We start from the raw sequence: 57,671 nt of genomic DNA, 5'->3' as shown, positions 1-57,671 counted from the left end.
TAGTCCATGACTTAGGACTATCACAATCCCCTGCCTTTGTCTCGTTCTTACATTACAAAAGAGCTAGACGTTTCAGTTTAAGCAAGAGTTGTTTATACTAACGCTATGGGCTTAAGGTACTCACTAATTTTCGCACTGATTCTTAGCACGTTTTCGCACACAGCTTGGGCACAAGATGAGATGAACTACGAAGATAACTATGATCCCTTTGCGGATTATAGCGAGTTCGTAGAGGCCACCTCCGAAGAGGCCGACATTAACTTTTTTAAGTACGGTCGAATGCTCAGTGTGGCAGGAATCTTAGGCATGCACATGCACACAGGAAATCTAGCTAAATACAACACCCGCGACCCTATGTTAGGCATTTCTGCCTCTTATTTTTTCTCTTTACGCTTTGCTCTACAGGGCACCTTCTACACCACCACCCACCAACAGACCATTCCCGATGGGGCCACTAGGATTAACTCTCGAGTACGCATGAATACATGGTCGGCCCACGCTAAATACTTTTTAAACACACAAAATATGACCCGCTCCCTAGGAGATCTTAACCCCTTTATTCTTGGTGGATTCTCTCAAATTCGCAGACAGACCAATACTTCGTTTAGTGTCCTTCAGGGTCTAGACGGTTCTTTTACTTATGATGTGGGTTTTGGCTTTGAATACATGTTCAATCGCCGCAGAAACTTTGCAGGCCTCACTGTTCTTTACCATTACGCCAACTTTCCCAACGAAAACGAAAACATCCCCAGCGGGAGCGGTGGTGGCGGACTTACAGGCGTCTACTTAAGCGGCGACGTCTTCTGGATCGGCGGCAATATCGGAATCAACTTTTAATCCATCTCTCTTCTTATTCGTTTCACCTAAACTTGACCTTGAAACATCCACACCACTTGAGTGAACTCCTTTTTAATTTTTGATTGTGTGTGGTCGAAATGCGAGTTCGGCTTGGCGTGTTTTTGCGAACGCAAAGGCATGCCAAACGTCACTGTCTGAGCATTTTGAGTACACACAATCAAAAATTAAAAAAGAGTTCACTCAAGTGGGGCCACCCCATAACTTCAAGGCCAAGTTTAGGTGAAACGAATAAGAAGAGAGATGATGTAGACTAGGGGGAATCCGTATAAGATGATGAAGCGCCAGTAGATGAAGAAGCGCCATGTAGAGGGGCCTTCATTGCGGATGAATTCGCCTTCTACGAATTTGCGGTTAAGGAATTTATAGGCCCTGACTGAAATTAAGATTGTGGATAATGGTAAAACAAAGTTGATTAAAATATCGTCTACAAAGGTGATGACATTACTATAACCAAATCTTTCTACACTTTTAGAGAATTGATTTAATAAAATGATTCCAGAGCCGAGTAAAAAAACTCCATTGCAAGATATTGTGATGGCTTTGACTTTGGTTAAACTTAAGCCCTCATATAAGTTCATGGCCACAGACTCCATCAGTCCCAACCCCGCAAAAAGAGCCACAAGATAAATTAAAAGATAAAAGATTAAGGTGTAGTATAGGCTTAGCTCTTGGGATTGGAAGTAATAAGGTAAAACTGAAAAAAGAATCTCTGACCCTGCACCCACATATCCCAGACTTAAAATCATGGGGAACAGCACAAAGGCCATCAACACGGAAACCACACTGTCCATCAAACCCAAACGTGCAGACACCTGGGGAACAGAAGCGTCTGCCTTTAAACTTTTTCCAAAACTGAGTAAGATGCCAAACCCTAAACTCAGGGTGAAGAGCATCTGCCCTAAAGCGAAATTCAGCGAGGCTTTATTAAGTTGATTAAAATTAGGATAAAGAAGTCGCTTAGCCGTTTCATAAATGTCTTCGTAAGTATAGAAGTTATAAACAATGTAACCCACAAACATTACAAAACTCGGGATGACTAAAGCCGTTAGTCTATTGATTTTAAACTTCTCACCCTTATTCATAAATAAAAAAGTCAAAAGCATGTGCACACTACATAGAAGCATCTGCAACCACGGACGAGAGCTGATTTGCATAAACACTTCTTCAGCAATAAAGGGCTTCTTATACAAAATGCAGTAAAACGCCTGACACACGTAATGTAAAATCCAACTGCTCAGTAAACAGTAATAGGATAGCACGAGCAAAGATAAAACAGCAGGAACCCAATACAGTCCCTTAAGGCTTCGGTCAAAAAAAACACTTTTTAGCACGCGGCTTGAAGACCCATAGTCTCTGTCACGATGGGCCTTCCCTAAAAGAATCTCACTCACCACTAAAGGTACACCGATAAACAAAGACAAAAGGGCGTAGATGATAAGGAAAGCCCCTGCTCCGTAATCATGAATCAGATAGGGAAATCTCCAGATGTTCCCTAAACCCAGAGCCATGGAGATGGTGATAAAGTAGATGCTATAGCGAGGAGCCATCTTCATACAGACTTATCACCACCAAATTTCTTACCCCCGCCACCACTTTTCATAGCGAAAATACGGATAGGTATACCCATAATGTCCCACTGCTCTTTGATTCTTTTAGATAAAAATCGACGGTAGGAAGGACTCACCCCTTCTGGGCGATTGGCAAAAGCAATAAAGCTAGGCGGGCGCTGATGGGTCTGTGTGAGGTAGTAAAACTTCACATCCTTAGTGCCATACACGGGCGCTGGAGCTTTACGAATGGTTTCAGTAAAAAACTTATTGAGCTGCGAAGTGGGAATACGAATGTTTAAATCCTGCCATGTCTTTTCTATCAATTTAAAAAGCGCAGGAATCCCATGCCCTTCTTTGGCATTGGTAAAGGTGAATCTGACATCTTCAAAAAAGTGGAACTGTCTGGCAAGGCTGGCCTTTAAATCCTCACGATAGGTCTTGGATTGCTCTTTAGCCAAGTCAGATTTGTTTAAAACCAAAATGGCGGGTTTATGATTTTCAAATAGATACTCAATGATTTTAGAATCTTGTTTAGTCGGTCCCAAAGTTCCATCAATAACTAGTAAAACAATGTCCGAACGATCAATGGCCTCGTAACTTTTTACAGCCGAAATGAACTCAATCCCATCCTCACGTTTGGATTGACGACGAATACCTGCTGTGTCCACAATCGTGTACTTTCTGTCATTATAAATAAAATCGTGGTCTACCGCATCGACAGTTGTACCAGGCATATCATAAACGACTTGGGCCTCTTCTCCTAAAATGCAATTTACAAGAGAGCTTTTACCCACGTTGGGTTTGCCGACAATGGACAGCCTTACACTCTGTGGAGCTTCGTCGTCTAAAATTTCATTATCCTCATGCTCTAAGACCCATTCGATCAGTTCATGAACGCCGTCTTGGTGTTCTACTGAAATAGGCAAAAATTCAGTCTCACCCAGTTCATAAAATTCAGCGGTGATGATCTCAGCCTCATCGGGGCGGTCGACCTTATTGATGATGCACTTATAGGGGCGACCTGTTTTTTTGATCATTTGCAAAAGCGCATGATCATCATGATGGTAGCCATACTTGCCATCCATTACAAAAAGGATCACATCTAAACTGCTTAAAATCTCTTCAGACTGTTTTTTTACAATTTCAAAAAGACCCTCTGCCTGTTCAGTAACTCCTCCCGTATCAAAAACATGGAACTCTTTGCCCCACCACTGAGCCAGTCCCTTTTTAATGTCTCTAGTCACCCCTGGCTCGTCCTTAACCACGGCAGAACGTGAGCGGGTCAAGTAGTTAAATAAAGAACTTTTACCCACATTAGGACGGCCAACAAGACCTACCTTAAGAAGTTTTTGATTAGATTGTGGCAGATTCTGGTTTTCTGATGTCATAACCTAACTCCTTCATGATCTGTTGGTTCTTGTTCCAATTTTCTTTGACCTTCACATTAAGATCCAAGAACACCTTTTGTCTTACCAAAGTCTGAATGTCTTTGCGAGCCAAAGTACCGATTCTAACAATCTTTGAACCTTGGGCTCCAACCACCATCTTTTTGTATCTTTCCTTAGACACCCATATCTCTGCAAAAATACGAATGCAATGCGAGTTCTCTTCAAAAAGTCTAACATGCACGGCCAGTTGATAAGGAATCTCTTGAGCCAGTGTCAAAAAGCACTTTTCACGAATGATCTCTGAGGTCATCTCTCTTAAGGTCTGCAGTGTGTAAACATCTGTATCACATAAAAAATAATCCTGCTCTGGAAGATGCTCGACAATCTTTTTTAACAGAGTTTCTTTAAGATCGTCTTTCAGTTTGGATGCTGAGCCAAACAGATACTCAATGCCTGCTTGTCTTAATTTTTCTTCGAGCATAAAAAGCCGTCGGACATCTTTTTTTAAGTCGACCTTGTTGATGAACGCCAACTTGGGACGCTCAATAGATTTTAAATTTTCAATCACACGATCAATATGGGCTTCTGAGTCCGCATCAATATTTAACACTCCTAAAACCACATCGGCCTCTTCGATAGAAGACTCCCACTCACTTTGAATGAATTTATTAAGACCCGAATCGGCTTGAATAAAACCTGGAGCATCAAAAAAGATCACCTGCTCTTTGTCGCCCGTGTACACTCCTGTCACGCGCTGACGTGTGGTCTGAGGTTTCGAGCTCACAATAGAGACCCTTTCTCCAACCAGAGCATTGACCAGCGTACTTTTGCCTGCATTGGGAAGTCCCACCACAGCTACATAACCACATCTTAAACTCATAACATGATCTCCACCATTATAGTTTTTCTCCGACTTGAAAACACGGACAGCACAGCGACCTACGACGTTTTAAACTCATAGTTTCATCTCCATATTGCCACTGCCATTTTGACTTAGGCTTACTAGAGCACTTTGAGCCGCATTTTGCTCGGCCTGTTTTTTGGACTTTGCCAGTCCTACAAAGTTCTTGTCTAATACACGCACTTCCACCTTAAATTCTTTATTGTGATCTGGCCCCACCTCTTCAAGGACTTGATACTGGGGTACATTTTGTGAAAGCTTTTGTGAAAGCTCTTGAAGTTGGGTCTTGTAATCTTTGTCCCACCCTTGCCGCGACTCACTTTCAGGCCAACGCTCTTTATACACTTCCAGTACAAATTTACGTGCGGCCTCGTAACCTGAGTCTAAAAATAGAGCTCCCACTAGTGCTTCAAATGCGGAACCTAAAATACGGCTTTTTTCTCGCCCCCCATTTCGTTCTTCTTGAAAGGAGAGCTTAAGCTCTTCGTTTAGCCCTAAGGATTTGGCCACATCGGCTAAGGCCTCTTCACTGACTAGAGAGGCGCGCATTTGCGATAAAATCCCTTCTTCTGCATCTGGAAACAAGGCCATAAGTTTAGAGGCCACAATCAGACCTAAAATAGAGTCCCCTAAGAACTCCAGTCGTTCATTATGTCCCATGCTGTCTAGTTTTTTGTTCTTAAACGGAAAACTACGATGAATGAGCGCAAGCTCAAGATAGTCTGAATTTTTAAATAAATTATTTAAGGATCTCATCAAGGACTCCGTGTCCAACTTTTATGGACCTTTATATGCCACAAAACCCTTAGGAACTCAATCCATTGCCCAAAAGAGTAATTTTTATAAATGCTCTAGGGGGTGAAAGTCCCTTGGTCGAGGGGAACTGGCGTAAAATAGCATCTACACATAACATGGCTGCCGACATCACAGGAGGCAAATACATGTGAGGGGGAACTAGTGTAAGTGGCATGAAACCCCAAGTCCTATATCCAGTTTAAAGGTGGCTTCAATGGTCCGATACGCCTTTATAGCTATTTTCCACAGGAGACTTCAAACATGGGACGTCACACACTGATCACACTACTTTTAACTGCATTTTCCATTCCCCAAATGGCCCTTGCCATGGACTCTGCAAAACTTCTTCAATGTTTGAATCAATCAGAACAGTTTTATAAAAGCTCGCTTTATGGGTTTGAAAAATCCGTCCCAGGTTATGACGTCAAAAACTATAAACCTAACCTTCCAGGGGGCAACACCCATTATAGTCTTGTGCCCGCCGATGGATTTGACTTTAAGGTAGAAAATGACTTTGCTTATTTAGATTCCTATACTCATCGTGGCAATGTGAAACGCACCATCATCACTCCCGACGGTGAACTCACCTGTGTTTTTGAAAAAGAACATTTAGACTCTGTAAAAATGTACCCTAGAGATATGCAAAAAGACCCGCCAAGGATTTCAAGAGTCCGTGGTGGTGCCCTAGGTATAAACATCATGGCGGATATTGATTGCACAAAAAGTTCTACGCCAAGTGATAAATGGGAAAAAATGGTTGAAAACTATTTTAAAGGTATTAACCGTCTCTATAGCGATGACCTTTTTCACCAGATGAACGAAGGAACATTAGACAGCAATTCTCTAAAAAGACAGTCTGGAGCTGATCTACTTCGACGTTACGACAAAAATGACATGTGCAGCTCTTTAAGTCCTCATCTTAGAACTGCGCGTGCTCAGGCCCTTACAAATTTGTATGCCACGGAAGTCAGATTCCAAGAACGCGTTGGAACATCTGGCGGCGGCAATGGTCGAGGCGGAACTTCTAGAACTGCAAATTAAACATCGTCCAATCACTCGTCTATTTCAAAGGACTCGATAGGAATATAACTCTTGCTATTTTTAGAAAAAAAAATCTGGCTAGATATATTTCTCAATCTAAAAATCAATTAGATTTAATAAACTCTAAAAGCTCAGGGAAGATCAAAACTCCAAAGTTCTTCTCTGCTCCCCCATTGGTGTGAACGCCAATGATCTGTGGGCCGCTTTGATTATACACAATAAGAGCGCTTCCGCTCATGCCCCCAAAAGTGTCGCAGTTGTAATGGGCACGCGAAAGGTTGTGAATGTTTTTTTCAAGCAAGCAGACCACATACCACATGTTTCCCAGAAGCTGATCTCCTGGGTAGCCCGCAATCACACTGATCCGCTCATAAGCTAGAGTTTCTGAATTTAAGTCCCATCCTAACATCGTATCAGCCACTACAGGCACAACAAATTCAGAGACAGCACGTTCTAAAGTGATGATCCCCACATCAAAGGCAGGAAGGCCTGTAGCCACATAAATCGGATGTGGTTTTATAGAAGTCACCTTGATAGACTGCCCTAAATGGCTGATCCCATTTTGTCCCAAATGGAAGGTCTTCACAGGCATATATTGATCCGTTTCAATATCATACAGACAGTGGGCGGCAGTAAGAACTTTATTGGGAGCAATCAAAGTCCCAGAGCAAAAATTTTCAACAAGACCCACAGCACTTAAAGGATATAGAGGTTTATCTTTTACTGGAAATCTTTGTAGAGCGCCATGTAAGGACGCCTGAGCCGAAAGAGAAACACAAAACAGACTGACAAACATCATAGACCACTTCATACCTACACCTCAAAGTCATTGTTGTAGGTAATTTAAAAGATTTAGGTCACTTTTGAAATGGCCTTAGAAGATTCTTGCAAAAAATATAGGATTACTGAAGTTTAAATCCCGTTAATCGTCCTGAGCATCCTCTAGCATTGGGAATGGAATATGCAGGAAGACGAACTTGTTCGACATTGATCTCTTTGGCGGACCACTCCTGATTGAGGGCCTTTTTTTGTCGAACCAAGATCTGTAATTCATTTTTATCTAGGGTGGACTTCAGTTCCAGCCATTTGACGATCAACTCTTTAGTGGTGATGGTTTCACTGTCTAGCATGCTACTGATGCTTTTAAGTTCTTTGATCTTTTTACTGATCTCTAAGCCATTATCATAGGGCATAAGACTGCTTTTAAGTTTATCTAGTCGTTCTTTAAAAAGCTTTACTGTCTCTGCATCTTTGTTTGTTGTCAGACGCGCAAAAGCCAAATAGGCTCCCAAATATCCTGTGTCATCAAGCAGATACTCTTTCTTATTCGATTCCACTTCGACAAGTTCAATCACCATGTCGTTTTTAATCATTTTGTCGTAACTCAAGTTGACTTTATAAGTAGGTGGCTGGTCCATACGACACGCATAGGCCTTGGGCATATAAAAAAAACTCAGCATTAAAAACACAAAAGTCATTTTACACATACTACGTCCCTTAAATAACTTTTAATCTATAAGTACATGTCCATTATACTCTTAAAATAAGAGGGACATCAACCTACAGTATAGGCCAACAGGCTCTATTTAGCTGTTCTCTTTTTATATTTTGTTTTATTTTGATACATATTTTTTATTTTATCTGGCTATAACACCACACGAGCTTTTAAATAGCCCTGACCATTATGGGTAGGGAAAGCTTCGGTGATCTGCACCTTAAGCTCTTGGCTCATAGGATCTAGGGTGGCCTTTTGCAGATCAGACTCGTCTATCAGAACATTCCAATAGTCTCTACTCAGGGAATGCGTGTATTGGTCCGTGTTTTTAGATAACAGAAGGACCTCTTTGGTGGTTCCGACCTGTTTCATCGCCTCTGAGTTCCAACGCTGATGACTGAGTTCTCGTAACTGCTTTGACCTTTCCAAAATTAAAGAACGATCATGCCCCCCTTCCATCATAAGGGCTCTTGTCTGAGGACGTGGGCTATAAGGAAATACATGGATGCGGGTCCAGGGCAAAGAGGCCAGACGGTCATAGGTCTCCCTAAATTCAGCCTCAGTCTCTCCAGGAAACCCCACAATCACATCCATTCCGACAAAGGCATTAGGAACATACTGGGCAATCTTTTGTAGACTGCGCTTGACGTCTTCTGCGGTGTACTTTCGTTTCATGTCTTTTAAAACACGGGTCTGGGCGGATTGGATGCTCATATGAAAATGCGGACACATCCTAGGGTTTTTATAAGAGTCTAAAAGACGATCTGAAAGCTCAATGGGCTCAAGGCTTGTAAGCCTAAAGCGCGGCATATCCGTATCAGCAAGGAGAGCTTCAATGAGATCTTCAAGTCTCTTATCTTGATCTTCATAGTCTCCGACATGCACACCCGTAAGAATGACCTCGCGCAGACCCTTTTCGTAAAACTCGTTGACCTTGCCCACAAGCTTTTGAATCTCCACACTGCGGCTCTTACCACGTGCAAAAGGGATCACACAGAACGAACAAAAACTGTTGCACCCATCCTGAATCTTTAAAAAGGCCCGCGTATGGGAGGCTTCAAGACCTGCACCAAATTCTAAGTCTTCTTTTTTAAAGATATTGCTTTGATGGGTCTTTTCATCCATTTCGTGGTTGAGCTTTTTAAGGATCAACCCTTCCAAATCCCCTTTATGGGAATTTCCCACAATCAAATCTATATCTTGGTTGTCTTTAAAAAACTTCTTATCCACCTGGGCCGCACAACCCGTGAGCACCACCATGGCGTTTTTATCTTGTCGCTTTAATGTGCGCGCCAGCTTTCCTGCTTCTTTAGTGGCCTCATGGGTCACAGCACAGGAGTTTAAGATATGCACATGAACTTCTTTTTCACCCTCATTGGGTTTTAAAGCAGAGATTTTACTTTGCAATAAACTGGTATCGTAGGTGTTCACCTTACAACCAAAAGTGTGAATCTTATAAGTGAGGTCTTGGTCCTTATGTGGCGCGCTAGGTGTTTCAGATAGGTCAGACAATCCAGCCTCCCCCAATAAGCTGTTTGTCCCTGTAAAACACAGCGGCTTGTCCAGGAGTAATAGAGCGTTGTGGTTCAAAGAACTTTACACTTAAAACTCCTGAAGGATTTTTATGAACTATGGCCTTAGCCCCTCGATGTTGGAAACGAATTTTAACATTTAAAGTTTCATTGTCCCCGATTTCATCAAGAAGGTTGACGTTTCTAACCTGCATTTCATCTTCGTAAAGATACTGGTCTTCACATAACCAGACCGTTTTAGTGTCAGGTTCAATTTTTTTAACATAAAGAGGCACCTGGCTGTGCACACCTAAACGTTTGCGCTGACCATAAGTGAAATTATGCACACCTGCGTGATGTCCCAGCACTTCACCTGAAGGGTAAAGTCTGATCTCCCCTTCTGGCAGCAAGTCTTTAGACACACGCCCCTCCACAAATTCCGCGTAACTTCCCTTACCTACAAAACAGATTCCTGTAGAGTCTTTTTTGCGAGCCACAATCAGATCTTTGTCTTCAGCGTACTTTCTGACATCGGGTTTTTGCATTTCGCCCACTGGGAACATCAAATAATTTAAAACTTCAGGATCAAGAGTAAATAAAAAATAGGTCTGGTCTTTCCAATCATCAGAACTGGTGATGATCTTTTTGACTCCATTTTCTTCGCGCACTTGGGCGTAATGTCCTGTAGCGATATAGTCGCAGTCTAAGGCCTTCATCTTTTTCACCAGATGATCAAACTTCAAATGCGTGTTGCAATTCACACAAGGAATGGGGGTTTCACCTTTAAGATAAGAAGCTACAAAGGGATCAATCACCTTCGCTTCAAATTCACTTTCACAATTTAATACGTAAAAGGGAATTCCCAACCGATCCGCCACTGAACGCGCATCGTCCACATCAGTGCTTGAACAGCACGTGCCATACCCTTCTTCTGTGCTGCAAGATGAACCTTGATTTTTAGTGTAGTCCCACACCTGCATGGTGCAGCCAATCACCTCGTATCCTTGCTCGACAAGTATGGCCGCAGCCACAGAACTGTCCACGCCCCCACTCATCGCCACAAGCACTCGTGGCTTTTTGTGATCGTATTTGAGCGGATCGCTGTTTATCGTTGCAGAGGTTTTGACTCGTGTCTCCATGGCCCAAGGGTATAGCAAATAACCCTTAGGCTGAAAACTCTTTTGTGGTTTTTGTAATTAAGACCACGCCATAAGGAGCCTAGTTGGGCCTAATTGATAACGGTTCCACCGCCTGAAGTATCGGGAGGAGTTTCGCCACTCGCGGTGGTTTTGCATAAAGAGTAGTTTTTAAACTTTTCTTTGGTGGCCGTATCGGCAAGAAATTCCATCTTATGGGTGAAAGGTTTGACCTCACCTGAAGGGTTTTGAGCATGGATGACAGCCGTGTAGTGCATTTCCATCACACATAAGCGAATGTTATTCTGGGCATGATACAGATCTTCCACTGAACTGTAGGCCACGCCAAAATCCTGTAAGGCATAACTGCTTCGGCTCACTTGTGATGAAGACACTTGATAGGTCCCTCTGTTTTTGATCACGTTTTTGTAATCATGTTGCAGACGGCTCTGGGCAAATTCAGGTCGAATGCCACACAAACCATAACCTTTTTCGGTCTGACCGTTGTTGGTGGAGTCTACAATACGGCGAGGCTCGTACTTTCCATTTTTATTTTTCATCATATTAGAAAACATCAACATGACTAGAGCTTTCTTTTTCAAATCATCAAGGTTGGAGTAATTAGGGCAATAGCTTGCCATTTCATCTTTAGCTAGGTCCGACAATTCTGAAAAAGGCTCTCTCATCAAAACATCATACAAAGCCGCAAAGTATTCCGCGTTGTAAGTTCCATCAACAGTAAATGGAAACTCCCCCAGTTCATTAAAAATAGGTACTAAAAGCTCATAACCAGGACGAATCTCTGGAGGGATGGTGTTTTCATTTGTTAAATTAGGATCACTAGCTGGAGGAGTGTATGGTCCCTGCTTAGCGCACTCTAGGCAGACCTCATCATTTTTTCCACCACCAAAATTAGCTAGAGGTTGGAATAAAGACGCTCCACTTAAAAGGATCATGCTTCCACCCATCATATCCTGATTGATAAAACCAAGCCCATTCGTGCCACCCACTGTACTCCCTGCTACGGCACCCGAAGTAGGAACTGTGACAGGTCGGTTTGCAGGCCCTGGAGTATAATAGTAGCCCCCACCAGGAGCAGGTATTCCGTTGATCGTGGATGTGGCCGCAGTCTTTCGCGCCATCACGTCTTCGATAGTGGTTCTTTCTCCTGTTTTGATATTCACCACAATTTTTTGCTTCCAAAGGGGAGTGTCTGTTCCCGCCCCTCCTGTTTTGGTTGTGGCTTTTGCGGTTTCAGGTAAAGTCTTTGTGGTCACAGGAGGACGGTCTTTGGCTTTATTTGCATAAGCTTTAGGAACGTCCACCGCCCCAGCACTGAGCATCACCCCGCCTGAAAGTAAAATTGCTAAAATATTCGACTTCACATTAAGTCTATCGGCGTCAAAACATCTAAAATTGAGACTTTTTTACTTCCTAATGGCCCAAAGGCCAGCTAGGCTTAGACAAGTGTTCACCCGTATAAAAACACTGCATTTCCTAAGAGTTTTGTTTCCAGGCGTAGTCTTAATGACTCTGGGCCTTACTGCGTCGGCTTACCTTCTGATCGACCTGCTCCCCGTTCAGTCTCTTTCCCCTTTAAAGGACATTCAGGTCCGTATTATCACCCAAGTTTGGTACGCTTTGGTATGGATGTTTTATTCTGTGAGCGTGAGCTTTATGATCTATCATCAGTTAGGAAAAAAACAGGGACTCACTCAAAGCTCTTTTCTGGATTTTGTTGCCCTGAATTTCGCGGAATACGTCACCGCCCAACTCCGAATCCTGATCCATGTTAGCCTTTGGTTTTTAGCTTTGGTTCTGCCTGGTTTTGTGATGGAGGCTCGCTTTAGGCTCGCCTCGCTTTTTATTTTTTTCCATCCTCGCTTCCATCAGGATCGAAGCCTAGATCCATTACGCCTTTCCTTAGACGCCATCCCTTTAAAAAAAGTAGGATTCATTGGTGTGATGATCGTGCTCACCACCATAACGCCAATGGTAGTGGACTCTGTGTATGCCCATGCTAGCTTGATGTTTGAACCGCAGGGGCGTGTGGCTCAGGTTCTTATTTACACTTTATTAAATTTAATCACTCACTCTTATATTTTTAAGACTTATTTAGATGTGACGGAGGGAAAAGAATATGTCTAAATTTTATCATCGCAAAGATTTGCCAGAAGTAGGACTCACGTTTGATGACGTTTTGATTGTCCCTAATAAATCCACCATGAAATCACGTCGTGATCCCGATTTGACTTCAAAGATTACCAAAAACATCACCTGCCCCACTCCTGTGATCAGTGCCAACATGGACACCGTCACCGAGATGGCCATGGTCAAAGCCATGAATGACATCGGAGCCTTTGCCATTTTACACCGTTTTATCTCTATCGAAGACCAAGTGGCTCAAGCCAAAGAACTCATCGGCCATGGTATCACTAAATTTTCTGCTAGTGTGGGAGTTCAAACCTCTGAACTTGAACGTGCTGAAAAGCTGATTGATGCAGGAGTGCCTGTGATCACCATCGACATTGCTCATGGTCACAGTGTGGCCATGATTGAAATGCTTGAAGAGATCAAAAGACGTTGGAGCCATGTGGAGGTCATTGCAGGTAATGTGGCCACACCTCAGGGAACTCTGGATTTAATCAATGCTGGAGCTGACGCCATTAAGGTGGGCATTGGACCAGGATCTATGTGCACCACTCGCATCATCACTGGCTGTGGTATGCCTCAGCTGACAGCCATTGCCCTTTGCAGTTTAGAAGCAGATAAGTACGATGTTCCTGTCATCGCCGATGGAGGAATCAAAACCTCTGGGGATATCGTTAAGGCCTTTGCCGCAGGAGCCAGCAGCGTGATGTTAGGTTCTTTACTGGCAGGCACTTTAGAAACTCCAGGGGATATCAAACAAGGTAAAAAGCTATATCGTGGAATGGCCTCTAAATCAGCGCAAGCCAGCTGGCGTGGTGGCGTGCCTAAAGGGATGGCTGCCGAAGGGGAATCCCACCAGATCAGCGTGAAGGGGCCCGCAGCCACAGTGGTGGAAGAGCTTATGGGTGGACTGCGCAGTGGGATGACCTATGTGAACGCGTCGCAAATTTCTGAGATCAGAGAGAACTCGCATTTTATGCGCATGACTCCCTCGGGACTTTACGAAAGCCGTGCTCATGGTTTAAATATGTAATTCATGACCACTGATAAGTTTCAAGGCTTTACCAACAGTACTTTTGATGACCGCCCTATCGGAGTCTTTGACTCAGGCATTGGCGGTCTGACTGTTTTAAAAGAACTTGAATCCGCCTTTCCCAACGAAACTTTCATTTACCTTGGGGACACCGCCCGTTTACCTTATGGAAGCAAGTCCCCTCAGACCATCAAACGTTACGTCGAACAAAATTTAAATTTCTTTTTAGAAAACAAAAACATCAAGGCCTTAGTGGTGGCCTGCAATTCAGCATCTACAATCTTACACGCACTGCAAGTGCCCTCTCAGATCAAAGTGTTTGGCGTGATTGAGCCAGGAGCAGAAACTGCTCTAAGGGTTTCAAAAACAAAAAAAATTGGTCTCTGGGCCACTCGTGCTACTGTCGGGGGGAAGTCTTACGAAAAGGCTCTGCAAAAGTTATCTTCTGACCACATATACACAGCCACGGCCTGTCCACTTTTAGTTCCTTTAGTGGAAGAAGGCCTGTGGGACAGCCCTCTTACTCACACTGTATTTGATCTGTATTTAGACGATATCATACAAGCCCAAGTCGACACCCTTATTCTGGGCTGCACACACTATCCTCTTTTAAAGGCAAGTTTAGAAAAACATTTAATCACTAAGGGCGTCTCCATCCAAATCATCGACTCGGCCATCGCTTTAACTCAAAAGATCAAGCAGGCATTAGAACAAAAAGAACTGAGTCCCTCACAAGCAAAAAAAAGCTCAAGCCTGATCTGCCTGACTGATGACTCTGAACATTTCAAATCCATAGCCCTAAAAGCCTTCCCAGAGTGGAACTTAAATCAATTTGAACTGGTCAACATTTAAAATCACGTACAAAAATATCTCTCAAATTCTAAAATCATCACACTTGCAAAACCCACTTCCACCGAGCTCACTCCTTCTCTTGGGGCTGAGAATTTATATACCTTATCGAAATGCGAGTTCGGCTTGGCATGATTTTGCGAACGCAAAATCATGCCAAACGTCACTGTCTGAGCATTTTGAGGAGGTATATAAATTCTCAGCCCCAAGAGAAGGAGTTTCGCAGTACTACTTTACTGGATAGGGTTTTATGACTAGTATTTGAGTTTCAACTTTTCAGAATTTGTTCGTGATGATCTAAAGATTTACGGAGTGGATTTTTTATGAAGACTTATATGTTTGGTGAAACGGCTCTGAAGAAACCGATTTTAGCTTATGAATGGGGTAAAGAAGCCGATCCTAAGATTTTTGTTTTAGGAACTGTGCATGGGGATGAGATTGAAGGGACCACGGCTGCGTTAGGTTTACTTAAAGATTTGATGGAGGCTAAAGAGTTTCCTTATAAATTGCACCTCACACTTGTGCCCACTTTAAATGTGGATGGAAATTTGATTTTGACTCGACAAAATGCACGTGGGGTGGATCTTAATAGAAATCTCCCCACAAAAAATTGGACCGCAGAGTTTGAAAAGGTCCGTTACTACCCTGGCAAAGAAGCGTGCAGTGAACCTGAGAATCAAGCTCTGGTGCAGTTTATAGAAAATACTCCGCCTGATTTTATCATCACCCTTCACTGCTGGAAGCCTATGCTCAACGTCAACGGCGATTGCTCTGTAGTGGCAGAGGCCATCCAAGAAGTCACCCAATACGATATTGTACCTGACATTGGTTACCCCACCCCAGGAAGTTTAGGCGCTTATGCCGCCGATGACCGTGGCATTCCCACTCTCACCTACGAAATTGAACGCGGCCTAGATCAAAGCATCATCAGTGATGTGCATGTGCGCGCACTGCACGCTGCTCTTAAGGCTTGTGAACGCCGTTTTGGTAAAAACTAACTTCGATTAAAAATTAAAAAAGGAGTTCCCTTTGTTATCTGTAGAGACTTTAAAACCCCTTATTGAAAGAGAGTTTGAAGCTGTATTTTCTGGCAATAAATTTGATGACATCTCTAAGGATTCTATTGATGCCATCAAAGCCACTATTGATCTTCTGGATACGGGTGAACTTAGGGTATGTGAAAAGATCAATGGCACATGGGAAGTGCATCAATGGGCGAAAAAGGCCATTTTGCTTTACTTCCGCATTAAAAAAATGAAAGTTCAAGACATGGGACTTTTAAAATTTGTAGATAAAATTCCTTTAAAGCAATGGAATGGGACAGAAGGTGTAAGAGTCGTACCTCATGCTGTAGTCAGAAAAGGCGCCTATGTGTGCCCAGGTGCCATCCTTATGCCCAGCTATGTGAATATCGGCGCTTACGTGGGTTCAGGCACTATGGTGGACACATGGGCCACAGTCGGCTCTTGTGCACAAATTGGAGCCAACGTGCATCTTTCTGGTGGTGTGGGAATTGGTGGGGTTCTAGAGCCCTTACAAGCTTCTCCCGTGATCATTGAAGATAATGTTTTTGTAGGCAGTCGAAGCATCATCGTTGAAGGGGCTATCATAGAAGAAGGGGCTGTCATTGGGGCAGGTGTGACCATCACTGGCTCTACACGCATCATTGATGTCACAGGTGACAGTGAAGTGATCCATCGTGGACGTGTACCTAAAAACTCTATTGTGATTCCAGGATCATCCCCTAAGACATTCAAAAGCGGAACATATATGATTCCAAGTGCTCTGATCATTGGCACAAGAAGTACGAACACTGATCTTAAGACCTCACTTAATGCGGCCTTAAGAGACAGTGAAAGTTTTTAAAGAATTGTAGTTCTTGTTATGTTCTCTTCTTTATAAGGGTCACGACCACTTGTAAGTGAGCCGTAGCTTTTAAGTCTAATCCCCACGCCAGCACGGTAGCAACCTCGTGGGACACAATGACTTAAGCAGCATCTAATACTAGAACTCAGCCCTTACATGGCATAGCCGCAAGATTTTTTAGATCGCTTGGAAGCTTTCACTCCACGAATGAATTGCGATAAAGAAGCACGAAGTTCAGAGTTGGCAGGAATCGTCACCTTACGGAAACCATCAATGGTGACCAGCAAATTGCTGTCCACTGTTTCAGCTTCTTCAGCCACCTCTTTTAAACTCGCAAGTCCACGACTGTTGTTTTCGCTTAATGATTTGATCTCGTTAGCGGCAAACATAAGACTTAGCATGGGGAAGTTATTGTCATACTCTCTGTAAACATAATCACAGAACGCATCTTTAGAATTGTGCTTAATATCAATAGGCTCTTCTTTTAAAGACACATCCGCAGCATTGCCACCTAGAGAGCGCAATTTTAACACTTGCAAATACTTAGATTGATTAGGTGTGGTGGCTAATGTTTCAATGGTGATCTTATTAAAGCTCCACGCCATCTTATCACAATTAGTTACACTTAATTGATGATTAAGTTTAGTCTCTTCCATTAGGGTCAACAGCTGCTTAGCGTCTTCTGACCTTACAGAAATTTCATAACCGTCTACTTTAATTTTAAATATGCTCTTTACTGTATTGGTCGCTGCACTTCCACGCACAGGCTTCAAAGAACTGATTAGGTTTGACCACTTGGTTTCAAAGTCTTTTCTTAAGTAGGTGCTACGTTGGCAGAATTGTCCTTTGCGAGGAGAGATTTTTAAATACACCTCATTACCAGGCTCAAAATTCCAACTTAAAAATGGGCTTCCGCCATCATCTAAAATCTGAATATCAACTTTAGATTTCAAGCTGATAGTTCTTTGGTTTTGGTGAATATTCGAGGTGGTCGAACAGTTTTGATAAAACAGCAAACACACCATGACGCACATACTTAATAAAATAGCTTTTTTAGACTTCATCATAATGATACTTTTCGCCTTTTAGACTTAAAAAGTTTAGATTTCTGGCAAGAATTTTCTTGTACCGTCTCAATCTAATACAGCAGGACGTAAGGCTTCAGTAGGAGTCAGTTTAGAGATCTTAAAAATCGGAACAATCATACTTAAAACACAAATAATCAGACAGAAGAAGGTCACACTTAAGATCAGCCAATGGTCGAGTCGTGCTGGCAGATAAGGGTCTTGATAGATGGAAGGCAAAATCTGTAGAGGATAAGTGTCTATAAACCAACACACCAAAACCCCTGGCACAAGCCCCATGAGCACTCCTGTTAAGCTGAGTAACAGTCCAATGCACCCAAAGATCATACGCACCTTTTGTCCAGACAGTCCCATAGACATCAGGATGCCCATTTCTTGTCGCTTTTTATGAATCAATAATAAAAGCACGGTCATCATCGACAAGCTTGTGATCACAGCACTGAGCCCCATAAATAGAGTCATGGCTAACTTTTCTAATTTTAACGCCATCAGAAGACTGGAGTTACGATCTTGCCAAGTTTCCACGTCTTGATAACCCTGTTTATGTAAACGATTTTTGACAGCAGTAGAGCTTAAAGGATCAGAGAGAAGAATCTCATATCCTTTTTTAATATTTTGCGGATGCGTATGGAAGTGGGACGCTGACGAATCATCAATCATATATAAAAGCATCTTAGACTCTTTGCTTGCGGCTTGCTGAGTAAAAAATGTTCCAATCAATTTCACTTGTGATAAATTCAAATTCCCATCTAAGGACTTAAGCAAAGTTTCAGGCGGGATGACATCAATGATGTCCCCTTCAAGTGCTCCCAAAGAGGTGGCCAGATCAAAGTTCATCACCACATCAAACTTTCTGATTTCTTCTCCAGCGGAAAAAGAATTGACGTTTTCCACAATCACACTCAAAAGCCTGTCTTTAGAAAGTCCTCTGGCAGTTGCTCCTTGAAAAATTCCTGTATGAGTACGCAGGATGAGATCTTGAGTTTCAAATCTCTGAATTTCGGCATCAGCATACTTAGGCGTTAAGACCTCCATGATCTTTTCAGAGGTGGAGTCATTGGTGTAGACCACTACATGAGCGTCGTAAGCCAAAAGACGCTCTTGGATATTTTCATTAAACCCACCCATAACACTTAAAACCAAAACCAAACCAAAAACACCAATGCTCATACCGATTAAACTCAGCCATGCCATCAGCTTCACTGAACTTCCACTTTTTTTAGAAAAAAAATAGGCTTTGAATAGATCAAAAATCATTTGGGTATCCCTTGGATTTGAAAATGATCTTAGCCTTTGCCTCAGCCCCTACTACTGACATTGTTCCACAGCCAATTAAACTAACAATGCTCCACTCCCAACCAGTTTTAAAAAAGAATTTCATAGGACACCTTTTTTAAAGATTCATAGAGTGTGGCGCGCAGCGAGGGTTCAGCATAAGTGCTATGTTTAATAAAATGAAATCCCTCGGATTTTTTGGTGAACAGCCTATGGGCTCTAGGCATGTGCACTTGTGAGGTTACCAGTAGCACATTCACACAGCCTAATTTTTTCAGCAGAGGCAGACTGTGGGTCTGGTTTCCAAAAGTGGTGCGAGAATGACTTTCTAAGATCACATTAAAACTCTGCACTGAAGGGTAAAAGGGACGCTGGGGGAAGATGTCTAACAGACGCACATCAGGATTGACCCCTGAAATGATGAGCTTGCGCACATCCCCTCTTTGCAACAGGTCAAAGCCCTCACGCACTCGTCCAGGACCACCAGTTAAAACTATTGCGCAGTCCCCTTTAGAATCTTGATACCACGAGGTCACTTTTTGATAACGTAAGCGGTAGGAATCAATACCGATCCACACCGCCAGAAGCAAACAGAGAACAGTAATACAAATAAGAAGGAGCTTCCATACTCTTAGCATAAGTTTATGCTAGGACTAATTTGGAAATCCTGCAATCACTTCTATTTCTACGTCCACACTCTTCGGCAATTCTTTAACAGCCACGCACGATCTTGCAGGAGCCACTTCAGGAAAGTACTTCGCATACACTTGGTTAATACGAGGAAAGTTGCCCATATCTGTAATAAAAATGCTAGTTTTAATAACATCTTCAAATCCGAGCCCCGCAGCCTTAAGAACTGCGCCTACGTTTTCCATCACAAGTTCTGTTTGCTCTTCAATGCTGCCCTTAAGCACTTCGTTAGTTTTAGGGTCAATAGGAATTTGGCCTGAGCAAAAAAGAACCTGACCAAACTGAACCGCTTGCGAGTAGGGCCCTACAGGAGCTGGAGCCGTTTCTGTAAAAATAATCTTTTTCATATATCACCTCTTAATTTAGTAGTTTTATAGCACTTTTTTTCCAGAAAGCGCACGCCCATTTTATGAACGTTCAGGGTAAATTGCCTCGGAAAAGATATTTTTGCTCACTTTATAAACGCTTAAAGTCACAACCCACTTCACCTGTCTCTTCAGACACACACAGCTCTATAACGCGTTGCCAACACACTGCCCTAGCCTAGCATTTAATGACATAGATAAAACTTCGTTTGTGGGCCTGTAGCTCAGTTGGGAGAGCGCGAGCATGGCATGTTTGAGGTCGCAGGTTCGATCCCTGTCAGGTCCACCAATTCGACCAATAAGCAACTTTTGGGACGGATGGATGCCAGCTAGAAAAGAGTTGGCGGGTGAGCTACGTATTTCAACACGTGTCACAATCAAGGAAAAGTTGGTGATTTGAGTTAAAAAGTAAGGCTTCAGGATTATCCCCCCGAAGCCTTTTTATTTTTAAATGATATGGCTTTTAGCTTAAATGTATTTTTATAGTTACAAAATCTTTATTCATTTAACGTAATGTGCATACGAGCCTGATCTAAGACACTTCAACATTCAATAATTTTATTCTTATAATCAATACATAGAAATTCTAGTTATCTTTTACGTTTTGAGCTTCCACCCATAAGAGAACCCAAAAGACCTCGGCTGAACTCGCGGGCCATACTGGTGGCCACACTTCGCACGGCACTGGTGGCGGCTTTTTCAACAAGGCCTGCGTGACGCCCACCACGCGGTCCTGTTTTACCAAACAGAATCTCTTTAAGAACATTATTGGGCTGCGGAGAAGCTGAAGTAGGAACTCCGACTGGGGTCTTAGCGCCCTCACTCGGGTCTGTGTTTTTCTTTTGCTCAGCTAAAACCTCAAAAGCAGAAACGCGATCCACTTCTTTTTCATAATGTCCTGCCACAGGGGACTGGCTCATCAGCACGGCTCGTGCTTCTGGAGTGATCGGTCCCATTTGACTTGCAGGCGGAAAAATAAATGCACGCTCGACAACCGTAGGCGCACCTTTAACATCCAAAACAGAAACCAAAGCCTCACCCACACCTAATTGCGTGATGGCCTCTTCAGCGGAAAACTCAGGGTTTTGCCTTAAAGTTTGTGCCGCCACTTTGACGGCCTTTTGATCCGAAGGCGTAAAGGCCCTCAGAGCATGTTGCACACGGTGAGCAAGCTGTCCCAGAACAGTTTCAGGAATATCCATGGGGTTTTGTGAAACAAAGTACACCCCCACACCCTTAGAGCGAATCAATCTGACCACCTGTTCAATCTTTTCCACAAGCACCTTGGGTGCATCTTTAAAAAGCAAATGAGCTTCGTCAAAAAAGAACACCAATTTGGGTTTGTCCAAGTCCCCCACTTCAGGAAGGTTTTCAAAAAGCTCTGACAACATCCACAATAAAAATGTCGAATACACAATAGGAGTCTGCAAAAGTTGATCAGCAGCAAGCACATGCACATACCCACGACCTTGAGAGTCAGTTTGTAAAAGGTCATGAATGTCAAAAGCAGGTTCACCAAAAAACTTTTTAGCTCCACGCTCTTCAAGAGTTAAAAGTGCGCGTTGAATGGTTCCAATAGATGCAGGCGAAAGATGTCCGTACTGAGCCTTAAGAGCGTCTTTATTTTCTTGAGCAAACATCAATAAGGCGTTTAAGTCTTTGATATCAATCAAAAGTAGTTCCGCTTCGTCTGCAATTTTAAACAGCACTTGTAACACTGAAGCCTGAGTGTCGTTCAGATTCATCAATCGGCTTAACAGAGTAGGACCCATTTCAGAGATTGTAGTACGCACAGGATGACCACTTTTACCAAACACATCCCAAAACAGGGCGGGAGAAGCCATTACCTCAGGCTCTGGAATATTTAAAGAGGTCAATCGGTTTTTAAGTTTTTCAGATAGAGTTCCAGGCTGTGAAATCCCCGAAAGGTCCCCTTTCACATCCGCTACAAAAACAGGAACTCCTGCTGTGCTAAATTGTTCCGCCAAGACCTGTAAAGTGATGGTTTTACCTGTGCCCGTTGCGCCTGTGATCAGACCGTGGCGGTTGGCCAATTCACTTAAAATTCCTATACGACTTCCATTTGGGGTTTGCGCAAATTCTAAATTCATAGAGACATAGTAAAGAACTTCCGACAGCTTTTCCAGATTTGACTCACCCTGAGGGGACCGTTATTCTTTATAAGAGGTTCTGTTAAAAAGAGCCTTTTGCTGAATTTGGGGTTTTCATGTCACATCATCACCATCATGGCCATCATCACTCTCATAGTTCATCTCACCACACAGGCCCCAATGACGAGAAAAAGGTGCTGGTCGCTTTTTGCGTTATCTTTGTGTTTATGATTATAGAGGCTATCGGGGGTGTACTGTCAGGCTCCTTAGCCTTACTGGCCGATGCAGGACACATGTTCACCGATGCCGCAGCCCTAGCTCTTGCCTATGCTGCCTTTAGATTTGGGCGTCGTGTGGCAGATCAAAACCGCACCTTTGGATATCTGCGCTTTGAAGTACTTGCAGGGTTTATCAACGCCCTTACGCTTTTTATCATTGTTATTTGGATTGCCTACGAGGCCTACCACCGCTTCACCAAGCCCCCAGAAGTCTTAGCGGGTCCCATGTTAGGGGTTGCGGTTTTAGGTTTACTCGTCAACCTGTTTGTCCTTTGGTATCTGACCCGTGGAGGCAGTGAGCATGTCAATATCAAGGGAGCCGTTTTACACGTTCTTGGAGATCTTTTAGGTTCTGTAGGAGCTATTGTAGCCGCCCTTGTGATCTATCTGACGGACTGGACCCCTATTGACCCGATCTTATCTATTGTGGTTTCTCTTTTGATTCTTAAAAGTGCTTGGGGTTTATTAGGAAGTTCTTTACATATTCTTCTTGAAGGCGCTCCTCCAGATGCCTTGCCCACAGACATTGAACGGCATTTAAAAGAACATGTCCCTCACCTACAAAGCATTAGCCATGTCCACGTTTGGCTGATCACCTCAGGCCGTCCACTGGCCACCTTACATGTTCGCCCCACCGAAGATCAACATGCAAGGGCGGTGGCTCAAGCCGTAGAGCAAGAGCTTCACGCTCACTTTAATATCGAACATGCCACCGTTGCCATTGATTGGAATGATGCCCCTGAGGTCGAGTCGTGCAGTCTGTCTCAGTCCTCACTTAAAACACATTCCCACAAACACTAAATAGAGGCCCATCCCCTACTCGCTAAATATTCTATGGGACAGCGGGATGGTCTCATCCAAGAACTCACTCTGTTGCTGTCGTCCGTGGCAAAAATACCAGCGATATTATGGGGCACGACAGCCTCATCATTACACGCCCCCCTTTGTTTTCAGGATAAAACTATAAATATACAAAAGATGGGCGCAAACCCACCCTGTACTCTCTGGACCTTTTGCTAATTATGGTGAGGGCCAGACGACTAAGATATTCTAATTTTTTTTAATGATATATTCTGTTTATAACTTAACCTATTAAAACCACTTATGGGGGCTTTATGAAACATCTCTTCATTTTCTTAGTGAGCGCGTTTCCGTTTATAGCACATGCCAACTATCTTAAAATCTCAGGAGCTTTAGGCTCAAAAACGACTGTTCAAGAGACCACCGTTGGTGGGAGTGTGGATCTGGAGCACACCGCCTTACAACCCCTTATTGTTGCTCTTGGAATGAGCATTGGGCCTGTAACCCTAGAAATTGAAGGCGCCATAAGAGAAAACGAAGATGACAGTGGTGGTGTAGGATTCACCCTACAGTCTCAGCATCTAGGCCTTAACATTGCGGCCGACATCACAGGAGGCAAATACATGGTCAACCCCTATATCGGAGGGGGTTTAACCGCAGGACTTTACACCATCAAGCCCATAGATGAATCAGGATTTGGAGTGTCCTTGCAAGTGTTTGGCGGAGCTATGTTTAAAGTCACCAACTTCTTTCATGTTGGTGCCGAGATCCGCTACATGAGTTCCGTTCGTGATATAGCTTTCGATATTGGGGGCGTAGAGGTGGAGTTTGAACACAAGCAGACTTCTTATATGCTCACCACCATGTTGCAATTTTAAACCAATTGAAACTCTGATGTTTCGTGATCTAGAGACCACAACTCGCCTGTTTCTAGATCAAAATACAATCCTAAAATTTTAAGTGTGCCTTCATCTAAAGCCTTTGCCACAAAGGGAAAGGTTTTTAGATTTTCAATGGACACTCTCACCCCTTCTTTTTCACAATGACGACATAACTCGGTGGCATCATCCGTGTTCAAAGTTTCTAGGGTCCTTTGCTTAGCACTCTCAGCAATGCTCATCCACTGCTGCACAAACCCACCTGCTTGAGTCTCTTCGGGGAAAAGCAACGCCTTGATTCCGCCACACTGTCTGTGACCCAGAATAAAAAGATACTCCACTTTAAGATTCACCACCGCAAACTCGATAGCCGCACTCACACCATGTAGACTTCCCACGGGCTCCTCAAAAGGAGGTACTAGGTTGGCCACATTGCGCACAACAAAAAGTTCTCCAGGGTCTGTCGAACTTAAATGCGCAGGGTCCACTCGAGAGTCTGAACATCCTATGACCAAAGTCTTGGGGTTTTGCCCTTTAGATAACTCTTCATAAACAGAGCCTTTCGTGTTGTAAACATTTTTTTGGAACTCTTTAAAGCCTCGCATCAGTTTTGCGATTTCTTTTTTCATAACGCCTCTTTTCTATCTTACCTACATCACTACAAGCAAAAAAAGCGTCTTACAATATTTTATTTCACTTTACGCAGCTCAGACCAACCACTCACATATCTCGGAGAGCGATTCTTATGGTTCATGATCCATTTTTTAGGAGTTAAAAAACACACTCCTGCCGCAATGGTGCCTGAGCCCTCTTTAGAATTGATCTCATCCACGGCCTGCATCAGCCTTTGAGATTTCGGCGTGTCTGACGATTCAACTAAACTTAACTGATACTGCTCTTGGGAACGTATGCTGTAAAGTCCCACACCTGCTTTCTTATATTTATAACCTGCTTGATATAACTTTTCTAAAGCGCGCATGGCATAACGGATCACCTTTAGCGTATCTGAAGTAGGAACATCAAGGTTAATGGACTGGCCACTTCGGATCTGTTGTTCAAAAGCAATAAAACTTGAAGAGCGAATAAATACCGAAAATCTTTGCGTGGCACTTTTTTGTCGACGTAACTTTTCGCACGCATAAGATGCAAAATGAGCGACTGATTCTTTAAGCTCATCTAAACTCAAAACAGGGTTGCCAAAGGAACGACTGCACACAATGCTTTGACTAGGAATGGAAACATTATCTAATTCAAAAATAGCCTCTCCGCGCAGCTCTCTTTGCCTCTCAGCCCCGACACGAGTGAACATTTTTTGAATGGTCTTTTCGTTTTTATAATCACGAAAGTCTTTGGCTGTTGTGATTCCTAGACTATACATCTTGCTCTGTGAAGCACGTCCCACTCCCCACACTTCCCCTACTTCGAATTCCCCTAAAACCTGTTCCCGAATTGTGGGATCAAGAAGGGACATCACTCCATTTGTAGTCTCGGGATGACTTTTGGCCCATTGGTTGGCCACTTTAGCCAAAGTCTTAGAAGAACCTAGACCTACGCTTACAGGTATGCCTACTTTTCTAAATACTTCTTGTTTAATAGTGGTGGCAAGACGTTCTACATCCCTTACCCCTGTAAGGTCTAAGAATGCTTCATCCACAGAATACACTTCAACAATAGGTGCCATTTCAGAAAGCACCATCATCACTCGGTGAGAAATATTGGTGTATAAAGAAAAGTTGGCCGAGAACACCGCCACCTTATGCTTTTGACATAGGTCTTTAACCTGAAAGTAAGGCTGGGCCATCCCTACCCCTAGGGCCTTAAGCTCTGGAGTTCTAGAGACAAAGCATCCATCATTATTAGATAAAACCCCCACGGGCTTGCCTTCTAAGTCAGGCCGAAATAGACGTTCACAACTGCAAAAAAAAGAATTGCAGTCCACCAGAGCATAGACTTTGGCTCTCGTAGCGCTCAACGAAAACCATCCTTTCTTTGAGGACCCAACACGTGTGTCGCTCTAGGTAAAATGTCACGCACGACCGAGGTCACCACCCCAAACACCTGCAGATCTTGTTCATCCCTTAAGATCAAAGGGGTGTGCTGAGAGTTTTCTGCATACAGCCCCACTTCATGGTCTGTGATCTGGAGCCGTCGACACAAAAGCTCCCCTTCTATTTGCACAATCACAATGCAACCTGATACAGGCTGGATAGAACGGTCTACAATTAAGATGTCCTTTTCCATAATCAAAGGACTCATGGCCTCGCCTGAAGCTTCAAAAAAGAAAGTGGCCGCTCGATCACGGATAAGACGTTCATCTAAGGATTGATACTTTTCTAAATGGTCTTCACTGATACCAAAGAGTCCGCTGGCCATACTTACATTTTATCCACAGAGTTAAGAGACGACAACAGACAACTCTTTTCTTAAAATAAAAAAAACACCCTCGGTGGAGAGTGTTTTTTTTAGATTTAAAAATCTTTAGGCTCAGTTTTACCAGCTTGACTTGGTGACGCCTGGAATTAAACCACGGTTAGCCATATCACGGAAGGCGATTCTAGAAAGACCAAACTTTCTGAGGTTGCCACGAGGACGACCTGTTAACGCACATCTGTTAGCCACACGAATTTCAATAGAGCGTCTTGGCAGACGGTTCATCTTTTTGCGAGCCTCTTCTTTTTCTTCCCAACTTGCCGTAGGGCTGCCAAGAATTTTACGAAGCTCAGCACGTTTAGCGCGGTAACGAGAAGCAATTTCCGCCTTTTGTTGATTCTTAATTATGCTCGATTTCTTTGCCATTCATTCTCCAAAACCTGAAAATTATAGTTCATTCAAAAGTGGATTTATCTCGCAATACCGCGCTTTATGTCAAGCCCTTGGCTGGTATTTTTACTTCTTGCTCTCTTTTAAGGCCTTTACACGCTCTATCTTCTCTTTCAGAGGGGCAAGCTCCTCGGTGCTGGCTCCGCGTTCTTCTCGCTTATTCGCGCGGTGCTCAAGCCTCTTGACCCATTTTTCTTTCTTTTCAGCCGTAATGCCTTTTTTTTCGGCATTTTCTAGCTTCTCGTCAAAATGAGCCTGCATGCAGGTCTTTTTTTCTTCCATGCAGCTCTGAAGCGCTTCCCCTTCAAGGCCACGGCATTTCACCTTCATACAAGGGCCTTTTTTGCCAAAGTCCTTATGTCCTTTGTGGGATTTAGCCATACCTGCTTGAGGCAGTAAAAAAGCGGTCACGACAGACAATAACAAAATCCTTTTAAGAGCAGTTACAGTGATTCTCATAAAACCTCCTTGAGTTTTGCACTACATCTATAACCTCCTAAAGCTTAAAAAGTTGCGCTTAAAAAAGCATCTTTTAACTTTCATGCTCATGCACAATGAGCCCTCTCCAGCGATCACAGACACCGCATTTACAATCCGTGTTTTAAAGCCACAGCTTGGTTTTTAAGCTTTCATTTTTGTCTCACTCTGGCTCACTTAATCAGTTGATCTTCCTTGGGAACATCGGCAAACTGCATATAAACCCCATGACCCATCTTTTGGAGGACCTCATGACAATTGCTGACTGGCACATGTATCTGCTGATTGGGCTGATTTTGCTTGGACTAGAAGCCTTTGCTCCCACTTTTTTTCTTTTTCCACTAGGTGGTGCCGCTTTGGGTACAGCTTTAGTCGCTCCTTATCTCAGTTTCACATGGGAGCTGGTGATTTTTTCACTGATTGCCACTCTTCTCTACTTTGTGTCGTTCAAATTCATCCGTCCGCAGTTTAGAAAGAAACGTTATCTCACAGGTTCAGACTCGCTGATTGGACAAACCGCCCTAGCTTTGGCTGATATTGACGAGAACAACAAAGGTTATATTAAAATTTATGCAGATGAGTGGACCGCTCTTCCCAGCCGACAAGGGGGATTTATTCCTAAAGGCACAAAGGTCATCGTAGATCGTGTCTCTGGAAATAAAGTTTATGTGTCCCGAGTTGAGGATTGATTTTTCTCTTATTTTCCTCAAAATAGTCAAAAGGATTTCGCATATTTATGGTTAGGTTTTTCTAACCTTGATCTCAAATCTAGTCCTGTTAAAAACAGGGCTGCAAAAAAGGAGTTAAAATGAGTGGAACAGTCGTCGCCCTTGGGCTTTTAGGTGTGGTCGTTATCTTTATTTTAAGAGGCATCTACATCGTCAATCAAAACCAAACTCTGGTTGTAGAAAGATTGGGCTCCTTTCATAAAATTCTTTCTAGTGGACCCAATTTTATCATCCCTTTTATCGACGCACCCAGAGGCATGAAGTGGGCGGACTCAGGAATGCTTTATATCACTCACCGTATTGATTTACGTGAAAGAGTTTTAGATATTCCCGAGCAAAGCGTAATCACCAAAGACAACGTTTCTATTAGCATAGATGCAATCATGTACATTCAAATCACTGATCCTGTAAAAGCGGTTTATGAAATCGAAAATCTACCTTCTGCAGTGGCTCAATTGGCTCAAACTTCTTTAAGAAACGTAATTGGTGAAATGGACTTAGATCACACTTTAGCCTCTCGTGATGTGATCAACTCAAAATTAAAACAAATCCTAGATGAAGCCACTGACAAGTGGGGCACTAAGGTCAATCGTGTGGAATTAAGAAACATTACTCCACCTCGTGACATCCAACAGGCCATGGAAAAACAAATGCAAGCCGAACGTGAGCGCCGAGCCCAAGTTCTTCAAGCTGAGGGAGACAAACAAGCTCGTATTGCTCGTTCTGAAGGACAAAAGATTGAACAGATCAATATCGCCGAAGGGGATCGTGAAGCTCGTATCCGTCGGGCCGAGGGTGAGTCTCAAGCCATTGCACAGATTGCTCAAGCAAAAATGGAAGCCTTAAACGCGGTCACAAAAGCTACAGGGGATGCTACATTGTCCACACAGTTTTTAGTGGCTAACGCCTACATTGAAGCTTTTGAAAAATTTGTCACTCAGGACGGAGACAAGGTCTTTGTTCCTTATGAATCTTCCACCGCACTTGGAGCCATAGGAACCATTCAAGAAGTGCTTTCAAAAAATACTGGTAGCAGATTAAATCACTAGTGAGGTAATAAAAAAATGGAAAAGTTTCCTTATATGAACAGATCCAACTTGGAATATGTAGAAGCCTTGATGGAACAGTACAAGGCTGACCCAGACAGTGTGGACCCAGTTTGGCAAAAGTTCTTTGAGGGAGTGGAGTTTGCTCAAGGTCGTCCCACTTACAGTGAGCACAGTGGGCCTATCGATTTTTCAGAAAATTCTCCAGAGTTGGGTGTGTATGAGCTGATTCAAGCCTATAGAGACTATGGCCATCTCAAAGCCAACCTTGATCCTCTGGGATTGCAAAAACGCAAAACCACATTTTTAGATTTCAAACGATTCCGTTTAGATGAAATAGACACCAATAAGCAATTTGATATGGGTGGTATTGTTGGTTTAAAAAAACAAACCTTAAGCCAAATCATTGATCACCTAGAGAAATGGTACTGCGGTACTCTTGCTATTCAAGTGGCTGAATGTAACCCCGAAGTCAGGGAATGGTTCACCAAAGAGATCGAAAAGTCAGAGTTCCAACTGTCTAAAGAGCAAAAACAAAATCTTTTAAAACAACTGACTCGCACCGAAACCTTAGAAAAGTTTTTGCACACCAGATACGTAGGTACAAAACGATTTTCTATTGAAGGCTGTGACTCTCTGATCCCCGCTTTAGAATACCTATGTGAAAAGGGAGCTAGCCTTGGAGTTGAAGGAGTCACTATTGGGATGGCCCATCGTGGTCGTATCAACGTGCTAGCCAACTTTATGGAAAAAGCACTGAAGTATATCTTTGCGGAGTTTGACGGCCACATGGGGTCAAGCCCAGAGTTAGGTTACGATGCCGATGTGAAGTATCACTTGGGCTATAACTCTATAAAGAAAACCAAAAATGGAGATGTAAGAATCTCTTTAGCTTTTAACCCTAGCCACTTAGAGGCAGTCAATCCAGTAGTTCTAGGTATTGTTCGCGCTCAACAAAGATTTCTTAAAGACACAGCCGAAAGAAAAAAAGTGGTTCCTGTTCTGATCCACGGTGACGCCGCCGTGATTGGACAAGGTGTGGTCAGTGAAACGTTTCAACTTTCTCAACTTAAAGGCTACACTGTGGGCGGAACCATACATATCGTTATGAACAACCAAGTAGGCTTTACCACAAGTCCCAGTGATGCGCGCAGTACAGAGTACTGTTCTGATATTGCCAAATCCATTAAGGCTCCCATCATCTTGGTCAATGGGGATGATGTTGAAGCTTGTGTCAGAGCCATGGATATGGCCGTGCGTTTCCGCCAACAGTTCAAACAAGATGTGGTGATTGAAATCGTGGGTTATCGTCGTTTTGGACATAACGAAGGTGATGAACCCGCGTTCACACAGCCCAAAATGTATGATGTGATTAAAAAACATCCTACAACTTTTGAAATTTATAAAAATAAATTGAATGACGAAGGTCTCTTCGATGCTAAAGACGCTAAAAGTTTTTACGATGAAAAGATGGATAATTTGCAAAAAGTGTTAGATGAAGTGCGTGCTGAACCTCCTGAAGTGAAGCCCCTCCCCTTAACCGAATTTTGGGAAGGTTTCAAAAGAGGTACAGCAAAGGACTTTTCTGCGCCAGTGAAAACGGCCACTTCTAAAAAGACTTTGGAAAAGGTGTTAAAATCACTTGTTCACCCTCCTGCTGAATTTAACCTCCACCCTAAGGTCAAGCGTCTGTTAAAGGCACGAGAAGAGATGTGGCAAAACGGCAATATGGAATGGGGATTGGTAGAACTTTTAGCTTATGGATCTTTGGTTGTAGAGGGCACTTCTGTGCGCTTAACAGGTCAAGATTGCATTCGTGGAACCTTCACGCATCGTCACTCTGAGTACTTTGACACTCAGACAGGCGCACCTTACAGCCCTCTTAAAAATTTAAATCCAGAAAAAGAGTTCTGTGTTTATAACTCCTCTCTTTCTGAATATGCTGTTTTAGGTTTTGAATACGGCAATTCGATTCAAGACCCCACGTTCTTAACCATTTGGGAAGCGCAGTTTGGAGACTTTGCCAACGGAGCACAGATCATCATTGACCAGTTTATTTCCAGTGGTGAAGCCAAGTGGCACCAGATGAACGGTTTAGTTTTACTTCTGCCTCATGGTTATGAAGGTCAAGGACCAGAACATTCCAGTGCTCGTTTGGAACGATTCTTACAGCTGTGTGCTCAGTACAATATGCAGGTCTGTAACTTCACTCTTCCTCACCAACTGTTTCATGCGATGAGACGTCAGGTGAAGCGTGATTTTAGAAAGCCTCTGGTGGTGATGTCTCCAAAATATCTGCTTCGTCATCCTAAAGCCGTATCCAAAGTCGAAGACTTAACTGAGGGTCGCTTTATGGAAGTGTTAGACGATCCTAGGTCTCTTAAAAAAGACAAGGTCAAACGCCTTGTTTTATGTTCAGGTAAAATCTACTTTGACCTAGAAGCCTCTGATCTTTTATCAGAAGAGGTGGCTTTAGTGCGTATCGAGCAGCTTTACCCTTACCCAGATTCTCAAGTGGCTGAGGTGATAAAGTCTTACCCCAATCTAAGAGAGATCATTTGGGCCCAAGAGGAACCGCAAAATATGGGAGCCTATTCGTTTATCATGCCTCGAATTCGTCAGTCTCTTCAAGCCATCAAAAAGGCCGACCTTCCTGTGTACTATGTAGGTCGCATTGATCGTGCGAGTCCCGCAACAGGCTCGCCTTCATTGCACAAAAAAGAGCAAGAAGAGATCATACAAGGCAGCTTAGATTTAAATTCATAATTTGTTAAAAGGAGTATTCGTGAAACTTGAAATTAAAATCCCAACAGTCGGTGAATCCATCACAGAAGCGATCATTTCTGAATGGCAAAAGTCGTCTGGTGACTTCGTAGAACAGAACGATGTCCTGTTGGTCCTAGAGACTGACAAAGCCAGTGTCGAAGTCGTTGCAGAAAAAGCAGGAAAACTAGATGTTCTCACTCCTGCTGATGAGACCGTAGCCATCGGAGCGGTGGTCGGAACCATTGACACTTCCGCAGCACCTAGCGCTTCTGCAAAATCAGCAGACACAGAAAAAAACAGTAGCAGCAAAGCAGAGTCTTCTACATCAACATCTACTCCTCCCGCTACTCCATCTAGAACATCTCCTATGGCAGACACTCTGAGTCCTGCTACCCGTCGTGTCGTGGAAGAGAATCATTTAGACGCGTCTAAAATTTCAGGTACTGGCCCTCATGGACGCATCACCAAAGACGATGCCCAAAAGGCCGCTCAAAGTGGTTCTGTTTCTCAAGCTAAAACTTCAGAAAGCAGTGTAGCTAAGTCAACGCCTACACCGACAGTAAGAACTTTTACGGCTAGGGACTCTCGTCGTGAAAAGATGAGTAACATTCGCAAACGTATTGCAGAAAGACTAGTGCAAGCTCAACAGACCGCCGCAATTTTGACTACGTTTAATGAAGTGGACATGACCGCCGTCATGGAGCTTCGTTCTAAGTACAAAGACGCCTTTGAAAAAAAATACGGCATCCGCTTAGGCTTTATGGGATTTTTTGTAAAAGCAGCTGTGGCGGCCTTACGCGACTTCCCTGCCGTGAACGCTTACATTGATGGCGAAGAGTTCATTTATAATGACTTCGTCAATATGGGCATTGCTGTGGGTGGTCCCAGAGGGCTTGTTGTTCCTGTGATCAAAGACGCTGATCTTTTATCTATTGCTGAAATTGAAGCTCAAGTGAAAAACTTTGGACAAAAAGCTCAAAGTAACAAATTGACCATTGATGAGCTCAACGGAGGAACTTTTACCATCAGTAACGGTGGGGTGTATGGTTCTTTGATGTCGACTCCAATTTTGAATCCTCCTCAAAGTGCCATCTTGGGAATGCACAAGATTGAAGAGCGTCCCGTAGTGATTGATGGTGAAATTCAAATTCGTCCTATGATGTATTTGGCTCTTTCCTACGATCATAGAATCATTGACGGTAAAGAGTCTGTTAGCTTTTTAGTTAAAATCAAAGAAGCACTAGAAGATCCGAGCCGTCTTGTGCTAGAAATTTAACTCTATTACAAAATAAAAGAGAGAGGCATTCATGTTTGATTTAGTCGTGATCGGTGCAGGACCAGGTGGATACACTTCAGCAATACGAGCATCCCAACTGGGGCTTAAGGTCGCTATCATCGAAAAACGTAAAACTTTAGGGGGCACTTGTCTTAACATTGGGTGCATTCCTTCTAAAGCTCTTCTGGATTCCAGCGAGCACTACATTCAAGCCCAGGAAGAGTTTGAAGATCATGGTTTAACGGTTTCTGGAATTAAAATTAACTTAGACCGCATGATGGGTCGCAAAGACAAAGTGGTTTCTGATCTGACTTCAGGTGTGGCTTACTTGATGAAAAAAAATAAGGTCGAAACCTTTTATGGTTTTGGAAAGATTAAAAATGCCAACACTGTGGAAGTCCGACTAGATTCTGGCGAAACCACTTCCCTTGAAACCAAAAACATACTTCTAGCTACGGGATCCGCCGCTAACACTTTACCTGGAATAGAAATTGATGAACAAAATATTGTGTCCTCCACTGGTGCTTTATCTTTGCCTGTGATCCCAGAACATCTTGTGGTGATCGGGGCAGGCGTGATTGGGCTTGAATTGGGGTCAGTGTGGAAACGCTTAGGTTCTAAAGTCACAGTGATTGAATACGGATCTAAAATTGCGGCCTCCAGTGACACTGCCACGTCCAAGCTTTTACAACGAAGCTTAACCAAACAAGGTATGGAATTTGTACTTGAAGCTAAAGTGAACAGCGCTCAAGTGAATAAAAATAATAAAGTCGAAGTCGAGTACGAAGGTGTAAAAACAGGTGAAAAGCAAAAGTTAGTTGTAGACACCGTACTGGTCGCTACTGGTCGTCGTCCTTATTCTGAGGGACTAGGGTTAGAAGACCTTGGGATTGAAAAAAATAAAGCAGGCTTTGTGATGGTCAACTCTCATTACCAAACCACAGTTCCTAATATTTATGCTATTGGTGATTTGATTCCTGGACCAATGCTGGCTCATAAAGCTGAAGAAGAAGGCGTGGCCGTGGCAGAAACTTTGGCTGGGCTCCCAGGTCATGTGAATTACATGACTGTGCCTTCTGTCATTTACACATGGCCTGAGCTTGCCAGCGTGGGCTACACTGAAGAAGAACTTAAAGACAAAAAGATCGCTTACAATGCAGGTAAGTTTCCATTCACTGCAAACGGCAGAGCCAAGTCCTTAGGGTGCACAGACGGCCAAGTGAAAATTCTAGCAGACAAAGAAACCGATCAGATTTTAGGTGTTCATATTCTAGGTCCCAGAGCCTCAGACATGATTGCAGAAGCTGTGGTGGCTATGGAATTTGGGGCAAGTGCAGAAGACATCGCAAGAAGCTTCCATGCTCACCCTACTTTGTCAGAAGTTATGCGAGAGGCAGCTCTTGACGTCAATAAGGCCGCTAGACAGTTTTAATAGAGGCTGTACTTGGCAATAAGACCGCTAGGCAGCTTTAATAAAGGCGGCTGGGCAGTTTTAACCTTGTTTATGTACTCAACTGCATTTGTTTTGTTGCATAAAAAGATTACAATTTTAAACCCATGAATACCCAACATTTCTATCCCTATGGCATGAGATACTCATCCTAGGGGTAAGTTTATGTTTCAATATTTAAGAGCCATGTCTAAGGCTACACAGCACTGTGTGGACCCTCATAGTGGGCACAAAATAAGACTGGCAGCACTTTGTTTCGCTTCACTTTTATGCTTTTCACATGCTGCTTATGGTAAAAATATCTGTTCAGATTATTTAAATAACCTTTTATATCAAAACACCAACGCCATCTTTTTTAACAATGTAGATGTGTTTAGACAAAACAACGACATCGGTCCTCAGCAAAGAGGCAAACTGCGTTTAGAAAAATGGATCGATTTTACTTTAGACTTTGAATTCAAATCCACAACAGCCAACTCTGCTATTGGCTTGACCGCGGAAGGGAAACTTTATCATGTAGTGACCTTTGAAGGGCGCACCATTGCAAGACTGCTTAACGGCCAAGAGCAGTTCAAAGATTTTAAAATGCTAGAGTCAGGAGAGATCATCGCCTTAGATGTTCGTGATCGCACACAGGTGTACTTCCCTCACTTATGGGAGACCTCACCCAAAAAAGCAGTGATGAAAAAAGGCTTAATGTACTGGGGACTCAGTTCTGCTGTGACCATCGGAGCTAAACTTGCTTTAGTGGGTTCCACAGGCACAGTGCCTCTGATGGAGATCAGTCAGTTTACTGTGGGTATTCCTATTCTTGAGACCATGATCATTGCAACGGCTGGGATGAACACAGGTTTAGTTATGGCCAATAAATACTATCACATGATTTCTTATCCTAATGGATTTATTCCCATTGAGGTCAGTTATAATGATCACCTTAAACTTTTTTCTGAAATAAGAAAGCTCAGAGCGAAACACCCTGAGCTTTTAAAATCACAACAACATTTAGAGCCACCTGATTTTTCAGCTCTTCCGCCAGCCCTACCTAAAGAGCTGACCGAAGACATCCAAAATTAGATGTTTAGAGACTGCCTTAACAGCTTGTAGTAGTAATCTCTAGTTGGCATTTCACCCACAAGGTAGAGGTACACATTCGCTTCACCTGAAGCATAGACCGCTTTTTGCTCTTCAGTGGCTGTGGCAGGAAGCGGAATGCCTCTTGAGATTAAAGTGTAGATCTGAATCAAGTCTTCACGACTGAACTTATCATATAAATCCATAAGACCAAGGCGCTTGAAGGCTTGTGATCCCACTTCATTGTCTTCAGAAATGATGTAGTTTCTTGGTCCCACACGGTACACTTCGAACTCATCAGAAGGACGACCATCTTCAGGCATTCTTTCGTACACACGAATACTTTCTTTGAAGTTTTCGTTATTCAAAGATGTTTCACCTTGAGTGATCTCTTTGGCTAAGACTTGTCCCACAGCTTCAATCAGATCAATCTTTTCATGTCTGATTCCAAGGTATCTACCCACCCAATTGGTCAGAGGTTTTGTAATCTCATAACCATTAGAGAAGGTATGACCATATTCAAAGTCATCCAAAGTGCTACCATCAGAGAAAGTCACCGTGGTTTTTGTCACCACATCCCCAATCAGTAAGTTTTTGATCACGTTATTGATCTCTGTACCTACTTCAGGGTGATCTAGGTAACTCAGTGATCTCTTGTCAAAAGAGAAGTTGTTTAAGTTTCTAGCCACAAGATATTTCAAGGCAATAAGCTTATCAATCCACACCCCACGAACATCAATCTGATCTAAGTAAATGTTGGGGTTGTCTCTGTACTTCTCGTCTTCAAACTTACGTCCCACTTGTCCAATAATGGCAAACTGAGTGTTAAGACCTGTGATTCCAAAACAGTCTTTCGCATTAAAGCTACCAGTTAAAGTTTTGATTTCTTTATAAGAGATCATTTGGCTGAACTGACCGTTTTGAGTCAATAGACAGTTCAAGTCTGGCTCGGATAAGATTTTTACAAAAAAGTCCGATGCGATCTTAGCTCCGTCATTCATTTCTTTAAGCCACTCGATCTCTTCCACTGTTTGCATGTCCAGATCGTAATCCATAAGAATATCGCTGAATCTTTCTAGCATGAGTCTTAAAGACCTAAAGGTCCCATTGATTCTTGCAGCGTAATAGATGTCATCAATCATGGAAAAGTTAGCTCTGCCATTTCTGAAGTTACGCAGTTTATACATATCTTCATAAGAGCTGATCAAAGACTTGGCGATCTCTGCATATCCCACACCTTCATCAAAACGATTACAGTTAGGGTTTAAAGACACACCTTCATCTGAACAGTACTCATAAGCCTTCAATGTTCCTAAATCCGCAGGGATTTGTCCTTTGCCTACAGGGACAAGGCTTCCATCTTCTAATTCCACTTGTTGATTGTAGCCGTATCTTAAGGCTGCAATGTCATACTTTCCAGGAACTCTAAGAGAGGTGATTTCAGATTTAGTGTACTCCATCATTGAAGCGTATGGAGAACCCATATCTGAAGTGATCCCACGATCAGCTAACTCTTGTAGAGAGTAAAAATTATCTCTATCTTCAGAACCCGCAAAGTTATGACGTAAACCTAAATTGTGTCCAACTTCATGGATGAATGTAGGAATCCATACATAAGGCATCACAAGGTCTACAATCTGAGCACGCACGGACTCATCTAGTTTATCCCAAGGTACTTTTTGTCCTAAAGCCAAAACCTCATCTCTAAGTACAGTGTCTGCAATATCAATAAAGGTTTGCTCTCTGGCAGGAGTCATATTGTTTCTAGAGTAAAAATCAATGATATCTAACTGATCAATATCAAATTTCTCAGGATCATTTTGATTTTGGAATCCTTGAAACATAGAACGTAAGGCATGAGCGGTTCTGTCAAACAACATCCAGTCTCCGCGCTTTACAAAATCTTGTGATAAGACTCCTCTATTATCCACAACAGGAGGTTTATCAAAGATGTTACGATCTAAGGTTCCTAGTCTAGGTTCCCCTTGTTCTTCTCCATCATCTGTAGAAGACGGCTCCACAGTACTTGTAGCAGCAAGAGCTAAGTGGGACATGTCTCCACGATGTGGTTTCCATGCTGTCTGTTGTCTGACCTCTACACTGCCTTGAGCAAAATCACGCAACTGATTTACGATGTTGGCATCTTGAGCTAAAAGCTTATTGCCCGCTAAAGCTTGCTTTTCGCGCTCAGCTTCAAGCCTTAACACTTCATCATAAGCCATACGGATAAATTGTTTCATCACCCCTGGGTACATCACGGTTCTAGCTTGAACCAGTTCTCCCGTTCTAGGGTTAGCCACAGACGGACCGTAACCCAATAGACCCACAGCCAGTGGATCTTCCACGATCACAACAGATGTGTAACGTAAGTCCCCAGGAAGCATGTCTTGTGGACCTTCTTTCACAACAAGTCTAAAGTTCACACCTGCTTCTTCTAGGCCTTTATTTAAACGCTCAAACCCAATCAAAGTCGCTTCTTTGATAGATTTGTTTTCTGGTTTTTCAAACTTAGGATCAAGATGGTAAACCACTTCTTTACGTTGGGGGTTCCAACGATTCATATAGTAAACTTCTTCGTTCTGAGTAGGACTGTTAGCACTGTCATACTTTTGATCTAATGTTTGAAAGAAACCAAAGGTATTTTCCCAATCTCTTTTATAGATAATGGGGTCATAGTCTTCTGCAATTAAATTTTTCATAGGTACTAAAGAGTAGTGAGTCACCTCTGACCAAGACAGGTCAAATAGGTCCATCACCGATGTGTCACAGAAGTAATTGGTGCGGTAGTCTCTTTTGATCACGATATCAATGCCAGAGTCTTTCACATCAAAATTAAGTTCAGACTGTCCTGTCATAGACGAACACTCATAACCAAATATCTTACCAAATTCAGATGGCAACATATTCACATCTGTAAAAGCGAACTGCTCAGGTTTAGGCTCAAAGTATTTGCGCTTTGACCAGTCAATATAGTTGTTCTCTTCTTCTATGTTTGTGCCTTCACCAAAAGGATCACGCATTTCACGATAGTCGATGTGACGAATAGGAATTCGAAACACAGGCTTGTTGTTGGTCGTGTTGTCAGAGAATCTGTCGTCTTTTTCTTGAGCATAAGCCACAAGATGGTTCTTCTCAAAACGCAGCTTTACGATTCTCGCATCACCTTGCCAATAAGGTCGTCCCTGATTGGTAGATCTAGACACCTGATCTGTCGAAGGCACATACAGATACTCGGCTTCCGTATCAATACTGCTTTTACTAAAAACTTCAATTTTTGGTAAAGGCTTGTGCTCTCGTTCAGCACCACAAGCAATAAGGCCTGAAGCCATGGCTACGGCACCTATAACTTTAAGGATTGTGTTTGGTATTTGTTTCATTGACTTTTCCCCTCCCTAGAAACAAACCCACTACATAAAGTGTGTGACACTTAAGTATGTGGTTGTAAATCTCTCGTTAAAAAACTTAATGTTTGAACTTTGTCCATCAGCAGTAAGGGGGCTAGCTTGTGTGCTCGCACCCATCGTAGCACTCCACTCAGGAGTGATCACGTAAGAGGCATAACCTCCTAATAAATAGTTATTTCTGATATTGCCACCATAGGTTCTGGCCCATGACCATCCAAACTCAGCTCCTACTTGTAACTTTTCAGTTACAGAGTAGTTAGCCACACCAAAACTGGATAAGGTGTTTTGAATGTTGACGGCTCCAATTTCAGACACGCGATATTGGTGGAAGTTCCATCTCAAAGTGTTCAGCCACAAAAAGTAAAGTTTAGGAGTCAGTAGACTTCGTCCCAAACGCACTTGTGCGCTTCCCGCACCTACAAAGCTTGTTTGTTCGTGCATAAATTCGTTTGTCGGTAATGTGACATCCACACGAAACCTAGGCGCCCATCCCATGAATGGATCCACTGACTTTTCAAATCTGATAATGGTGTCTAAAAGACCCAATATCTCTTCGCCGTTAAATCTTTTAGAGATTCTGGTTAAAAGCCAAACGTTGGATCTTTTGATCGTTTCAGGTGAATACTTAATGCCCAGAGTGTAGGTCATCCCACTGCTGTTATCTATAGCGTCTAAGGGCTGTGGGTTGGTATCCAAAGTCACATCATTTAGAAAATTAAATTTTTGTCTTGATTGCAGCCGTTGTTCTTCGAGTGTTTGTGCCCAAGATGTATGGCCAAAAACCATCATCCCAATCATCATCCCTAATGCAAGAACAGCTTGCCGCTTGTGGTAAAAGAAATCCATTTCTTACCGCCCCTCCCAACGCTAGAATCTAGACTTTTTTACGGGGCTTGTTAAATACTTTTAATTAACACAATCTATAACGATTACTTATGGATCAAGAATTGGATAGAAAAATGGCGGCAAGATTAGGAATTTTTGACGATGAATTAAAACGTAGTAGATTTGAGCCGCATCGGGTTAAAAATCTTAATTTATCTAAAAAAAGAGCTTATAACGTTTCGCGCTATAAGCTCTACTATAATTAAATACAATCTGAAGAAATTACCTAGTCACATCAAGGCCTGCGAACTGCTTAATCACTGACTCAAGCTGCTGCTTATAAAAAGTAGCCTCTTGCTGTTCAAAGTCTTGCACGTAGTTGATGTTCTCAGGAACACGCTCCTGCCAAAGACCTACAGCTCCAGGAAGTTTGACTTGCAGATAGTTTTTCACAAGACCCATCTGTGTAACTGGAATCGTGATACCGAATTGAGTTTGAAGTTCACCAGCAAAGCCTGATTCAGAAAGCCTTTTCAAAATGGCTTCCGCTTCTGCTACATTGATCACACGTTTTTGTGGCTGCTCTTCACCTTCTACTTCGATTTCAACTTCGATCTCTGCCTTTCCAGACTGCTTTCCTGCCATAACCACTTGTGAAAGCATAGACATCTCATTGATGGCCTGACCATAAGGCGATACCGCAAGACTGACCTCTTTGATCATCTCTTGATCTCCTCGGCTCTCTTCAATAATTCTTTGCAAGTTTACAAATAAAGTATTGAGATCTGTCACCTTAGAGACATAGTCACTTCTGGCTTCAATACCCAAAGGTAAATTTGTGGTCAAATCCAGTACAGCTTCAAACGCATTTTGAACGGTAGGTGTTGTTCCAAAGTTCACATAAAGCGGGTTATTCATAGTTTTGTATCTATCAATCAAAAGTCCCGCAAACTGATTTTGAACTCCCGTGTAGTAATACACAGGTCCTACTTTTACAGAGTAAGCCCCACCAGGGATTTCTAATCTGTGCTGAGCAGGCATGATGTTAAAGTCACGTAGTTGTGCAGTCTTTGTCACTCCATTCGAACCAATGTTGGACTTCAGTAGCGAAATCAGCTGAGTCATATAAATATTAGACTCTTCTTTAAACTTTTTAAATCGCTTTGTGTCCTCAACTTGTAATGAAGATCCCGCTTCTTTTAAAGCGTAATTCACACGATCAGAAATATCTAGACCCACAAAGAAACGCTCCATAGTTCTAGCTTTAAAATCTTTGTAAAACTTTGGCTCATGTAAAACAGTGGCCACAAGACCCACACTTGCAGTAGGTCTAAGAAGCTTATGGTTGATACCCGAAAGCAGTTCACCCACCATGACACGATCGCCACCCACACCAATAATGTCTGGAGTGTCCACAGTGTCTTCAAGTTTTTTAGAAAAACGGATGTTATTCACTGGAATACCTAACTCAGTGATCACCTCTTCATTATATTCAGGATCTTTTAAACCACTTACAACCACCTGATCCTTACAAGACGTAACAGTAAGATCATCAGAATCGTTAATGAACTTCTCTTGTACATCACTAAATTCACGGATGTTGATCTTACCAGTTTGGATGTTTTTGGTCACACAATAGTAATTGGTCATATTTAAAATTTCCATCATGTACTTGTAGTACAAGTCAGAAATTCCCACATCCCCAGCCAGTTTGGACTTTCCATTCTTGATGGAATTCATCAAATTTTCAAACTTAGCTTCATCGTAGTTGAGTAATGTCGCATCATTAGGATCTGAAAGGTAAGATCGTAAGTTATATCTCCAGTTAGAGTATACTGCCGACATTCCCACCAAGGCATTACCACGCACACCACCACTTGCCGTAAAGTGCTGACGACCGATCTTTTTCATACCTACAACCACATCATTTCTGTATCTATCAAAATGGTACTCAATGATCTCTTTGTAAGACTGACCGTAGTCATGCAGTGCGCAGGCTGGGTCAATCACTTGCGTTCCATCAGCACGGAACATGGCTTGCTCATCAGTACAGTACAAGGTAGGACGTAAGCCTGACTTTTGTGAACTTAGATCCGTATTTGTATTGATAGGCTTAAATGCAAGCTTGTTACTTCCTGCCACAGGAATCTTTTCTGCATAAGAGTAGGCTATCGCATAAAAGTCTGAGTAGGACGGTGTGATGTTCATAATACCGTTATCACCAGAGAACCATGTCTGAAAGTAATCCATTGAAGATGAAGTTCTACCTAAGAACCTGTCCTCAGGTAAATACTTATGCAAATCTTGGAAACGATGAACTGGGAAAAGCTCTTTGAGTTCTTGAGTCGAAGCAATCGAGTTGTCTTTATCATAAGAACCATAAAAGTTATGACGTAACCCTAGCGTGTGTCCCATCTCGTGCACCGTGATGGCTTCGATACGCTTAGGGGCAATCTTTTCCAAACAGGCATTGATATAAGGTCTGTCTGTTAAAGAGTCGTTAAAAATTTGTTTTTTAGTCTTACGCGCATAAGACACAAGGTCTGGACAGAAGTGTCTGACTTCAGCCACAAATCCCTTCATGATCTCGCGTTTACTGATGTCTTCAGAAAAGACCGTGTCACTGATTAAACCTCTTTCAATATTTAAAACTTTATTCAAGTCCCTAGAAATATTGGCAATGGTGGTTGCCACATACACGTTGACTGTACCATTGATGATCTCACCTGTTGTAGGATCAGCAATAGTCGGTCCCACACCACCCGATCCATCATTTGCAAGGTTGGTGATGATATTGATGGTGTTATATTCAAAGTCCCCAAGCTCGTTATCATCTTGGTCATCAAGATGCACTCTGGATTTGGCACCCACAAGTTCAAACACACGGTTCCAGTAGGCTACAGAGTTGGCTCCGATTTTTCTATAATCAATTTTTAGGCCGTAGACATCGGTTTCACCCTGAGCTAATTTAGGTGTTAAAGTCGAAAATCTAAACGTGATGTTCTTATTAGGGTTAAATCTATTGATCAGAACGTCTTTTTCAGAGTCCCCTTCACCATAATTGTTAATATCAATCAATTTAAACTTTTGCGTTTTAAATAGCCCAAACACCTTAGAGTCTTCTTTAAAGTACACTCTAGGTTTATAATCAGACTCTTTAAGTCTCATAAAAGAGTATCTTCTTTTGATACCACTAGCCACAGTGTGAACTGTAAAGCTAAATGTATCTTTAGAAAATTTAATATCTGATAACTCCAAACCACGAAAATAGTCTGCAGTTTGACTTGCAGAGTTTCCATCCACAGCAATGGCCTTTACCAGTTTAAAATCCAATCCTACATATCTTCTTTGGTTAAAGTCGTTTGCAGGAAAAATCTCTTCGGCTAAACTTTCAAATTTTCCGTCGGTTTTAACACGGAAGTCATACCACTCGGCTGGAATGTTTAAGGCGTCGTTAAGTTGGTCTTCAGGGATATGGGCTCTGTCATCCACAACCACGTTCACCGCACGTAAGAAGTCTTTACCGCGTAAAAACTTAATGCGTGTGGCTTGGGCTCTTAAAGATGAGTCCATACCTGCATCAAAGTATCCCATTGAGGATTCTTGACCTTGACGAGTCGATACGATGGTTGTTGCAAAATACCAATCTCCTTTAAAGTATTCAAACGGAAATAAGTTGCTCTTTGAAACACGAGTAAAAGGGATGAACGACTCTTTATCTAATTTATAGTGGGTTGCAGTCTTATAGTTTTCTGGGGCCACTGGATAAAAATCAATCACATTGGTCTTTCTTTTATCGGCATTCACCACATGCTGTCTGCTGAAATAGCTGATACCATAACCACCAACAGGAACCCACCATGTGTCATTGCCCATCTTTTTACTATAAGGGGCCTCGTAGTGAGTCATGTCTTTGGCAGGGATCTCTTTATAAATTTTTAAATACTTGGGGGTCAGCTCATAACGAACTTTATATTCCGTACCTGCCTTACCAAATAGCTTGATTTGATCAATGTGTGAAGCCAATAAAGGAGCATTGGTCTGAAACTCAACGTAATGCGGAAACTCAAATCCTGCATCAGGAGAAATTCTCACACTTGCTGCGTCTGAAAGATCACCTATAGTTGCCGTTTCGCCTGTGATGATCACGTGTCCTGAAACGCTTTCAGCTTTCACATGTGATACAGCAGGGTCATCAATTGCATTTAAAAATGAATCAATGTCTCCACCTTTAGGAATTTCTCTGAACTGCTCGGGGTCCGTGTGTGCTGGCGAGATCATATCTGGTCGCTTTTTCACACATCCCGTCTGCAAAACAAAGGCTGCTGAGAATAACATTAGGGTTAGCTTTAGTTTCATACTTTTTCTCCTTTATGATTCAAAACCACGGTTCGCCGTTGTTTTAAATGCTATAAGACAGTCCTAAACTGTAATAACTTTTATTGTTGTCAAATAATCTATCGTTAGTGATCGCACGATCGCGCCACATATAATCTAAATTCATTTGTATCTTATCACCAATGGGAAATAATACCCCTGCATTGACCGTTTCAATCCAATCCAGGTTGGAGTCATAGTCGTATCTAGCGTGAGCCGAAAAAGCTCCATACATACTGATTTTCTTCCAAACGTTATAACTTAAAGACGCTCCTAGTACTGTGCCCAAAGGTGAATTCACCTCATAGCCCATGGCATCCCCATCATCATATTTAAAGTGAGCCAGCACCAAAGAGGCACTCACCGCAGACATCAATTTAGGTGTGAGCCGTGTGCGCATTTGGGCTGTACTTACAAGTTGCGCCACTAAAGACTTATCACGTGAGCGCATAGATGTAGGCAAAGTCAGTCTTGAGCTAAAAGTCACAATGGATTGAATTTCATCTAGTCTGATATAACCTGGTAAACTCACACCAAGGCGTAAATCTGTAAGTCCATAAAGTCTTGGGTTGGAACTCTCTCCATTAAATACAAAAGACTTATCAAAAGCGGAATAAAGGATCGAATCATAACCTAGGTTGAAGCTTAAAAAGACATTCTTTTTAAATTGATATTGGCCTGATACAGAATAAGTAGAATAGTAGTCCGAAAGCTCATCTAGACTTCTATAAGCACCAACGTCTAACACAAAACTCCAAGGGTTTTGCGCAAAGTAGGTCTGCTGTTCTTGTAACGTCATAGAGTCTCTGTTTAAAACTTCTGAGGCATTAGATGAGGCCGATGCATTTGATGTTTTTAAAGATGTGGTGTTGGAACCTGACTTGCTCTGAGTTGCGGAGTTGGATTTATTTTTTAACTGCGATTTAGATGTATGACCAGATGTCGATGCCACTGATTGCGAGGCCGATGCAGACTGAGGTGTGGCATTAACTTTATGTTGGGCCAACTTTTGATCTTGTTGTCTTTGTACTTTTTCATCTTGAGGAGTCAGACAACGAACTCTTTCACAGTCCACAAGACTTACAGATTGAGCAAAGCTCAACGAAGACCACAATAATAATAAGGAGGCACCAAGGCCCAATAGCGATTTCATCATCATATGTAAGATATGCAATATAAAGACCACCAAAGAAGCCATAATTTTCTATTATGAGCCCATTAAATTTCTGTATTTATATGATATTTCAATAGGTTATATCCAAGACTTCAAGTGAGAGATGGCCTCACAGATCCTAGACATGACAAGCTCAAGCCATCAAGCCCCACCTTAAAGTGACAAAAAGAAGCCCTACTTTTGCAAAAAAGCTATTGGATATCTTTACTTGATTACTCTCGCTTTCAACTCATCATATCTGGGATTCGTATCCGCTTAACTATGACTTGAGCTTATCATGTCTGGGTTTTGTGCCGCTTAACTATGACTTGAGCTTATCATGTCTGGGTTTTGTGCCGCTTAACTATGGCTTGATCTTATTATATCTGGGACTTGTACCCGCTTAACTCTCTAAGCTTTTCTACTGTGTCGACAAGTGTTTGAACAAAACTCTCGATGTGCTCTAGGGTTGTGGCTTTTCCTAGGCTGACTCGCAGTGAACTTTGGGCTTCGGCTTTTGAGATTCCCATAGCTAAAAGCACAGGGCTGGGTTCGGGGCTTCCCGCGCTGCAAGCGGCCCCCGTGCTGACTTCAAACCCCTTAAGGTCTAGGTTGATCAACATGTTCTCACCATCAACACCCGAAATGATCAAGTGAGAGGTGTTACACAAGCGGCTCTGCCCGTGGGCAGTGATGTCTATGTCTGCGATCTTCTCTTTGACTTGAGCTTCAAAATGATCGCGCAGTTTTTCAACCTCTTGCAAACGGCTTAGAATATCTGGAATCTTGTCAAGCATAAAACCAAGGGCGGCGATGGCTAAAATGTTTTCTGTGCCTGCTCTACGGGAACGCTCCTGTCCTCCGCCATGGATAAGGCTTTCAAGAGGCAGACCTTTACGACAATAAAGTATTCCGCAACCTTTTAAGGCATAAAATTTATGCGCTGAAAAAGAAGCCAAATCCACATTTAAGTCTTTAAGGCAGAACTCTTTTTTTCCAAAGAATTGAACCGCATCACAGTGAAAAAGAGCACCATACTCATGAGCCATTTGACATAGGTCTTTGATGGGAAAAATGACTCCCGTCTCGTTATTCGCGGCCATGAAAGAGACAAGTCCCACTTTTTGGGTCGCAAGAACTTTTTGATACTGCTTAATATCCAACTCTCCTTGTCTGTTCACAGGTATGATCTCGACATTCCATCCCCACTTGGCGATGGCCTTTACGGTATTTAAAACACTGGGGTGCTCTACAGCTGAGGTCACTAGCGTGTCCTTGCCTAAAGTTTTGAAATGCTCAAGCAGACCTTTAAGGGCCAGATTGTTGGCTTCACTTCCCCCACTGGTAAAGATCAGTTCTAGAGGGTGGGAGCCGATCAGTTCCGCAAGTTTGCGTCGGGTTTCACGAAGGATGCGCTTGGGCTCGCGGGCCGAGGTGTATATGGAGCTAGGGTTTCCCCAATACGGCAGAAACTCACCAATGTACCCCATCAACTCTTCGTCTATAGGAGTTGTCGCATTATGATCCAAATAACATCTTACGCTTTGCTGTGACACTTTTCCCTCGTCGATGATAGTTTTGTCTCATTATGATCCAAATATACTATAGATTCCATTTAATAGCCTTTTAGCTTTATTATCTTCTTCGTTCTTAGGAGCGTCTCTTTTCCATTTCAAATAGCGAGCCTCTCTAGGGAGCCAACACTCGTAGTGTTGAAGCCGTAACTTTTGATTCCATTTCAAAAGACGTGCCTCCCTAGGTGAGAGTTTATCAAAGTCGCTGCTTTCGCTCCATTTCCAAGCCCTTTAACCTGTGATATCTCCTACACTTTTTAGAGGCTTTTCAGCCTTCTGGCAATGGCATTTATTATGAGCTAGGTAGAGATCGTGCCCCACAGGAAGCTCACTCAGCGCTAGAACCTCTTAATAAGACTATACTCCATCGTCACTTAGATTTTTTGGCAGAACTCTAGATCTCCAACATTTCTTAGGCTTTCTTGCAAAATCCTAGATTTCCAAGATATTTCTTGGACTTTCTAGCAACACTATTTACCTGTATGGGTTTAAATACAGATAGGGGAAATAAATCCCATGCCAAAGGCTATATTTCCTGTCTTAGCTCAATTACGGGTTCGTTTTACCGATAATTTAATATCGCTACAGAAAAGAGGGATGTATGTTGGAATCGTGGTGTGAGGCTTTAAACGTCAGTGCACAAAAATATGCCGAGCTTAAGGACAAAGCTCCTATGGGATGCTCACCTTTATTTTATGGTTTAAAGTCAGGAGCCCTAAACTTTGAAGACTATAAAAAATGGGCCACCAAAAAATACAATATTCCTTTTATGCTGGACAATGCTTTGGATAATATTGAGCTGCTGACACAGATTCAAACTTACTGTGGTAAAAGCCAACTTAAATTCACACAAGGTCACGAGAGCATTGCCTTTTACAAATACAAGGACATGAAATATGTGGCTTGTTTTTATCCCGAATTTTATGCCAAACAGGACGATGAACTTTTAATTCTGGTGTCCCCCACTACTTTTGAAATTTTTAAAACTTTTAATGCCAACGTTGAAGTGTCTGAGGTGTATGAGTTCACAAACACCAATACAAATAACCAAGATATTTTCAAAAAAGTAGGTTAATAAGCAGTTAAGTCGCGAGACGTTTAGATTTGTGAACGTTCAGAGTAGAAAATTTAGATCGTAGTTATCAGCATTTCAGATGTCCATATTTATGAACATTCAGAGTGAAATGGTTTAGCATGTATCTGTCATTTGAGCGACTCAGATTTTTCTCTGAATGAAGAATCTAGATCGTCTCTATCAGACCGTGAAATATTCATATTCATGAATGTTCAGAGTAAAAAAACTTTAAATAAATTGCTCTCATTTCTGCTTCAAATTTTCATCTATAAAAATTAAAAATCCAAATGATGTTACATCATAAATATCCAACGCAAAATATAAAATTACAAAAATAATTTGACACATTTTCTTGATCCCTAAAACCTCCGACAATAATTGCTATTTAGTTATCCCAAAACTTTTGTCTCAAGCATTCGGAGCTTCTTTAGAATTGCTTTATATCTCTTATATACTGGTATTTATACTGCACTTCAAACCTTAGAAAATTACATTTTTAAAACTCGTGGTATATCTGTGTTGAATAGAAATAGAAATAGAAATAGAAATAGAAATAGAAATAGAAATAGAAATAGAAATAGAAATAGAAATAGAAATAGAAATAGAAATAGAAATAGAAATAGAAATAGAAATAGAAATAGAAAAAAAGCATTCACTAGCTTACAAAATATGTTTAACCCTGGATACCAAATCATGAACTTAAAACACTTAACTGACGATCAACTGAATTCTGATTTAAGAAAACTAGTTGCAGAAGAAAGAACTCTCCTAACAACTATTCTGTATCATCTTAAAGAAGTGAACAGCGTAAACTTTTGTGGAATATAAATGCAGTAGCTTTATTTGATTATGCTTGCAGGGAACCCAAATACTCTTCAGATCAAATATAGACAATTCAAGCCATGAGACTTTTAAAGCAAATACCTGAAAGTATGGCTCAAAGATTAACTCTGGTGAACTTAGTCTTTCTAATATCAATCAAGCTCAAGGTTTTTTAATGAAAACAAAATACTAAACCCCAGCTTCAATCCTTAAAAAACTCGTCAAATAAATCTGTTCGTGAGGGACAAAAAGAAATTTCGCTTTCCCCGCCCTTGCCCCAAGAAACTCAAAAACAAGTCAGTCCCACACATACTCATGTGAGCTTTAACATGTCAAAATTGTTAGAGCAAAAACTAGAAGCCACGAAATCTCTGTGGGACCAGCCTATAATATGTCTATGGCAGAGTTCATTGAAACCCTAGCTGATCTTGCCTCTGAAAAACTTCAAGAAAAGAAGTTTGGCAAAAAGAAGCTATAGAAGGCGTTTCTCATCAACAATCTACAATTTCGAGTTCAACGACTCACGACACTGAATTTAATTCTTCATAAAACAAGTTCAAGCTCTTGTAAAAAAACAACTCTCTACCCTGAACGTTCAGGGTGATTTGCAACAATCAACTTGTCATTATTAAAGATCATTTTAATAAAAATCCTAGATATATTCATAAAGATAGAAAGCATCATTTGGCATAGAGATAAAGCCCAGTGCACTCGATGTCATTCCTACTAATTTACACTTAGATCATATCAAACAGCATAACCTGGTGGGCAGACTCACGTGCATAATTTGCGACTGTTATGTTTTCACTGTAACCAGAGAGACATAGAATAAATATGAGACTTGGTGGCTGAGTTGAGCGTTGTGGGTGGCTCACATGCTGCCGATGTTTAGTATAGAACAAATTGCGGCTTGGTGGTTGACTTGGACATCATCAAGCTGCTCGCATAACATTGATATTTGATATAGAATAACTTGAGGCTTGGTGCTGAGTTGGGTGTCATCTATAGAAAATTACTGAGCCCTCAATTTTTAGACGAGGTAAAAATTAAAAAAACCAGATATAATTTAAAAATTTAAAGGACTGTTGATTTTTGTAATTGTGTATTGGCGGGAGTCATTGAGAAATTCATCTTCGCTTTCAAGAATGTGAGTAGGATTTTTTTTAGACCCATTATCAGATTTATGAATGGAATTGTTTTGGGAGTCACCATCAGATTCGTTAATAAACTTATTTTTAGGTTCATCATCAAGTGCGCTAACGGTGTCTTCTAATACATAATCTGGGTGGGTGATTTTGATTTCATAGGTGGGGCGATTTGGTAGATCTTCTGGATCAATTCTTTCGGCCCATTCGATAAAAATGATGGATTTAGGATCATCTAAGACATCCCATAATCCTACTGAAGCAATTTGATCTTCGTCTTCTAGACGATAGAGATCAATGTGATAGATGGTGTAATTCTTAAGCTTGTACTCTTGAATTAAATTATAACTGGGAGATGAGAACTGAACGGCACGTAAGTTAGGTTTAGCGGCTTCTCCTACTTGGGTAAAACGATTCTCTGTTGTATTTTTTTCTATTTCGGTAAGCTGGGCGTCTTTCTCTGTTTCGACAAATAGAGTGTCTTTTTCTATTTTGGCAAAACGATCTTCGACAAAGTTTCGTACTAAAGTGGTTTTACCCATTCCGAGATCAGCACGCAAAAGCACTATATCGCCCACCTTCAGACTATCAAAAAATAGCCCTAGGTGATCTTTGAGTTCTTTTTCCGCACTATGTAATTCCACTTATTCACTCTTTTTCTTATTTAAAATTGTTTCGTCTTCTACTTACAAATAATGAGCTTCAATTACAATCTTCCAAATACATACTCTTCTATTATAATTTCAAATCTTTTATACTTTCACACCAGAATATTGATTATAACTTTTTACATATCCTCTTATAACTCATAGTTTCTAAAGCTTTATCCTTTTCACTTAAATCTGTAATTGAGACTTTATCCTTTTCACTTAAAGCTGCAACTGAGACTTTATCCAGTTAGAAATTTCTTCGGAGCAACTGACAGCGAGTTCTACTTCTGAGGCTTCGACCAATACGCGAATCAAGGGTTCTGTTCCTGAATAGCGCACAAAGACTCGACCTGAATCTTTAAGTTTGGCTTCCACTTTGGAAATCATCTCGTAGTAACCTGGAATTTCTTCTAAAGGAATTTTTTGTGATACAGGAATATTTTTTAAAATTTGCGGAGCATTGGTCATGATATTACGTAGCTCGCTAAGCTTTTTGTTTTTTTTCAGCGCCACTTCCAAAATCTTTAAAGCCGCCACAAGTCCGTCCCCCGTTGTGGAGTGGTCCAAAAAGATCACATGTCCAGACTGCTCGCCACCAAGAATAAAACCTTGGTTGCGCATGGCTTCGACTACATATTTATCCCCCACATTGGCGCGATGAACTTTGATGTCATGCTTTTTAAGCAACTGATCTAATCCAATGTTACTCATGTGAGTCGCCACCACTGTGTTTTTCAGCAGACGTCCCTCTTCTTTCAATTGCAAAGCGCAGATCGCAAGGATTCTATCCCCATCCATGATCTCGCCCTCTTCGTCACATAGGATCACTCTGTCCGCATCCCCATCCAAAGAAACACCAATGTCAGCACGGTACTTTCGCACGTTTTCCGAAATCTGTTCAGGATTCAGAGCCCCTGATTTTTTATTCACATTAAACCCATCAGGTCTATTACCAATCACAATGACTTCCGCACCTAATTCTTCAAACACCATGGGTGCTACCTTATAAGAGGCCCCATTGGCACAATCCAAAACAATCCGAAGCCCTTCAAGCGATAAATCCAAAGGAAAGGTGCTTTTGACATAAACTAAATATCTTCCTAAAGCGTCATCAATTCTTTTGGTGCGACCAATTTCATCGTGGCTTTTTAAGAATTTATTCATGTCTTGATGTAAGACTAAGTTTTCAATTTCTAATTCTTGCTCATCAGAAATTTTAAAACCATCTGGTCCAAAAATTTTAATTCCATTATCATAAAAAGGATTATGCGAAGCCGAGATCACAATCCCCGCAGAAGCTCGCATGTTTGTCGCTAAAAAACCAATCCCAGGTGTTGGCAGCGGACCTACAAGTTGCACATGCACACCCATAGAATTTAACCCCGCAGCCAAACACTGCTCGACCATATATCCTGAAAGTCGGGTGTCTTTACCGATCACAACCTTGGGGCGCTCTTCTTTTTTACGAAGCACAAACCCAAGAGCCTGTCCTAGTTTCACAATAATGTCAGGAGTGATAGGAAACTTTCCCGCCGTACCCCGCACACCATCTGTGCCAAATAATTTTTTGCCGACAGAGGAAGACGCTCCACCCGTAGAGTCTGGACCACTAGAACCTTCGGAACCCACCTTGACGGCTCCAAAAGAACTAGGACCATCAGAACTCATTTTTATTTCAGTATCTAAGATTCTAGAATCTACAGTTTTAACTTCCACTGCGTTCAAAGATTTAGAATTCGTAGCAGATACGGTATGACTTCCTACCACAGGGGCAGTGTCTTTGTTTGCCGTCACAGTTGCAACTGTCTCTTTTGTAGACATTGCATTTTTATTTGAGCCCGTTTCTTTGTTTACCGTTGTTTCAGCTACATCTTTTGTAGCCCCTGTTTTTTTATTTGAATCCGTTTTTTTACTCATAAGTCTAATCCTTTTGGGAGGCTTTTCTTAAAACCACTGGCACTCGGCTGGGTTTTAAAGACTCCACTTTTACTCCAAGAGGAAGGTTAAGACCATCCTTTGGCACCTCGACTGTAAATAATCCACCCACTGGATATTGAGTGATATCAATTTTTAAATTTAAAGGAGATTCGTTCAACTTACGAAGCGCACTGCTTGGTCCCGTGAAGTACACCTTCACCTTTTGCACGGACTCGAGCATCTCCACTCCCGAACGCAGTTGATACTCTAACAGCACGTCCTTTTCTACACTGTTCTCTTTCTGGCCTAAGATGAACACCCACATAATACCTGCCACAACCAGTGCCAGACCTTTTTGTTTTGTGTTATGGAAAAACAAACCCTTAATGGATTTGACAGTTCGTTGGAGTAAAGATTCTTTAGGTTTTAAAACAATCATTCTTCATCTCCAAACTCTAAAAACTCCACCACATCCTGTTTCAAATCCGCAACGTCTTGGGTGCTGTGCATAGTTCCGAACTCCACAAATCCAATCGCGCGTCGTTCTTCACTGACAATGAAAACCTTAGCATCTGTCAATTCTGTGATTCCAAAAGCAGCACGATGACGAGTCCCCAATTTTTTATCTAAAGCAGGATTCTGACTTAAGGGCAAAAAGTTTCCTGCGGATTCAATACGTCCTTCACGAATCAACACCGCTCCATCATGTAAAGGTGTTGAGGGTTGAAATAAACTGACCAAAAGCTCTGAAGTCACATCCGCATTGATCATCACACCGTTTTCAATAAAGGAATCAATGTTCATGTCCTTTTCAACAATGATCAAAGCCCCCCAGTTTCTACGTGTGAGTTCCTTAAGAGCCTTCGTCACCTCTTCAGCAATACGATTAGCCTCTACTCGAGAGATGTTTCTCGAAAATAAAGGGGCTCCAATTTCAATCAAGACCTTACGGATTTCATTTTGGAATAAGATCACCAGAATCAAAAGCAAGTTAGAGAAAAAGTTGTCTAAGATAAAATACACAGACATCAGTTTAAAGTTGTAACTGACTCCGTATAAGGCGGCTAAAAACAAAATCCCCGCAAGAATCTTAATGATGCCTGACTTTTCAGTCATGCGCATCACCCGATAGACCAACACCCAAAGGATCAACAGATCAAAGATATCTTTATACGTCAGCTGAAGCACAAAGGACTGTGCGAAGCTAAGTATCATGTGGTAGGAGTTGATCAATGCTGTCATATTCTAAGTTGTATCCTGTTTTAAAAACTAGGCGGGACTCCCTACTGGACTGGGGTCACCTAAACCTGATTTATCATCATCAGGGGTTTGGGATGACACTTCATCTTTAAGTCCTTTTGATTTTTTGTCGTTCTCTTCTTTTAAACTGGCTGAACGCTGTTCACGACCCTTACGCAGGTCTTCTACGGATTTCCCCGCAATCAGCTCATCCACCTCACGTCCATCAATAGTTTCAAACTCCATAAGAGCTTGAGTCAGACGTTCTAAAGCGTCTTTCTTTTCAGTGAGGATGTCGGTGGCTTTTTTATAGCCTTCCATAATAATACGATGAATCTCGGCATCAATCTCTTGAGCCTTAGCATCCGAGTAGTCACGGCTGCGCTGACCACTTTGCAATCCTAAAAACACAGGGCCTTCATTCTTTTCATAAGCCAAAGGACCTACTTTAGAACTCATGCCCCACTCTGTGACCATCTTTCTAGCGATCTCTGTCGCACGTTCAATGTCGTTGCTGGCACCCGTGGTGAAGTCCTTAAAGATGATCTCCTCAGCCACCCGACCACCAAATAAAAACGCGATCATGTTTTCGGCTTGGCTTTTGCTGTAACTGATCTGATCTCTTTCAGGTAAAGTCTGAGTCACACCCAGAGCCATACCTCTAGGAATGATAGTGACCTTATGAACAGGGTCCAAACCTGGAAGTGAGCGTCCCACAAGAGTGTGTCCCGCTTCATGATAAGCGGTATTGAGCTTTTCCTCTTCAGACATCGTCATAGACTTACGTTCTGCACCCATCAAAATTTTATCGCGCGCATTCTCAAGATCATCGTTATCAATGATCTTTTTACGAGCGCGCGCTGCGAGTAAAGCCGCCTCGTTGATCAGGTTAGCAAGGTCTGCTCCCGAAAACCCTGGAGTACCCCTAGCCACCACTTTAAGATCCACTTCATCGGACAAAGGAGTTTTACGAGTGTGCACTTTTAAAATCGCCATACGACCTTCAAGATCAGGTTTGCCCACCACCACTCGACGGTCAAAGCGACCTGGTCTTAACAAAGCAGGGTCAAGCACGTCAGGGCGGTTGGTCGCTGCAATGATAATGATCCCTTGGTGATCGCCAAATCCATCCATCTCCACAAGAAGTTGGTTTAGGGTCTGCTCACGCTCATCGTGTCCACCACCCATACCTGCGCCACGGTGTCTTCCCACAGCATCAATCTCGTCAATGAACACGATACACGGTGCACTTTTGTGAGCCTGCTCAAACATGTCACGCACACGACTGGCTCCCACACCTACAAACATCTCGACAAAATCCGAACCAGAAATAGAAAAGAAAGGCACTCCCGCCTCTCCTGCAACTGCCCTAGCCAGCAAAGTTTTACCTGTGCCAGGAGGTCCCACAAGCAACACACCTTTTGGAATCTTACCACCAAGGCGCGTGTAACGGCGCGGTTCTTTTAAAAAGTCCACAATCTCTTCAAGTTCTTCTTTGGCCTCGTTCACACCTGCCACATCTTTGAAGGTGACGACTTTTTTGTTTTCATTTAAAAGTTTGGCTCTACTTTTACCAAAGTTAAAAGCTTTACCCCCACCCGCTTGCAGTTGGCGCATAAAGATTACGAATAATACAAAAATCAAAATCAACGGCAGCATGTTCATAAACACACTGAGCATAAGAGAAGAGTCTTCGTTGTTGTAGTTGGGCGTAATGCCATACTGTTCAACAATTTCATAACCTTTGTCAGAAATGTTACCAGGAATTTTAAACTTAGTTCCGCCAAATTCTTTTTTGAATTCATCGGTAAACTCTGGTTTGATCACACCCTCTACTTCACCCTTAACGGTGTAAAAAGTGACTGATTCGACTTTTTTCTCTTCCAAAGCTTTTACAAATTGAGGGTAAGAAAATTCTTTTATAATTTCGTTCTCACGTTGTGACATCTGTTGAACGAAAAAAATTCCGATGACTAATACAACAAGCCATACGCCTAAAGTTTTTTGCGATGACTTTGGCACTCTATTCTTCATAAATTCTCCCTACGTGCAGTGATCTTTTCGGCATTTTTCGTCCAAAAGATGGGGCCAGTTTGAAATCTGTGCTCTTTTTGCCTTTGGTCAAGTTGCTTGATCACTTCTTCAATCTGCCCTTGTGTCAAGCTTTTGTGAGCCAGTCTTAAGTAAGAGTTTAACACAAATTTCTGCTTTTGACTGTAGGTAAAAAGCAACCATTCAGAGAGTAAAATCTCTGTAGGCACATCAACAACCTCTAGAGGTTCTCCGAGTGCCTCAAAGTCATACAGTTTTTTTAAATTCTGACTCAAACTCAGCTTTGCCCCTGGGAAACGCCCTTCTAGAGCCAGAAGCAGCTCATGTCTGATCCAATTGCGTGTGATCGTCACATCTTGATTGCTAGGATCTTCAAGATAAGGGATTTGTTTTTGCTCTAAGTGCGCCACAATGTCTTTTTTATCGCAGAGACTTAAGGGCCTAAACAGCCCTTGGTGATAAACCTTAAATCTGTCCCAACTCTGAAAGTGACTTCCTCGCAACAGGTCCATGATCTGTGATTCCAACTGATCTTCCAAATGATGCCCCAAGACTAAGATTTCTCCTTCAGACTGCCAATTCTTAAAGCATTCATAGCGAAAATTCCGAAGCTGCTCTTCGGTACGCAAAGACAAAGGTGCTTCCTGTAAAGAATTGGTCAAAAACTCTACTCCCCACATCTCACTTAAGTCCCCGACAAGCTGCACACTTTGCTGACGAAAGTCTTGCAAATGTGAGTCATCTGTCAGCCCATGATGAACATGAGCGATCCTCCACTCGTATTGAAACCGTGGTTGAAACTGCGAAAACAGCTGAGCACACGCCACAGAGTCAGCGCCCCCTGAAACCGCCACTAAAAATCGTCTTTCCCCCAAAACCCTATGGTCGCCAAAATGGGATTTGAAGGTGCGAATAAAATGATGCTCAAATGCGCTAAGATTCATGAAGAGTAAACTTCTGCCACTCTTTTTTTATAGGTTGCCAGCATCTGAGGTAAGTTCACAGCGATCAATTTTTTTGCAATCGCTCCTGGGACAAAAAGTTTAAACTCTGCCCCCACCTCATAGGTCACTTGGGTCTGCGTAGGAGAAATGGCCTTAAGCTTCCAACTGCCGTTGTTGGATTTAAAAATCTCGCCACTTTCAAAAACCCAACTCAGGCCGTTGGGTTCATCTAATGTCGCTATGATGTTGTAAGTGAACTCTTTGATCATGGATACAGAAAGCTGCACTGTTTTTTTATTGCCATTGTCTTTAAGAATCTTTGAGGCTTTCACCTCGGGTAAAAACTCCGAGTACTTTTCAAAATCAGAAATGACCGCATAAATCTGTTCAATAGGAAAATCAAAAATTTCTACTTTTTTTGCTGAAGCCATGTTTATACCTCTTATTCTTTTTTGTTTCTTAACCCAAACTGCAACACCACTTGGTCTGTTGACATATCTTTTGCACCCACTTGAACCCAACCTCATGCAATGACACGCGCAAACGGATGCGTTTGCAGTCCTACCCGCCCAGACCTGAATGTTAAAAAAAAACGCCCTGCTGTCAGCAAGCAAGGCGTAATGAACGAGTTTTAATTCCGAGTACCGTCTTAACGGCGGATGATGAACTCCACTCGACGGTTCTTACGTAAATTCTCTGGTGTAGTGTTGGGCACCACTGGTTTTCTCTCGCCCCAACCATCAAAAGTGATCTTGCTGCCGTCAATGCCTTGCTCGATCAGATATTGATAGACCGAACGCGCT

48 protein-coding genes, 1 tRNA gene and 1 pseudogene (2 of these 50 cut by a window edge) are annotated in these 57,671 nt (G+C 42.3%); 17 read left to right on the top strand and 33 right to left on the bottom strand.

The window, feature by feature from the left end; translation table 11 throughout:
• Positions 1 to 8: the 5' end (the start) of a phosphoribosylformylglycinamidine cyclo-ligase gene (gene purM / locus M9899_07710; protein ID MCO5114044.1), read on the bottom strand. It extends 991 nt beyond the left edge of the window; the window shows 8 of its 999 coding nt (coding positions 1-8); its start codon is at positions 6 to 8; the stop codon falls past the left edge of the window.
• A 172-nt stretch (positions 9 to 180) separates the two neighbouring features.
• Here purM and M9899_07705 point away from each other — a divergent pair, with 172 nt between their 5' ends.
• On the top strand, positions 181 to 837 hold the full coding sequence (locus M9899_07705; GenBank protein ID MCO5114043.1) for a hypothetical protein: 657 nt from the start codon (positions 181 to 183) through the stop codon (positions 835 to 837).
• A 236-nt stretch (positions 838 to 1,073) separates the two neighbouring features.
• On the opposite strand, the gene M9899_07700 is transcribed toward M9899_07705, so the two are convergent.
• The 4 genes from M9899_07700 to rnc form a co-directional block, all read right to left on the bottom strand.
• Entirely contained in the window at positions 1,074 to 2,411 is a 1,338-nt protein-coding gene (locus M9899_07700) for a sodium-dependent transporter (GenBank protein ID MCO5114042.1), read from the bottom strand.
• Positions 2,408 to 3,796, bottom strand: a complete 1,389-nt coding sequence (gene der / locus M9899_07695) for a ribosome biogenesis GTPase Der (protein MCO5114041.1) — start codon at positions 3,794 to 3,796, stop codon at positions 2,408 to 2,410. Before der ends, M9899_07700 begins: the two co-directional genes overlap by 4 nt.
• Positions 3,762 to 4,676 (bottom strand): GTPase Era, encoded by a 915-nt coding sequence (gene era, locus M9899_07690; GenBank protein MCO5114040.1) that lies wholly within the window; start codon positions 4,674 to 4,676, stop codon positions 3,762 to 3,764. Before era ends, der begins: the two co-directional genes overlap by 35 nt.
• A 75-nt stretch (positions 4,677 to 4,751) precedes the next feature.
• Entirely contained in the window at positions 4,752 to 5,453 is a 702-nt protein-coding gene (gene rnc / locus M9899_07685; protein ID MCO5114039.1) for a ribonuclease III, read from the bottom strand.
• Between the two features lie 300 nt (positions 5,454 to 5,753).
• On the opposite strand from rnc, the gene M9899_07680 reads away from it, so the two are divergent.
• The gene (locus M9899_07680) at positions 5,754 to 6,533 is read left to right on the top strand and encodes a hypothetical protein (GenBank protein MCO5114038.1); all 780 of its coding nucleotides are present in this window, start codon (positions 5,754 to 5,756) and stop codon (positions 6,531 to 6,533) included.
• 103 nt (positions 6,534 to 6,636) lie between these two features.
• Here M9899_07680 and M9899_07675 read toward each other — a convergent pair whose 3' ends face one another.
• From M9899_07675 to M9899_07655, 5 genes are all read right to left on the bottom strand, one after another.
• The gene (locus M9899_07675; protein ID MCO5114037.1) at positions 6,637 to 7,344 is read right to left on the bottom strand and encodes a trypsin-like serine protease; all 708 of its coding nucleotides are present in this window, start codon (positions 7,342 to 7,344) and stop codon (positions 6,637 to 6,639) included.
• 91 nt (positions 7,345 to 7,435) lie between these two features.
• On the bottom strand, positions 7,436 to 8,020 hold the full coding sequence (locus tag M9899_07670) for a hypothetical protein (protein MCO5114036.1): 585 nt from the start codon (positions 8,018 to 8,020) through the stop codon (positions 7,436 to 7,438).
• A gap of 158 nt (positions 8,021 to 8,178) precedes the next feature.
• Complete coding sequence (gene mtaB, locus M9899_07665) at positions 8,179 to 9,540, bottom strand: tRNA (N(6)-L-threonylcarbamoyladenosine(37)-C(2))-methylthiotransferase MtaB (GenBank protein MCO5114035.1); 1,362 nt, start codon at positions 9,538 to 9,540, stop codon at positions 8,179 to 8,181.
• Positions 9,533 to 10,678, bottom strand: coding sequence for a tRNA 2-thiouridine(34) synthase MnmA (mnmA, locus tag M9899_07660; protein ID MCO5114034.1), 1,146 nt, complete (start codon positions 10,676 to 10,678; stop codon positions 9,533 to 9,535). The genes mtaB and mnmA overlap by 8 nt, the downstream gene beginning before the upstream one ends.
• Positions 10,679 to 10,767: 89 nt before the next feature.
• A complete protein-coding gene (locus M9899_07655) occupies positions 10,768 to 12,060 on the bottom strand; it encodes a hypothetical protein (protein ID MCO5114033.1) in 1,293 nt (430 codons plus the stop codon).
• A 142-nt stretch (positions 12,061 to 12,202) separates the two neighbouring features.
• Between M9899_07655 and M9899_07650 the strand changes: the two genes are divergently transcribed.
• The 5 genes from M9899_07650 (at position 12,203) to M9899_07630 (ending at position 16,574) form a co-directional block, all read left to right on the top strand.
• Complete coding sequence (locus M9899_07650) at positions 12,203 to 12,823, top strand: hypothetical protein (protein ID MCO5114032.1); 621 nt, start codon at positions 12,203 to 12,205, stop codon at positions 12,821 to 12,823.
• Positions 12,816 to 13,859 carry an IMP dehydrogenase gene (locus M9899_07645; protein MCO5114031.1) on the top strand — a complete coding sequence of 348 codons (1,044 nt, stop codon included), beginning with the start codon at positions 12,816 to 12,818 and terminating at the stop codon, positions 13,857 to 13,859. The genes M9899_07650 and M9899_07645 overlap by 8 nt, the downstream gene beginning before the upstream one ends.
• A 3-nt stretch (positions 13,860 to 13,862) precedes the next feature.
• Positions 13,863 to 14,711 (top strand): glutamate racemase, encoded by an 849-nt coding sequence (gene murI, locus M9899_07640; protein MCO5114030.1) that lies wholly within the window; start codon positions 13,863 to 13,865, stop codon positions 14,709 to 14,711.
• A gap of 320 nt (positions 14,712 to 15,031) precedes the next feature.
• Positions 15,032 to 15,706, top strand: coding sequence for a succinylglutamate desuccinylase/aspartoacylase family protein (locus M9899_07635; protein MCO5114029.1), 675 nt, complete (start codon positions 15,032 to 15,034; stop codon positions 15,704 to 15,706).
• A gap of 31 nt (positions 15,707 to 15,737) precedes the next feature.
• Positions 15,738 to 16,574 carry a 2,3,4,5-tetrahydropyridine-2,6-dicarboxylate N-succinyltransferase gene (locus M9899_07630; GenBank protein ID MCO5114028.1) on the top strand — a complete coding sequence of 279 codons (837 nt, stop codon included), beginning with the start codon at positions 15,738 to 15,740 and terminating at the stop codon, positions 16,572 to 16,574.
• Positions 16,575 to 16,726: 152 nt separating this feature from the next.
• Here the strand turns inward: M9899_07630 and M9899_07625 are convergent, their stop codons facing one another.
• The 4 genes from M9899_07625 to M9899_07610 form a co-directional block, all read right to left on the bottom strand.
• Positions 16,727 to 17,641 carry a hypothetical protein gene (locus tag M9899_07625; GenBank protein MCO5114027.1) on the bottom strand — a complete coding sequence of 305 codons (915 nt, stop codon included), beginning with the start codon at positions 17,639 to 17,641 and terminating at the stop codon, positions 16,727 to 16,729.
• A gap of 66 nt (positions 17,642 to 17,707) precedes the next feature.
• Positions 17,708 to 18,916, bottom strand: coding sequence for an FtsX-like permease family protein (locus M9899_07620; GenBank protein MCO5114026.1), 1,209 nt, complete (start codon positions 18,914 to 18,916; stop codon positions 17,708 to 17,710).
• Positions 18,917 to 19,023: 107 nt separating this feature from the next.
• Complete coding sequence (locus tag M9899_07615) at positions 19,024 to 19,572, bottom strand: YdcF family protein (protein ID MCO5114025.1); 549 nt, start codon at positions 19,570 to 19,572, stop codon at positions 19,024 to 19,026.
• 15 nt (positions 19,573 to 19,587) lie between these two features.
• On the bottom strand, positions 19,588 to 19,971 hold the full coding sequence (locus M9899_07610; GenBank protein ID MCO5114024.1) for a RidA family protein: 384 nt from the start codon (positions 19,969 to 19,971) through the stop codon (positions 19,588 to 19,590).
• Positions 19,972 to 20,202: 231 nt separating this feature from the next.
• On the opposite strand from M9899_07610, the gene M9899_07605 reads away from it, so the two are divergent.
• Positions 20,203 to 20,278, top strand: a tRNA-Ala gene (locus M9899_07605).
• Between the two features lie 301 nt (positions 20,279 to 20,579).
• On the opposite strand, the gene M9899_07600 is transcribed toward M9899_07605, so the two are convergent.
• A complete protein-coding gene (locus M9899_07600) occupies positions 20,580 to 22,100 on the bottom strand; it encodes a DUF853 domain-containing protein (GenBank protein ID MCO5114023.1) in 1,521 nt (506 codons plus the stop codon).
• A gap of 116 nt (positions 22,101 to 22,216) precedes the next feature.
• Between M9899_07600 and M9899_07595 the strand changes: the two genes are divergently transcribed.
• Complete coding sequence (locus tag M9899_07595; protein ID MCO5114022.1) at positions 22,217 to 23,179, top strand: cation diffusion facilitator family transporter; 963 nt, start codon at positions 22,217 to 22,219, stop codon at positions 23,177 to 23,179.
• Between the two features lie 314 nt (positions 23,180 to 23,493).
• Positions 23,494 to 24,057, top strand: coding sequence for a hypothetical protein (locus M9899_07590; GenBank protein ID MCO5114021.1), 564 nt, complete (start codon positions 23,494 to 23,496; stop codon positions 24,055 to 24,057).
• Here M9899_07590 and M9899_07585 read toward each other — a convergent pair.
• The 5 genes from M9899_07585 to M9899_07565 all read right to left on the bottom strand — a co-directional run bounded on the left by M9899_07585 (position 24,054) and on the right by M9899_07565 (position 27,336).
• On the bottom strand, positions 24,054 to 24,686 hold the full coding sequence (locus M9899_07585) for a carbonic anhydrase (GenBank protein MCO5114020.1): 633 nt from the start codon (positions 24,684 to 24,686) through the stop codon (positions 24,054 to 24,056). The two genes, M9899_07590 and M9899_07585, sit on opposite strands and share 4 nt — an antisense overlap.
• Before the next feature lie 59 nt (positions 24,687 to 24,745).
• The gene (locus M9899_07580) at positions 24,746 to 26,029 is read right to left on the bottom strand and encodes a Y-family DNA polymerase (GenBank protein MCO5114019.1); all 1,284 of its coding nucleotides are present in this window, start codon (positions 26,027 to 26,029) and stop codon (positions 24,746 to 24,748) included.
• Positions 26,026 to 26,430, bottom strand: coding sequence for a S24 family peptidase (locus M9899_07575; GenBank protein ID MCO5114018.1), 405 nt, complete (start codon positions 26,428 to 26,430; stop codon positions 26,026 to 26,028). The genes M9899_07580 and M9899_07575 overlap by 4 nt, the downstream gene beginning before the upstream one ends.
• 117 nt (positions 26,431 to 26,547) lie before the next feature.
• Positions 26,548 to 26,853: a 30S ribosomal protein S14 gene (gene rpsN / locus M9899_07570; GenBank protein ID MCO5114017.1), complete on the bottom strand. Its 306-nt coding sequence runs from the start codon at positions 26,851 to 26,853 to the stop codon at positions 26,548 to 26,550.
• Positions 26,854 to 26,943: 90 nt separating this feature from the next.
• Positions 26,944 to 27,336: a hypothetical protein gene (locus M9899_07565; GenBank protein MCO5114016.1), complete on the bottom strand. Its 393-nt coding sequence runs from the start codon at positions 27,334 to 27,336 to the stop codon at positions 26,944 to 26,946.
• 269 nt (positions 27,337 to 27,605) lie between these two features.
• Here M9899_07565 and M9899_07560 point away from each other — a divergent pair, with 269 nt between their 5' ends.
• From M9899_07560 to M9899_07535, 6 genes are all read left to right on the top strand, one after another.
• The gene (locus M9899_07560) at positions 27,606 to 28,043 is read left to right on the top strand and encodes an NfeD family protein (protein MCO5114015.1); all 438 of its coding nucleotides are present in this window, start codon (positions 27,606 to 27,608) and stop codon (positions 28,041 to 28,043) included.
• Between the two features lie 119 nt (positions 28,044 to 28,162).
• Entirely contained in the window at positions 28,163 to 29,131 is a 969-nt protein-coding gene (locus tag M9899_07555; GenBank protein ID MCO5114014.1) for an SPFH/Band 7/PHB domain protein, read from the top strand.
• Between the two features lie 15 nt (positions 29,132 to 29,146).
• On the top strand, positions 29,147 to 31,894 hold the full coding sequence (locus M9899_07550; protein MCO5114013.1) for a 2-oxoglutarate dehydrogenase E1 component: 2,748 nt from the start codon (positions 29,147 to 29,149) through the stop codon (positions 31,892 to 31,894).
• A gap of 19 nt (positions 31,895 to 31,913) precedes the next feature.
• Positions 31,914 to 33,170 carry a 2-oxoglutarate dehydrogenase complex dihydrolipoyllysine-residue succinyltransferase gene (gene odhB / locus M9899_07545; protein MCO5114012.1) on the top strand — a complete coding sequence of 419 codons (1,257 nt, stop codon included), beginning with the start codon at positions 31,914 to 31,916 and terminating at the stop codon, positions 33,168 to 33,170.
• A 31-nt stretch (positions 33,171 to 33,201) separates the two neighbouring features.
• A complete protein-coding gene (gene lpdA, locus M9899_07540; GenBank protein ID MCO5114011.1) occupies positions 33,202 to 34,602 on the top strand; it encodes a dihydrolipoyl dehydrogenase in 1,401 nt (466 codons plus the stop codon).
• A gap of 183 nt (positions 34,603 to 34,785) precedes the next feature.
• Entirely contained in the window at positions 34,786 to 35,694 is a 909-nt protein-coding gene (locus M9899_07535) for a hypothetical protein (protein ID MCO5114010.1), read from the top strand.
• Here M9899_07535 and M9899_07530 read toward each other — a convergent pair.
• From M9899_07530 to M9899_07510, 5 genes are all read right to left on the bottom strand, one after another.
• A complete protein-coding gene (locus tag M9899_07530; protein ID MCO5114009.1) occupies positions 35,691 to 39,068 on the bottom strand; it encodes a zinc-dependent metalloprotease in 3,378 nt (1,125 codons plus the stop codon). The genes M9899_07535 and M9899_07530 overlap by 4 nt on opposite strands.
• A 30-nt stretch (positions 39,069 to 39,098) precedes the next feature.
• Positions 39,099 to 39,941: a hypothetical protein gene (locus M9899_07525; protein MCO5114008.1), complete on the bottom strand. Its 843-nt coding sequence runs from the start codon at positions 39,939 to 39,941 to the stop codon at positions 39,099 to 39,101.
• Positions 39,942 to 40,202: 261 nt separating this feature from the next.
• Positions 40,203 to 44,279 carry a zinc-dependent metalloprotease gene (locus M9899_07520; protein ID MCO5114007.1) on the bottom strand — a complete coding sequence of 1,359 codons (4,077 nt, stop codon included), beginning with the start codon at positions 44,277 to 44,279 and terminating at the stop codon, positions 40,203 to 40,205.
• A 43-nt stretch (positions 44,280 to 44,322) separates the two neighbouring features.
• Entirely contained in the window at positions 44,323 to 45,495 is a 1,173-nt protein-coding gene (locus M9899_07515; GenBank protein MCO5114006.1) for a hypothetical protein, read from the bottom strand.
• Between the two features lie 335 nt (positions 45,496 to 45,830).
• Complete coding sequence (locus M9899_07510; protein MCO5114005.1) at positions 45,831 to 47,006, bottom strand: cysteine desulfurase; 1,176 nt, start codon at positions 47,004 to 47,006, stop codon at positions 45,831 to 45,833.
• Positions 47,007 to 47,625: 619 nt separating this feature from the next.
• Between M9899_07510 and M9899_07505 the strand changes: the two genes are divergently transcribed.
• Positions 47,626 to 48,099, top strand: a complete 474-nt coding sequence (locus M9899_07505; GenBank protein ID MCO5114004.1) for a hypothetical protein — start codon at positions 47,626 to 47,628, stop codon at positions 48,097 to 48,099.
• A 1,888-nt stretch (positions 48,100 to 49,987) separates the two neighbouring features.
• On the opposite strand, the gene M9899_07500 is transcribed toward M9899_07505, so the two are convergent.
• The 8 genes and pseudogenes from M9899_07500 to M9899_07465 all read right to left on the bottom strand — a co-directional run.
• Entirely contained in the window at positions 49,988 to 50,710 is a 723-nt protein-coding gene (locus M9899_07500) for a tRNA (adenosine(37)-N6)-threonylcarbamoyltransferase complex ATPase subunit type 1 TsaE (protein ID MCO5114003.1), read from the bottom strand.
• Between the two features lie 225 nt (positions 50,711 to 50,935).
• Complete coding sequence (glmM, locus tag M9899_07495) at positions 50,936 to 52,345, bottom strand: phosphoglucosamine mutase (protein MCO5114002.1); 1,410 nt, start codon at positions 52,343 to 52,345, stop codon at positions 50,936 to 50,938.
• Between the two features lie 292 nt (positions 52,346 to 52,637).
• On the bottom strand, positions 52,638 to 53,072 hold the full coding sequence (locus M9899_07490) for a CdaR family protein (protein MCO5114001.1): 435 nt from the start codon (positions 53,070 to 53,072) through the stop codon (positions 52,638 to 52,640).
• On the bottom strand, positions 53,069 to 53,875 hold the full coding sequence (gene cdaA, locus M9899_07485) for a diadenylate cyclase CdaA (GenBank protein MCO5114000.1): 807 nt from the start codon (positions 53,873 to 53,875) through the stop codon (positions 53,069 to 53,071). The genes M9899_07490 and cdaA overlap by 4 nt, the downstream gene beginning before the upstream one ends.
• A gap of 177 nt (positions 53,876 to 54,052) precedes the next feature.
• Positions 54,053 to 55,906, bottom strand: a pseudogene (gene ftsH, locus M9899_07480) (ATP-dependent zinc metalloprotease FtsH).
• On the bottom strand, positions 55,903 to 56,868 hold the full coding sequence (tilS, locus tag M9899_07475; protein ID MCO5113999.1) for a tRNA lysidine(34) synthetase TilS: 966 nt from the start codon (positions 56,866 to 56,868) through the stop codon (positions 55,903 to 55,905). The pseudogene ftsH and the gene tilS overlap by 4 nt, the downstream one beginning before the upstream one ends.
• Positions 56,865 to 57,299 carry an SRPBCC family protein gene (locus M9899_07470; protein MCO5113998.1) on the bottom strand — a complete coding sequence of 145 codons (435 nt, stop codon included), beginning with the start codon at positions 57,297 to 57,299 and terminating at the stop codon, positions 56,865 to 56,867. The genes tilS and M9899_07470 overlap by 4 nt, the downstream gene beginning before the upstream one ends.
• A 218-nt stretch (positions 57,300 to 57,517) precedes the next feature.
• Positions 57,518 to 57,671 carry the 3' end of an OmpA family protein gene (locus M9899_07465; protein ID MCO5113997.1) on the bottom strand. 2,030 nt of this gene lie beyond the right edge of the window, so 154 of the gene's 2,184 nt are visible here — the last part of the coding sequence; its start codon lies off the right edge, out of view; it ends in the stop codon at positions 57,518 to 57,520.

The organism is Pseudobdellovibrionaceae bacterium (genome assembly GCA_023954155.1).
Taxonomy (GTDB): Bacteria; Bdellovibrionota; Bdellovibrionia; order Bdellovibrionales; family UBA1609; genus JAMLIO01.
Note: the sequence above shows the minus strand (reverse complement) of the source record. Positions and strands in the feature narration are given on the sequence as shown.

What these genes read in the sequence shown, in the direction of transcription:
- M9899_07610 (MCO5114024.1), bottom strand. Translation starts at nt 19,971, where the DNA reads ATGAAAAAGATTATTTTTACAGAAACGGCTCCAGCTCCTGTAGGGCCC.
- M9899_07595 (MCO5114022.1), top strand. Translation starts at nt 22,217, where the DNA reads ATGTCACATCATCACCATCATGGCCATCATCACTCTCATAGTTCATCT.
- rpsN (MCO5114017.1), bottom strand. Translation starts at nt 26,853, where the DNA reads ATGGCAAAGAAATCGAGCATAATTAAGAATCAACAAAAGGCGGAAATT.
- der (MCO5114041.1), bottom strand. Translation starts at nt 3,796, where the DNA reads ATGACATCAGAAAACCAGAATCTGCCACAATCTAATCAAAAACTTCTT.
- M9899_07550 (MCO5114013.1), top strand. Translation starts at nt 29,147, where the DNA reads ATGGAAAAGTTTCCTTATATGAACAGATCCAACTTGGAATATGTAGAA.
- M9899_07585 (MCO5114020.1), bottom strand. Translation starts at nt 24,686, where the DNA reads ATGAAAAAAGAAATCGCAAAACTGATGCGAGGCTTTAAAGAGTTCCAA.
- M9899_07590 (MCO5114021.1), top strand. Translation starts at nt 23,494, where the DNA reads ATGAAACATCTCTTCATTTTCTTAGTGAGCGCGTTTCCGTTTATAGCA.
- rnc (MCO5114039.1), bottom strand. Translation starts at nt 5,453, where the DNA reads ATGAGATCCTTAAATAATTTATTTAAAAATTCAGACTATCTTGAGCTT.
- M9899_07625 (MCO5114027.1), bottom strand. Translation starts at nt 17,641, where the DNA reads ATGATGAAGTCTAAAAAAGCTATTTTATTAAGTATGTGCGTCATGGTG.
- M9899_07530 (MCO5114009.1), bottom strand. Translation starts at nt 39,068, where the DNA reads ATGAAACAAATACCAAACACAATCCTTAAAGTTATAGGTGCCGTAGCC.
- M9899_07515 (MCO5114006.1), bottom strand. Translation starts at nt 45,495, where the DNA reads ATGGCTTCTTTGGTGGTCTTTATATTGCATATCTTACATATGATGATG.
- M9899_07575 (MCO5114018.1), bottom strand. Translation starts at nt 26,430, where the DNA reads ATGGCCAGCGGACTCTTTGGTATCAGTGAAGACCATTTAGAAAAGTAT.
- M9899_07555 (MCO5114014.1), top strand. Translation starts at nt 28,163, where the DNA reads ATGAGTGGAACAGTCGTCGCCCTTGGGCTTTTAGGTGTGGTCGTTATC.
- cdaA (MCO5114000.1), bottom strand. Translation starts at nt 53,875, where the DNA reads ATGACAGCATTGATCAACTCCTACCACATGATACTTAGCTTCGCACAG.
- M9899_07600 (MCO5114023.1), bottom strand. Translation starts at nt 22,100, where the DNA reads ATGAATTTAGAATTTGCGCAAACCCCAAATGGAAGTCGTATAGGAATT.
- M9899_07675 (MCO5114037.1), bottom strand. Translation starts at nt 7,344, where the DNA reads ATGAAGTGGTCTATGATGTTTGTCAGTCTGTTTTGTGTTTCTCTTTCG.
- M9899_07560 (MCO5114015.1), top strand. Translation starts at nt 27,606, where the DNA reads ATGACAATTGCTGACTGGCACATGTATCTGCTGATTGGGCTGATTTTG.
- M9899_07635 (MCO5114029.1), top strand. Translation starts at nt 15,032, where the DNA reads ATGAAGACTTATATGTTTGGTGAAACGGCTCTGAAGAAACCGATTTTA.
- M9899_07700 (MCO5114042.1), bottom strand. Translation starts at nt 2,411, where the DNA reads ATGAAGATGGCTCCTCGCTATAGCATCTACTTTATCACCATCTCCATG.
- M9899_07650 (MCO5114032.1), top strand. Translation starts at nt 12,203, where the DNA reads ATGACTCTGGGCCTTACTGCGTCGGCTTACCTTCTGATCGACCTGCTC.
- lpdA (MCO5114011.1), top strand. Translation starts at nt 33,202, where the DNA reads ATGTTTGATTTAGTCGTGATCGGTGCAGGACCAGGTGGATACACTTCA.
- M9899_07670 (MCO5114036.1), bottom strand. Translation starts at nt 8,020, where the DNA reads ATGTGTAAAATGACTTTTGTGTTTTTAATGCTGAGTTTTTTTTATATG.
- M9899_07520 (MCO5114007.1), bottom strand. Translation starts at nt 44,279, where the DNA reads ATGAAACTAAAGCTAACCCTAATGTTATTCTCAGCAGCCTTTGTTTTG.
- M9899_07705 (MCO5114043.1), top strand. Translation starts at nt 181, where the DNA reads ATGAACTACGAAGATAACTATGATCCCTTTGCGGATTATAGCGAGTTC.
- M9899_07565 (MCO5114016.1), bottom strand. Translation starts at nt 27,336, where the DNA reads ATGAGAATCACTGTAACTGCTCTTAAAAGGATTTTGTTATTGTCTGTC.
- mnmA (MCO5114034.1), bottom strand. Translation starts at nt 10,678, where the DNA reads ATGGAGACACGAGTCAAAACCTCTGCAACGATAAACAGCGATCCGCTC.
- M9899_07645 (MCO5114031.1), top strand. Translation starts at nt 12,816, where the DNA reads ATGTCTAAATTTTATCATCGCAAAGATTTGCCAGAAGTAGGACTCACG.
- murI (MCO5114030.1), top strand. Translation starts at nt 13,863, where the DNA reads ATGACCACTGATAAGTTTCAAGGCTTTACCAACAGTACTTTTGATGAC.
- M9899_07535 (MCO5114010.1), top strand. Translation starts at nt 34,786, where the DNA reads ATGTTTCAATATTTAAGAGCCATGTCTAAGGCTACACAGCACTGTGTG.
- M9899_07620 (MCO5114026.1), bottom strand. Translation starts at nt 18,916, where the DNA reads ATGATTTTTGATCTATTCAAAGCCTATTTTTTTTCTAAAAAAAGTGGA.
- M9899_07505 (MCO5114004.1), top strand. Translation starts at nt 47,626, where the DNA reads ATGTTGGAATCGTGGTGTGAGGCTTTAAACGTCAGTGCACAAAAATAT.
- M9899_07525 (MCO5114008.1), bottom strand. Translation starts at nt 39,941, where the DNA reads ATGGATTTCTTTTACCACAAGCGGCAAGCTGTTCTTGCATTAGGGATG.
- M9899_07615 (MCO5114025.1), bottom strand. Translation starts at nt 19,572, where the DNA reads ATGCTAAGAGTATGGAAGCTCCTTCTTATTTGTATTACTGTTCTCTGT.
- era (MCO5114040.1), bottom strand. Translation starts at nt 4,676, where the DNA reads ATGAGTTTAAGATGTGGTTATGTAGCTGTGGTGGGACTTCCCAATGCA.
- M9899_07470 (MCO5113998.1), bottom strand. Translation starts at nt 57,299, where the DNA reads ATGGCTTCAGCAAAAAAAGTAGAAATTTTTGATTTTCCTATTGAACAG.
- M9899_07490 (MCO5114001.1), bottom strand. Translation starts at nt 53,072, where the DNA reads ATGATTGTTTTAAAACCTAAAGAATCTTTACTCCAACGAACTGTCAAA.
- M9899_07680 (MCO5114038.1), top strand. Translation starts at nt 5,754, where the DNA reads ATGGGACGTCACACACTGATCACACTACTTTTAACTGCATTTTCCATT.
- tilS (MCO5113999.1), bottom strand. Translation starts at nt 56,868, where the DNA reads ATGAATCTTAGCGCATTTGAGCATCATTTTATTCGCACCTTCAAATCC.